Below are 55,370 nucleotides of genomic sequence, written 5' to 3' on the forward strand. Positions count from 1 at the left end.
AGCCTGCCCGAAGGCATGGCCATCTACGGCCTGCAGGCGCTGGGCCTGGACGGCGTGACGCCGCCGCTGGACAGGATCGAGGACATGGCGCGCCGCTACGTCGCCGAGGTCCGCAAGGTGCAGCCGTCGGGCCCGTATTACCTGGCCGGTGGTTCGATGGGCGGGATGATCGCCTACGAGATGGCGCAGCAGCTCACCGCCGCGGGCGAGGAGGTCGCGCTGCTCGGGCTGATCGACACGTCCTCGCACTACGGCAAGCGCCTGCGCGAGCAGGCCGCGCATCCGCCATCGGCATGGAGCCGGCTGCGCGCGCGGCTGCGCGGGCTGTCGCCGGGCAAGGCCCTGGCGGCACTGGCGCGGATGCCGGGCAACCGCATCGCCGCCGTGCGCGGCCGGCGCCTGGTCGCGCAGCTGCGCGAGCGCGGCGAGCCGCTGCCGCACGAGCTGCGCTACGCGCACGTCGAGGCCACGCACCTGCGCGCCTACCGCGACTACGTGGTGCAGCCCTGGGCCGGGCGGCTGACCCTGTTCCGCGCCGCGCAGCAGGATCCGTCGCTCGGCGACGATCCCTGCCTGGGCTGGAGCGCCCTTGCCGGCGAGGTCGAGGTGCTCGATGTGCCCGGCACCCACCGCGGCATCGTCGAGAAACCGGAACTGCCGCCGAAGCTGGCCGAGGCCATCGATGTTGCGCGCCGGCGCGCGGCGCGCCCGCGCGGCACCCCCGGCGCGGAGGCCGGCGCCCGGCTGGCCGCGCAGGACGCATGAGCGGGGGCAGGCCGGGTTTCACCACGCACCTGCTGCGCTATTCCACCAGCAACCTGATGGTGATCGCAGCGGGCCTGGTCTCGTTCCCGATCCTGACCCGGCTGCTCGACAACACCCAGTACGGCATCCTCAACTACTACGACTCGTGGGTGCTGATGGGCGTGGCCATCGGCAAGCTCGGCGCGCAGCACGCGATCATGCGTTTCTACCCGCACGGCGGCGACGCCGGGCAGTTGCGCGCGTTCTCCACCAACCTGTTCTTCCTGCCGCTGGGGATCTCGCTGCTGCTGTGGGTGCTGGTGGTAGCCGGGCTGGTGTCGTTCGACCTGTTCGGCGGTGCGCGGCAGTCGCCGGTGTTCTGGATGGCGCTGGCCTCGGCGCCGCTGCTGGTGTTCGCCAGCCTGGTCGAGACGGTGCTGCGCATCAGCGAGAAATCGCACCTGGTGATGGTCTCGCGCATCGGCTGGCGCTGGGGCGAGGTGGCGACGATGGTCGGCGCGGTGCTGCTGCTGCAGCACTCGGCGGTGGCCGCCTACGGCGGCAAGCTGGCCGCGGCCGGGCTGATGGTGTTCTTCTACCTGTGGTGGATGCGCGGCAACCTGGGCTTCTCGCGCGCGCACGTGGACCGCGGCACGCTGCGCAAGGGGCTGGTCTACGGCTTCCCGCTGGTGGCCAACGAGATCGTCGCGGTCGCCTTCATCCTGCTCGACCGGGTGATGATCAAGGGCATCATCGGCAACTTCGAGGCGGTGGGCATCTACAGCATCGGCGCGGCGCTGGCGATGCAGGTCAACATGTTCACCAACATCACCGTGTTCGAGGCGTTCACGCCGATGGCCAACCGCCTGTTCACCACCGACGGCCCGGCGGCGGTGCGCGCGCTCAAGCAGCGCGTCCTGCCGCCACTGACCTACGCGCTGGTCGGCATCGCCGCGCTGCTGTGGTGCTTCGGCGCGGATGCGGTGATCGCGCTGAGCGGGCATTCCAAGTCCGCCTCCGGGCCGGTGTTCGCGATGGTGGGCGCGGTGTATGCGCTGATGCCGGTGCTGCTGGTGTCCGGCTACGGCCTGCTGCTGGAGAAGCGCACGCTCAAGGTGCTGGCGCTCACGTCGGGCAGCCTGGTGGTCAACACCGCGCTGAACCTGTGGCTGATCCCCACGCACGGCGTGATGGGTGCGGTCTACGCGACCGCGGCCAGCTCCGCCGCCTATGCGGTCGCGACGTGTGCGTGGGTGCCGCGCGACCTGCTGCAGCTGCCGCAGCCGCGGGTCCTGGCCACGGCACTGGTGGTGGCGCTGGCGTGCATCGCGCTGGTGTCGTGGAGCGGGGCGTTCGGGCTGGCGTCCGGCTGGCCACGGCTGGTCCTGGGCGGCGGCGCGACGGGCATGGCCTACGTCGTCGCGGTGCTGGCGCTCGACGCGCGCCTGCGGACGATGTTGCTGTCGTGGCGCGGCTTGCGCATGCCGTTCCAGGCGCGCGGCGCGGGTTGAGCGGGATGCCGGGCGCGGCAACGCTGGACGACGGCCGCGCGGATGCCGGTGCGCCGCCGGCGGCGCACGGGAGTCGTCGCAATGCCTGATGCCGTGTTCTCGCCGGTCGCCTGGTGCCTGCTGCTGGCGCTGGTGCTGTTCGTGCTGCGGCACAGGCTCGGGCGCGGCTGGCGCCGGGTCGGCATCGTCGCCTGCGGACTGCTCGTGCTGGGCTGCATGCCGCTGGGCGCGAATCTGCTCGAACGTGTGCTCGAGGGCGCAGTGCCCGCGCGCGCCTACTGCGACCCCGGCGACCGCGGACCGATCGTGCTGCTCTCGGGTGGCGTCAACCATCCGCCGGCCGGCAGCGCCGACTATCGGGCGCTGACCTCGGAAAGCTGGACCCGCGCGCGCGCGGCGACGGAACTGTGGCTCGCCGGGCGCAGCGGCACGCTGTGGATCGCCGGTGGCGGGCCATATCCGGTGCGGGAAAGCACGGTGCTCGCGAGCCTCGCCGGGGAGTGGGGCGTGCCATCGTCGGCGTTGCGCGTGGAAGCGCACTCCACCACGACACGCGAAAGCGCGCGTGCGCTGGCCGGCGCGCTGGCGGGCCGGCGCGCGCGCGTGGTCACGTCGCCGCCGCACCGCGCGCGTGCGCTGCAGGCATTCGAAGCCGCCGGCATCGAGACCTGCGTGCAGGACACGGGCACGGACGTGGTGCCGCCCGGCGGCCCCGGCGACCTGCTGCCGCAGGCGTCGGCGATCGGCAAGACCGAGGATGCACTGCACGAGCTGGTCGGGATCGCCTGGTACCGCGTGCTCGACTGGCGACACACCACGCGCCGGCATCCGCGCCAGGCAGGCGGCGGCGCGCAACGCGGCGATTGAGCGGCTTTCCTAGCCGGGATCGATCGAATGCGCCGCCTGCCTGCGCCGCGCCCGCGACTTCCTGCGCGCCAGCCGCGCCGGCTTCGGGGTTGCTGCAGCGGGGGTGGGCGGGGCGGGGGCGGGGAGCAGGGGTTCGTAGAAGGCGAGCAGGTCGCTGCCGATCGACTGCCAGCCGTAGTGCCGCTCCGCGCAGCTGCGCGCGGCCCCGGCCAGCCGTTCGCGCAGGGCGGGCGATTCGAGCAGCGACACCACCGCATCGGCGAACCCGGCCGCGTCGTCAGCGTACAGCGCGCTCTGGCCGTGGCGCAGGACGATGCCTTCGCTGCCGATCGTCGTGGTCACGATCGCCTTGCCCAGCGCCATCGCCTCCAGCACCTTCAGCCGCGTGCCGCTGCCGGCGCGCAGGGGCACCACGTAGACCGACGCCGAGTGCACGGCCGGCCGCAGGTCGGGGACGAAGCCGGCGAGGGTGACGTGGGAGGCCACGTCCGCCGGGATCGGCAGCCCGTCATGCTTGCCGACAAGCATGAACTCGGCATCCGGGCGCATGATCAGGATCCGCGGGAACACCTCGCGCAGGAACCATTCCACGCCGTCGCGGTTCGGGAACCAGCCCATCTGGCCCACGAACACCAGGCGCGCCCGGCTGCCCGGCGCGCGCGCGGGGACGTTGGCCTCCAGGTCGACGCCGTTGGGCACGATGGCCACGCGCACGCCGGGTGCGAGTGGCCGCAGCAGCTGTGCGTCGGTGCCCGAGCACGCCAGCACCAGCCGCGCGCGGCGGCAGGCATCGCGTTCGAAGGCGCGCAGCAGCGGCAGCTGCCGGCGCAGGAACAGGCGCGCCAGCCGGTTGGGGTGGATCCGCATGCGCGTGTCGAGCAGCTGGTGTTCGACGTTGTGCGCGTTGTAGACCACCGGGACCGACGCCGGCACCGCGTCGGCGTAGCGCATCAGCGGCAGCATGTCGAAGTGCACCGCGTCCACCGTGCCGGCCAGCGCCGCGATCCTCGCGCGCATCGCCTGCGAGGCGTATTTCGCCGCGACGAAGGGTTCGGCGCCGAAGCTGCCGCGCAGCAGTGCCATGAGCAGCGCCAGCCGCGACTGTTCGCTTTCGATGGGGAAGGTCTCCACGCCGGCCAGCCGCACGGGCATCGACGCGATGGCGGACGCATCGTCATCGCGTCGGAGGAAGCTCAGCAGGATGACCTCGTGCTGCGACGCCAGCGCGCGGAGCAGGTGCCAGGAGCGCAGCTGGTGGCCTTCCTTCGGCGGAAACGGCAGGCGGCTGGTGACGAAGAGGATGCGCGCCATCAGTGCTTCCTCCACAGCCGCGATGCATCCGGCGCCAGCGAGGCGGGGAGCGACAGCAGCGCCGCGAGGTTGAGCAGCACGAACGCACCCGCGGCGGGCAGTAGCGGCATCCGCGCCGCGAACCGCGGCATCGCCACGCCCAGCGCCGCGCAGGCGTAGCCAAGCACCTGCAGCACGAACAGGACCCGGAACACCGGCCCCGGCGCCACGGCCGATGCCGCCAGGGCCAGCAGCAGTGCCCAGGGCGCGAGCAGGCGCAGGAACTTGTGCGAAAACCAGGCGAAAAACAGCGGGTTGCGGCGCGGGTGCAGCAGCGTGGGCATGCGTGCGATCAGCTGCCAGTTGCCGGCCAGCGTGCGCAGCTTGCGCGCAAATTCCTCGCCTGGAGTGGCGCTGGCGCGGTCGATGGCGATCGCGTCGCGTGCCATCCACACCCGATGGCCGGCGAAGGCGACCTGCAGCGGGATCCACATGTCGTCGAGGATGGTGCCCGGCGGCAGCGGCCGGAAGCAGTCGCGACGCACGGCGTGGATCGCGCCGGACACGCCGTGCAGCCATTCCAGGCGCGACTCGTCCGCGCGCAGGCGCCTTTCCATCCGCCAGTACAGGCCGACGGCGCGCGTGGGCGTGCCGACGGCGGCGACGTCCTCGATCACCAGCTCGCCGCTGACCGAACCGATGCCCGGGTCTGCGAACGGTGCCGCCAGCCTGCGCAGGGCGTGCGGCGCGTAGCGCTGGCGCGCGTCGGCGAAGACGACGACCGGCGTGTGCACGCGCTCCATCGCCATGTTCAGTGCGGTGGCCTTGCCGCGGTTGCACGGCAGCTCGAGCACCTCGACGCGCGGATCGCCATCCGCCGCATCGCGCGCCGCCTGCGCCGTGCGGTCGCTGCTGCCGTCGCTGACGACCAGCACGCGCAGCAGGTCGGACGGATAGTCCTGGGCCAGGATGTCGCGGATCCGCGCGCCGATGCGCGCCTGCTCGTCGTAGGCGGCCACGACGACCGTAATGGGGGGCGTGAAGTCCTCGCGGCCGGGATCGGGTTCTTCGAGGGCGTCGCCGAAGCGGTCGGCGAGCAGCGCCACCAGCAGCGGGTAGCCGGCATACACCCAGGCCACGACGCCCGCGCAGGCCCAGAACGCCAGGATGGCGAGGACGCTCATGGCGCGGCCTTCAGCAGCCGGGCGCGCAGGCGTTCGTAGCCGGCGTTGCCCAGCACGCGCTTGGGCCAGGACAGCGCCTCGAAGCGCATGCGCGACAGGCGGGGGCGCGGGCCGCGCCAGGCCACGAGCGACGCGAATTCCTCCAGCGCCATGCCGCGGGTGACGGCGATGCGCTGCAGCCAGCGGTCGCGGTCGGGGTTGCGGTTGGGGCCGGGCACCGAGCCGAACAGGTGCGTGTAGCCCAGTGCCCGCGCGGCACGGCGCTCGCGTTCGCTGCCGCGCCCGCCGGGGAGCGCCATCGATTCGACGGCCCGCCCGGTGAGCGCGGACAGCCGCGTACGGCTGTCGCGCAGCTCCGCGGCCAGCGCGGCGTCGTCCAGGTCCTCCAGGAACGCGTGGCTGCGCCCGTGTGCGCCGATTTCCATGCCGGCATCGGCCAGCAGCGCGACCTGCGCCGACGACAGCATGCCCGGCTGGTCGACGAAGCCCGAGGTGATGAAGAACGTCGCCACCATGCCGCGCTCGCGCAGCAATGGCAGCGCGACCTCGAGGTTCGACACGTCGCCGTCGTCGAAGGTGATGGCGACCCGGCGTCCATCCGCGGTCGCCGTGCGCGCGCTGGCGCCGATGCTGCGGTAACCGTTGCGCAGCAGCCAGTCCAGCTGCGCGGTGAACGCATCCGGATGCACGCTGTACACCGGATCGAAGCGCCCGCGACTGTCCGGACCGGCGTGCAGGCCGTGGTACATCAGCACCGGCAGGGCCGTGCTCATGCCGCCGCCCTGCGCGCCTGCAGCCAGCCGAGCAGGCCGCTGGTTTCGCTGAAGAACAGCGCCTTCGACAGCCGCCCGGACGGTGCGCGGTAGCGCTCCTCGAACACGTTGTGCCGCCGGATCCGGTAGGGATCGACGTCGCGCCGGTTGATGCCCTCGATCGAGGTGACCGCGGTTGCATAGCCGGCCTCGCGGACCATGCGCACGTCGCGTTCGCCGAAATCGCCGGCGCCGCCGTTGGGGTAGGCGAAGTGCGCCGGAGCGATGCCGGTGGCGCGATCGATGTCGCTGCGGGAACCCGCGATCTCGTCGCGCGCGGCCAGGGCGTCGACGCGGCTGAGCAGCACGTGGTGGCGGGTGTGGGCACCGATCCGGATGCCGCCGGCATCGAGCGTGCGGATGTCCGGCCAGTCGAGCATGTCGCCCTGCGTGGACGCCGGGTCCGGCCGCAGCTGCGCGGCGATCTCGTCGACGCGGGCTTCCAGCTGCTTCGGCGGAAACTGCTTGAGCCGCGGCGGCAGCTGTTGGTACAGGCGGTCGCGCTCGATCGGCTGCGACAGGTCGAAGCAGCCAAGGCCCAGCGACGACAGGTCCAGCCGATCCTGGCGGCGGGCGGCCACCGCGTGCTGCAGGCGGTAGGCCCAGATGGTCTCGCCGCCGACGTGGCCGGTGGCGACATAGACCACGGCCGGCACCGATGCGTGGATGCCGCCCATGTCGTCGGCCTCCAGCAGGCCGAGGTTGTCGCGGTAGCCGTCGTCGAAGGTGATCGCGTAGTGGACGCGGGTGTCGCGTACGTCGGACAGCGCGCGCAGGCCGGCTTCCAGGTCCACCAGCGCGTGGCGCTCGCCCAGCCAGCCCGCCAGCTGGCGGAAGCTGGCGCGCGAGAGGCTGAGCGGGTAGGGGTCGTGCGCATCGCGCAACCGGTGCAGCATCAGCACCACCAGCCCGGCACCGGTGACCTTCCGGTAGATGAAATCGAGGCCGCCGTGGTGGGCGGCCACGGCGATCGCGTAGCGCAGCCAGCGACGCAGCCCGGTGATCATGGCCGCCCTCCCGCGCGCGCGCCGGTATCGTCGGGCGGCAGGTGGCGCGCCTTCACCACCAGCGCCACGTAGGTCCAGAAGTAGGCGATGACCGGGTAATAGGTGAAGCGGTCGCCGAAGATGTTGCCGCAGACCAGCCCCATCCAGGCCCCGACCAGCCCGAGCGCCAGCGCATAGCGCCAGGTGCCGGACACGGATGCGGCAAGCTCGCGGCGCGCGGCGCGCAGGATCGACAGCAGCAGGCCGAGCAGGATCACCGCGCCGACCAGGCCGCCTTCGCTCAGCGTGCGCAGGTACACATTGTGCGTGTCCATCCGGTACGGGTTGATTTCCGGATGGCGGAACGACTGGAACCCGGTCCCGACCACCGGGTGGGCGATGAAGTTGTCCCAGGCGATCTGCCAGAAGTCGAAGCGCAACTCGGTGCTTTCGTCGCGGTGGCCTTCCTCGACGGTGGTGCTGTCGAAACGCTGCACGACCGAAGGCGGCAGCAGCGGCGGGACGATCGCCGCGGCGAGCATCAGCGGCAGCACCAGCTTCCAGCGCCCGCGCCAGGCCACCACGATCACCAGCAGCGCCAGGATCAGCGCCACATAGGCGGTGCGCGAATACGCGTACAGCACGCCGAACACCGCGCAGGCGATACCGCCGAGGAACATCAGCTTCCAGAAGCGGCTGGCGCGGGTCGCGAGCAGCAGCGCGAACAGCACCGCCGAGACGGTGACGCAGAAGGCCGCGAACTCGTTGGCGCCCAGCAGCGCGAACGTGCCCTTGATGCGCAGGTCGTCGGAATAGTTCCAGCTGGCGACGCTGGCATGTTCCACCCAGGTCACCTTGGCGATGTAGGGCAGCGGCAGGATCGTCGCCAGCACGATCCTGCGCACGCCCGCCCAGCTGGTGGCGCTCATCTGCACCAGAAACAGCAGCGAGACACCGGTCAGGTGGTCCTTGAGGATGTTCATGTGCGACTCGGTATTGCTGACGTAGTGGTAGCTCACGAACACCGAGACCACCGAGTACGCGGCGTAGACCAGCACCCAGCGGTTGACCGGCTCGGAGGGCGCGAGCCTGCCGTGCATCCACAGCGCGCCGAGCAGCGACAGGCCGAAGCCGAGATTGAGGAAATTGAGTCCGCCGCCGAGGTTGGGCAGGTAGCCGGTGTGGATGTTCTGCAGCGGCAGCAGGAACAGGAATGCATACAGCGCCCAGTTGTTGGGCGTGCGGGCTCCCGCCTTGGCCTTCGCCGCGCCGCGGGTGCCTGCGCTGCCGTGCGGCGTTTCCGGAATGGCCGCAGCCGGCAGGCGCGCGGCCGGCACGTGCAGCGCCCGCGCCGCCAGCGGGAAGCGCTCGGCGCCCGGCGACGCCGGGTGCGGCCTGTCAGGCGGACCGGCGGTCATGGTCCTGTTCCCGGAGCGAGTGGTAGAGGTCGAGGTAGCGCGCTGCCATCGCGGCGGTCGAGTAGTGGGTACGCACGGTCTCGACGGCACGTGCATCGTGGCCGGGTGGCCGGGCGATCGCCAGCCGCAGCGCGGCCTGCAGCTGCGCGCCGTCGCCCGGAGGCAGCAGGACGCCGTGTTCCGTGCCAGCCAGCAGGCGCGGCACCTCGCCGACGGCGCTGGCGATCACCGGCACGCCGTGCGACATCGCCTCCAGGACCACCAGCGGCATGCCTTCGCTCAGCGAAGGCAGCACGAGAGCGTCGACGATCCGGTAGATGTCGTCCATGTCGTCGCGGCGGCCGGCGAAGACGATCCGGTGGGCCGCGCCCGACGCGCCGGCAAGCGCCTGCAGCGCCTCGCGGTCGGGGCCGTCGCCGACCACCAGCAGGCAGGCGCCGGGACTCGCCGCGGAGGCGGCCGCGAACGCGGATACCAGTTGGGCGAGGTTCTTCTCCGGCGACAGGCGCGCGACCGCGGCAAGCACGGGGCCGGGGCCCGCCAGGCCCAGCGCGCGCCGCAGCCCGGGGCGTTCCGGCGCCGGCGCGGGCATCGCGATGCCGTTGTCGACCTGGTGGATGCGGTCCCGTGGAACGCCCGCGCGCAGCAGGCGTTCGACCTGCGGCCGGGAGACCACGGCCAGCGCGTCGAACCGGCGCAGCAACGCGAGTTCCAGCGTGGTGTACAGGCGCAGCGCACGCGAGGATTCCACCCAGCCATGGAGGGTGGCGACCAGCTTCACGCCAGGCCGCCGCCGCGCCGCCAGCCAGGCGTAGAAGGCGCTCTTGTAGTCGTGCACGTGCAGCATGTCGGCGCCGCGTGCATCGACCAGCGCGACCAGCGCGTCGACCGTGCGCATGTCGATGCGGCCGCGGCAGGGCAGCAGCATCGCGTCGCTGCCGGCGGCAACCGCCGCCTGGTGCAGCGGCTGCGCGTCGAGCAGGTAGTTGCGGATGCACAGCAGGGCGCTGCGTGCACCCTCGTTTCGCAGCGCGCCGTCCAGCGCCAGCACCACGCGGTCGGCGCCGTACATGCCGGCGCTGGAGCGCAGCTGCAGGACGGTCGCTGGCGTGCCGGTCGCCATCTCAGGCCACGTCCGCCAGCCGCCGGTAGGCCTGGTCGAAGGCACGCACCATCGCCGCGAGGGAGAACTCGCGCTCCACCCGCTGGCGCGCCGCCTCGCCCATGCGGTGCCGCAGCGCCGGATCGGCGGCCAGGGCCAGCATCGCCTCGGCGAGCCGGCCGGGCGCACGCGCCGGGACCAGCAGGCCGGTCGCGCCGGACGCGACGAGCGATCGATTGCCGCCGACGTCGGTGGCGATCATCGGCAGGCCGCTGGCCATCATTTCGAGGATGGCGTTCGACATGCCTTCGGTGGACGACACCAGCATGCCCACGTCGAGCGCCGGCAGGATCGCCTCGACGTCCGGACGCATGCCGGTCATCCGCACCGCGCCGGCCACGCCGAGGCTGACCACCCGCGCCTCGATTTCCCCCTGCAGCGGACCGTCGCCCAGCAGCACCAGCCGGGCCTGCGGGAAGGTCGCGTGCATCCGGGCGAACGCATCGACCAGGTCGACGTGCCGTTTTTCCGGCGTCAGGCGCGCCACGCAGCCGAATACCAGCGCATCGGCTTGCAGCGACAGTGATTGCCGGATCGCTGCCCGGGCGGGCGGCGGGCGGGGGTGGAAGCGCTGCGTGTCCACCCCGTTGGGGATCCACAGCATCCGCCCCGCTTCGAGCGCCTCGCTCCGGGCCAGTTCGCCGAGGATCTGCTGCGACGGCGCCACCACGCAGTCGAAGCGCGGATTCAGGTGGCGGAACAGCCACTTGAGCTTCGCGCTCTTCTTGTAGCCCATGTCGCGACGATTGGAGATGTGCACGCAGCCCGGCCTGCGCGGCAGCAGCGCGTTGATCAGGTCGGACTTCTCGTGGTGCGACTGGACGATGTCGAACCCGCCGCCAGCGACCATCGATCGCAGCGTCCGCAGCGCGCGCAGGCCGCCGCGTCCATAGATCGCCTCGACCGGCAGGTGGACGATCCGCGCCGCGTCGCCGTCGGCCAGATGGTGCTTCTCCGATTCCGGAAAGCCGCCGGCGTCGAGCTGCACGACCGTGATGTCGTAACGGTCGCGCGGCAGCAGGGTGACGAGGTTGCGCAGGAAGCGCTCGCTGCCGCCGGAGAACGCGATCGAGGTGTCGGTGAGCAGGAGCAGCCGGATCCGCGCGGGAGCCGGCGTCTGCAACTCGCATGCGGGCTCGGCTGCGGGCTCGGCCTCAACGGCGATAGGCAAAGCTGACAATGGCGACATTTTCCTGGTAATCCTGGCCGGGTTCGCTGCTGTCGCGTTCGCGGCGTTGCAGGTCGATCCGTGCGCTCCAGTTGCGGGTGAACTGGTTCTCGAGGGAAACGCCGACGGACGAATCACGGTCCCGGCGCGAGAGCTGGTCGAAGCTGCGGTCAAGCGTTGCCGCCGATGCGGCCAGCGTGAGCCGCGGCCGCAGTTTCCAGGACACCGAGGCGTAGCCGCCCCAGCTTTCCTCGTCCCGGGCGAGCGAGTCGACATAGCTCACGCGCTGGTAGAACGGCCGCACCTGCAGGCCAAGGCGTTCGCCCGCGTACTCGTATCCGGCCTCCAGCCGGCGCTGCTTGAACACCTCCGGCGTTATCGGGACGAGCGGGCTTCCCGGTGTGTCGATCACTACCTGTCCGCCGCCGATCACGCTGGTGACCATGTCTTCGGCCGCATCCGAGAATTCGTAGCCGGCCGCAACGTCCAGCGTGCTGCGCGCCGTTGGCCGCCAGGCCAGGGTGCCACGCACGAGCGGCAGCCACTCGTCGCCCGCGCGGTGCTCGAACTCGAGCCGCGAGTAGCCCAGGTCGATGCTGAAATCGACCGTGCGCAGTCGGCTCGAATAGGTGGCGTAGCCGTCGTAGCGGGTGTAGTCGACGTCGATCGGGGCGTCGTCGTACTTGACCCGGGTCGCCTCGATGTTCGCGCTCAGGGTGCGGTTGGTCGCCAGGTCGCGGACCAGCCGCGCGGCGGCGTTGTAGCGGTCGCTGTCGAACGCATCGGTCTCTTCGGCGTAGCTGTTGCTGTAGCGCAGGTCGAACTGCGCGCGCGTCCCGCTGCCGAGCCTCAGGTACAGGGTGGGACCGGTGACGAACAGGTTGGTCTGCTGCTGGTTGTCCGGGCTGAAGACCGCCAGGTTGTCCACCGGCTGGCGGCTGAGGTAGTCCTCGAATGTCCATTCCAGCCGTTCCGGCAGCAGCGTCCACAGCGCCTGGCCGGAGAACGCGCCGCGGAAGTCGTCGTCGAACGTGTCGTCGCGGTAGTCCAGGTACTGCAACTGGCCGCTGCCGTTGAGCGACAGGCGCGAGCCTGTCTGCAGGAGGTCGAAGCGCAACTGCGGCATCACGACCGTCTCGTCCTGGCCGTTGCCGGACGCCAGGCCGATGTTGTCGCTCTGCAGGACCCCCACGCCCACTTCGTAGTTGATCTGCGCCGCGCCGGCCGCCGTGGGCAACAGTGCGAGCACGGCCGCGGCGAGCGCGGAGCGCACAGGGATACCGGGAGCTTTGGCCATGGGAAGTGTCCCCTAGACGCCTTCGTTGAACAGCACTCCCGCGAACTTCGCGGGATCGAAGTTGCCGGCTGCCTGCGCGATCGTCGCCGGCGTGTCGCGGCCGTAGCCGGCGACCAGGACCACGACGTCGGCGAGGTCGGCAAGGATGCGCGCGTCCGGCGAGCCGATCACCGGCGGGCCGTCGATCACCAGGTAGCGGTCCGGGTAGCGGCTGCGCAGCGAATCGACCAGCAGCCGCATGCGGAAGGTGGAGAAGTATTCGGCGCCGGTCTCGCGCGGCCGGCCGGCCGGCAGCAGCCGCAGGCGCGGCACGCCGGTGTCGTACAGGACGGTGGACAGGTCGGCTTCCGGGTCTTCCAGGTAGTCGGTCAGGCCGCCGGTCGGGATTTCGATGCGCATCGTCGCGTCCTGCGACGGCTGGCGCAGGTCGCAGTCCATCAGCAGCGCGCTCTTGGTCTCGTCGAAGGCCATCGCCGCGGCGAGGTTGCGCGCCACGAAGCTGCCGCCGCAGCCGCGGCTGACCGGGACTACCAGGGTCACGAAGTTGCCGTCGACCATCGCCAGCAGTTTGGTGCGCAGGTCGCGGAAGGCGTCGACCTCCGGGCGTGCGACGTCGGTGCGGTAGATGACCGTGCGGTCGCGCAGTTGCGATGGCGTCAGCGCCTGTCCGCAGGAGATGCGGGCGATCGAGCGGTGCGACGCCTTGCGCGCGTCGTCGTCCTCGCGGTCGTCCGGCAGGGCCTCGTTCGCGATCGGGTTGTTCATAGGACGTGCACCAGTTTGAGGCCGAGGACGAGGCCGTACGCGGCCACCGCGATCAGGAGCAGGCCGATGGCCATGGCGAAGCGGCGCAGCATCATCCGGCGCTTGCGCGGGGTGACGTACATCGGCATCGTGCCGAGCACCGGCAGCGCGGCCTCGCGTTCGATCTGCAGCGGCGAGCGCACGCGCGGATCGAGCTTGACCGCGCCCAGCAGCAGCACCAGCGGGGCGAAGAAGGCGGCGCCCAGGCCGGCGCCGGCCACGTGCATCAGGCGCAGCCCGACCGGACGCAGCGGCATCGTCGCCGGTTCCTGGATGCGGAAGCTCAGGCCGCGCTGCTCGGCGTCGAGGTTCATCGACACGCGCGCGTTCTCGCGGCGCTTGAGCAGGTCCTGGTAGAGGTCGCGGTTGACCTCGTAGTCGCGGGTCAGTTCGGCGAGCGTGCTTTCGGACGCGGCGATGCGGCGGTTGCGCTCCATCTCCTGCTGCAGCAGGCCCTCGGCGGTCGAGATCCGCGACGCGACCGCCGCGCTGCGGCTGCGGGCCTCGGACAGCTTGCTGCGCAGCTCGGTGTACAGCGGGTTGATCGTCACCGAGCCGTCCATCGATGCCGGCTGGCCCGTGCCCGATGCGACCGGACGGGATTCCTCGTGCTTGAGCTCTTCCTGCAGGTCGTTCATCTGGTGCTGCACGCGGACCACGTCCGGGTGCTGCTCGGTGTAGGTCAGCAGCAGCTGCTGGCGCTGGGTCTGCAGGTCCGCCAGGCGTGCGCGGATCTGGCCGGCGCGGGTCTGCATCACGCTGACCTCGCTTTCGCCGGTGAGCTGGCGGTTGATCGCGCCCTCCGCCGAGTGCAGGTCGATCAGTTCCAGCTTGGACATCTCGACCTGCCGGCGCAGTTCGCTGATGCGCGCGTTGACGTCCGCGCCCACGCCGGGGCGGGCGTCGGGGTTGGAGTTGCGGTAGTTCTCCAGGTTGGCCTCGGCGTCGGTGAGCTTCTTGTGGTAGTCGGCGACCTGGCTGTTGATGAAGCCGTACGCCTGGCGGCTCTCGCGCTCCTTGGTGGCCAGGCTTTCGCTGATGATCATGTCGGCGAAACGCTCGGTGACGCGGTAGGCGCGCTCCGGGTCGGAGTCGACGTAGCGGATCTGGATCAGGTTCTCGCGCGGATTGCCCATCACCGTGCGCGACTTGATGTCCTCCATCAGCCGGTCCTGCTGGATCGGCGAGGGATGGCTGTCCATCCAGCCGCCGGCCTTGAGGATTTCGTTCATCACCTTGCGGCTGAAGGCGACCTCGCGCGCGATGCTGGCGCGGTTGACCACGCTGGTCGGGACCGCGCGGCCTTCCATCAGCGGGGCGATGATGTTGCTTTCCTCGACCAGGATCGTGGTCGTGGATGCGTATTTCTTCGGCAGCAGCATGCCGATCGCGAGCGCGAGCAGCGCCAGCGCCGTGAAGATGCCGGCATACAGCACGATGTGCCGCTTCAGTTCATGGCGTACCACCGGCACCAGTGCCAATGCGGTGGCCGTCGGATGGGCCTCGGTGGGCGACCATTCCAACGCGGGGTTGCTCATAGCGTGCGCTCCGGGACGGTGATGACGTCACCCGGCGCGACCTTGTAGTTGGTCGCAAGGTCGCCCTTGTTGAGGATGCGGTCGAGGCGCACCGCGTAGGACTTGGTGGCGCCGTTGTCCGACTTGCGGTACAGGTCCGAGCGGTCGGGCGCGGCGAACTCGGTGACGCCGCCGGCGGCCAGGACCGCATCGAGCACGGTCATGCCCTGGCGGTACGGGATGGATACCGGCGTGCGCACCGCGCCGGTCACGCGTACGCGCGACAGGTATTCGTGGCTGCGCAGGTCGGTGAGGATCACGGCGACCTGCGGGTCGCGGACGTAGGAGGCCAGCTTCTCCTGGATATCGGCGGCCACCTGCGCCGGCGTGTGGCCGCCGGCCGCGACGTCGCCGACCAGCGGCACGGAAATCTTGCCGTCCGGCCGCACGGGCACGGTGATGCCCAGTTCCGGGTTGCGCCAGACGGTCACCTGCACGATGTCGTCGACGCCGATCAGGTAGTCGTCGACGGCCGCGCCGGTCTGGGCGGGCGGTGCGGTGGGGGATTCCCCTACGGTCGCGCAGGCGGCGAGCGCGAGGAACAGGAAGATGGTCGTCAGCCGCTTGAGAATTTCCATGCGTCGTCACCTCTGGTTGCTAGGTGTTCCAACGCAAATACGGCCGCGACCGGGACACGCGGCGGCGAGTGGCGATCATGCGGCTACCGGACGGGTGCCGGCGGCGTGGTCGACCTGGCCCGGCGCCGCGAACCGGGCGTCGGTTCTCCGGGAGGCGATCGCCGGCCCTGCCGGCGCAGGTGAACGGGCGTTACGCCCGGTAGAACTCCCGGTACCACGCCACGAACCGCGCCACGCCGGTCTCGATCGGCGTCGACGGCGAGTAGCCGGTGTCGCGCTGCAGGGCGACGACATCGGCGTAGGTGTCGGGCACGTCGCCGGGCTGCAGCGGGAGCAGGTTCTTTTCGGCCTTGCGGCCCAGGCAGTCCTCGAGCACCTCGATGTAGCGCAGCAGCTCCACCGGGCGGTTGTTGCCGATGTTGTAGACGCGGTACGGCGCGCTGGACGTGGCCGGGGAGGGCGCGAGCGGGTCGTAGTCCGGGTCGGGCCCGGGCACGCGGTCGAGGGTGCGGATCACGCCTTCGACGATGTCGTCGATGTAGGTGAAATCGCGGGTGTGGTGGCCGTGGTTGAACACGTCGATCGGCTCGCCGGCGAGGATCCTGCGCGTGAACAGGAACAGCGCCATGTCCGGCCGGCCCCATGGCCCGTAGACGGTGAAGAAGCGCAGGCCGGTCGTCGGCAGGCCGAACAGGTGGCTGTAGGTGTGCGCCATCAGTTCGTTGGCCTTCTTGGTGGCCGCGTACATGCTTACCGGATGGTCGACGCTGTCCTCGACCGCGAACGGCAGCTTGCGGTTGTTGCCGTAGACCGAGCTGGACGAGGCGTAGACCAGGTGCCCGACGCCGTTGTGGCGGCAGGCCTCGAGGATGTTCATGAAGCCGACGATGTTGCTGTCGACGTAGGCGTGCGGGTTTTCCAGCGAATAGCGCACGCCGGCCTGCGCGGCCAGGTTGACCACGCGCTCGGGCTTGAAGTCGGAGAACGCCGCGTCCATCGCCGCGCGGTCCTCCAGCGATGCGCGCACGAACGAGAACCCGTCCAGCGGGTTCAGCCGCGCCAGCCTGGCGTCCTTCAGCCGCGGGTCGTAGTAGTCGTTGAGGTTGTCGTAGCCCAGCACCTGGTCGCCGCGCGCCAGCAGGCGCTCGCTGAGTTTCGAGCCGATGAAGCCGGCGGCGCCGGTGACGAGGATGCGCATGGTCGTGTTTTCGAGTGCGTGGAGGGAGGGGCAAAGATTAACGGGTCACGCGCGGCTGACACGGGACATGCCTTGCAGGAGCGGCTTCAGCCGCGCGCTTCTGCAGGTGGCTGCAGCGATTGCCGGGCTTCAAGCTCGCGGCCGAAGCCGCTCCTGCAGTGGCTCACAGGCAGCCGTCGACGCTCTCCCGCGGCAGCGCGCGCTTGACGTCGAACAGCACCGCGCCGGGTTTGGCGAATGCGCGCACGCCGTCGGCGCCGAGGGCGACGAAGCGTTCGTGCGCAACGGCAAGGATCACGGCGTCGTAGCCGCCCGGTCCAGGACTGTCGACCAGCGACAGGCCGTACTCGGCTTCGGCGTGTGCGGGCGCGACCCAGGGGTCGTGCACGTCGACGTCGACGTTGTAGCTCTTGAGCTCGCGGATGATGTCCACCACGCGGGTGTTGCGCAGGTCCGGGCAGTTCTCCTTGAACGCCAGTCCCAGCACCAGCACCTTCGCGCCCGAGGTCCGGAAGCCGCGCTGCTGCATCAGCTTCACCACGCGCTCGGCGACGTGGCCGCCCATGGCGTCGTTGATCCGGCGCCCGGCCAGGATCACGTCGGGGTGGTAGCCGATCTGCTGCGCCTTGTGGGTCAGGTAGTAGGGATCCACGCCGATGCAGTGGCCGCCGACCAGGCCCGGGCGGAACGGCAGGAAGTTCCACTTCGTGCCCGCCGCTTCCAGCACCTCGTGGGTGTCGATCCCGAGGCGGTGGAAGATTAGCGACAGTTCGTTGACCAGCGCGATGTTGACGTCGCGCTGGGTGTTTTCGATGACCTTGGCGGCCTCGGCGACGCGGATGCTGGAGGCCTTGTGGGTGCCGGCGGAGATGATGCTGGCGTAGAGCGCGTCGACGAAGCCGGCCGCCTCCGGCGTCGAGCCCGAGGTGACCTTGAGGATGGTTTCCAGCCGGTGTTCGCGGTCGCCCGGGTTGATCCGCTCGGGGCTGTAGCCGGCATGGAAGTCCTCGTTGAACTTCAACCCGGACTCGGCCTCGACGATCGGCACGCAGACTTCCTCGGTGGCACCCGGGTAGACGGTCGACTCGTACACGACCACGCCGCCGCGGCCGATCGCGCGACCGACGGTACGGCTGGCCGATTCCAGCGGGCGCAGGTCGGGGCGCTTGTAGTCGTCGATCGGCGTGGGCACGGTGACGATGAAGACGTTGCAGCCGGCCAGCGCGGCCGGGTCACTGGCGAACGCCAGTTTGTCCGCCGCCTCCAGTTCATCGGCCGACAGTTCCAGCGTGTGGTCGCGGTGCTCGCGAAGCTCGGCGATGCGGCCGGCGTCGATATCGAAGCCAAGCGTCGGGTAGCGGCGTCCGAAGGCGGCCGCCAGCGGCAGCCCCACGTAACCCAGGCCGATCACGGCAATGCGGATGTCGTCTTGTGCAGGCAGCGCCGCGGTCATGTCGTCGCAGTCATCGTGAAGCCCGGGCAGGGCGGCGCGGAACAGTCTATCGGACCGGCTCCGCCGCCGCGGTGGCGAGATGGGGTGTGGCCATGCCAACGCATTCGGCGGGGCGGCCAGGCCAGCGGCGGCCGGTCTGACCGCGGCGTTGCCGGAATCGGGCGCTTGCCGCGTTGGCAATGGGCAGCGTATCCCGACGGAGCAAACCAAGATGCGGGTCCTGGTGTGTGGAGGCGCCGGCTATATCGGCAGCCACGCCTGCACGGTGCTGGCCAGCCGCGGGCATGACCTGCTGGTGGCCGACAGCTTCGTCAACAGCTCGCCCTGCGTGTTCGACCGGCTGCAACGGATCATCGGGCGCCCGGTGCCGTTCCGACGCGCGGACCTGCGCGTGCGCGCGCAGGTCGAGGCGCTGTTCGACGGCCCGCGCTTCGACGCGGTCGTGCACTTCGCGGCGCTCAAGGCCGTGGGCGAATCCTGCGAGCGGCCGCTGGACTACTTCGACAACAACATCGCCGGCACCATCCACCTGCTGCAGGCGATGCAGGACGCGGGCGTGAAGCGGCTGGTGTTCAGCTCCTCGGCGACGGTCTACGGCGACCCCGCATGCGTGCCCGTCCGCGAGGACGCCGCGTTGTGCAGCACCAATCCCTACGGCCGCACGAAGCTGGTGATGGAGCAGCTGATCGGTGACCTGTGCGAAGCCGATCCGGCGTTCCGCGCCGCCAACCTGCGCTACTTCAACCCGGTTGGCGCCCATCCGTCCGGCCTGATCGGCGAAGATCCCGGCGGCGTGCCGAACAACCTGATGCCCTACATCAGCCAGGTCGCGGTCGGCCGGCGCGACAGGCTGCAAGTGTTCGGCGGCGACTGGCCCACCGCGGACGGCACCGGCGTGCGCGACTACCTGCACGTGATGGACCTCGCGCGCGCGCACGCGGACGCGATCGACTACCTGCTGCGCGAAGACCGCAGCCTGACCGTGAACCTGGGCACCGGCCGTGGCGTCAGCGTGCTGGAACTGGTGCACGCATTCGCGAAGGCGTCCGGACGGGAAGTCCCCTGCGAGATCGTCGCGCGCCGCCCCGGCGACGTGGCTGAGGTCTATGCGGACCCCTCGCTCGCGCAGCGGCTGCTGGGCTGGCGGGCGGAGCTTGGCATCGAGGCGATGTGCCGCGATGCGTGGCGGTGGCAGTCGATGAATCCGGAGGGATATGGCGGTTCAGAGCGCCTGGAAGACGCCTCACGCACCTCGGACGAACTCGCGCTCGCAAGCGCGTAGGCAGGGAAGGCAAGACAAAAGTGACCCGCGCTTCAGCGCGGGAACTGCTGCTTTTGCACTTTCTCTTTTCTTGCTCGCGCTGCTGCGACGCAAGATCGAGAGCGTTTCGCGCGCTGAGCGCGCGAGCCACCTTTCTTTGCTTGTGCAAAGAAACCTGGCGCAAAGAAACACACCCCGCCTGCGCGCCCGCTCCGCCGCTTCGGAGGGGCCCCGGAGATCAAGAGCAACGTCAGCGGCAAGACAACAGCAACAGCAGCAGCAGCCTCAGCCGCCGTTGGCGATCGCTACAGCGTTTGATCAGGGAGCGAGGAAGCGCGCTATCGCACTTGGCTCGCGCATCCACGCGAAGTGGTCGGGCTTCGTCCCCAGCGCCGCGGCATCGAACGTGGCGACGTCCAGCGGCGAGCGCGGGAGTTTCGAGAGCAGGAAGCGCAGCGAGGATTCGGGGGCCAGCCAGTCGCTGCGCATGACGGCGGCGCGGGCCGGGACTTCGACCGTTGCCATCGCGGCATCCAGGTCGAGGTCGATGCCGGCCGCGGCGTAGCGGCCGGCCAGGGCGGTGCGCGACCAGTCGCGGATCAGGCCGCGGGCTTCGTTGCCGCCGAATCCGATGCGGCGGCCGGGCAGGGCGCCGCGGGCGTCCGCCAGCCAGGGCAGGAAGCGGTAGGCCAGCGGCAGCCACCAGCGCGTCGGCGGGGGAAATGCACGCCAGTACGGCGCACCGCTGGCCACCAGCCACAGCGCGCCTGCCGCGGCAGGATCGAGCGCAAGCCGGCAACAGGCCAGCTGCCCGCCGAGGCTGTGGCCGCCGATCACGCGCATCGCGCCGGGCAGCAGCGCATCGATCGCGCGTTCGCTTTCCGGCAGGTCCACGGCGAGCAGCTCGCGGTAGCCCCAGTCGTGGTCGCGGTCCGGGCGCAGCGAACTGGAGCCGTTGCCGCGCCATTCGTGCAGGAACACCGCCACCCCGCGCGCGGCCAGCGCCTGCGCGAACGGCACGTAGTGCTTCGCGGCCACGCCCAGCGCGGGCAGCCAGAGCAGGCTGCGTTCGGCCTGTTCGGGCAGGTGGGCGAGCAGCGCGTAGCGGTGGCCGTCGGGCGTTGCGAGCGGGATCTCGCGCGTTGCGACCGCGGCGGCTGGTACTGGTGTCACGGGCGTCGCGCGCCGAAGTGGTCGAGCACGCGCACCGCGCCGCGGCCGGGCGCGTAGCCGCGCAGCAGCGCGTCGTGAACGTAGGCGATCGCAGCGGCACACGCATCGACGGGCGAATGGCCGAGGCAGAGGTTGGCGGCGATCGCGGAGGCCAGGGTGCAGCCAGTGCCGTGGCCGTCGACATCCATGCGCGGCTGTTGCCAGCGTGTGCTGGTCGTGGCGTCGGCGTAGCGGTCGACGACCCTGTCACCTTCGTCGAGATGGCCGCCCTTGAGCAGCACGGAGCCGGCGCCCAGCGCGCGCAGGGCCTGCGCGGCTTCGTCAGCGGCCGCGCCATCGGTGATCTTCCGGCCCAGCAGCAGCTCGGCTTCGGGCGTGTTGGGCGTCAGCACCGTGGCCATCGGCAGCAGTCGCGTGCGCAGGGCGTCGAGGGCATCGGCTTCCAGCAGCCGCGCACCGGAGGTGGCGACCATGACCGGGTCGAGCACGACGTGCGGCGGCCGGTGCGCCTGCAGGGCGTCGGCGACCGCGTGGATCACCTCGGCCGAAGCCAGCATCCCCAGCTTCACCGCGCCGATGTCGAAGTCCTCGAAGCAGGCATCGACCTGGGCGCGCAGGAAGGCCACCGGCGGCACGTGCACCGCGGTCACGCCGCGGGTGTGCTGCGCGGTCAGCGCGGCGATCGCCGACAGGCCGTGCACGCCGTGCGCGGCGAAGGTTTTCAGGTCGGCCTGGATGCCGGCGCCGCCGCCGGAATCGGAGCCGGCGATGGTCAGGGCGCTGATGGGTCGGGACATGGACTGGACTCGTGCGTTGCGCGCGCGATTGCGCTGGCCTGTGTGTCGGCAGACTTTACAGGGAAGGGTGCGACTGCAGTATCATGTCCTTATAGTGATGTTCAGTACATCATTCTGGAAGTTTCCGACGGGTATGACGCGATGATGACGGCGGCACAGATGCGCGCGGCGCGCGCCCTGATCGGGATCGACCAGCGCACGCTGGCGCGCCTGTCGGGCGTGTCGCTGCCGACGATCCAGCGGATGGAAGCCAGCGCAGGCAACGTGCGCGGGATTGTCGATTCGCTGACCAAGGTCGTCGCCGCGCTGGACGCGGCGGGCGTGGAGCTGATCGGCGAGAACGCGGCCAGCGCCGCCGGCGGCCGCGGCGTGCGGCTCAAGTCTGGAGGCGGCGCGTGATCGCCGCGCTCGAAGCCGCGCGCGCCGGGTTGTTCCGGCGCGAACACTGGATGCCCAACATCATTGCCGGCGTGATCGTCGGCGTGGTCGCACTGCCGCTGGCGATGGCGTTCGCGATCGCCTCCGGGGTCAAGCCGGAGCAGGGGCTGTACACGGCGATCATCGCCGGCATCGCGGTGTCGCTGTTCGGCGGTTCGCGGATCCAGATCGCCGGGCCGACCGGCGCCTTCATCGTGATCCTGGCCGGCGTGGTGGCGCAGTTCGGCGTCAGCGGCCTGCTGCTGGCCACGCTGATGGCCGGCGTGATGCTGGTGGTGATGGGGCTGGCACGGCTGGGCGCGGTGATCCGCTTCATTCCCGATCCGGTGATCGTCGGTTTCACCGCCGGCATCGCGGTGATCATCTGGGTCGGGCAGTGGCAGTACTTCTTCGGCCTGCCGGCGCCGGGCGAGGGTCCGTTCTACCTCAAGACCTGGCACCTGCTGCAGTCGTTCGGGCAGTTGCACCCGGCCACGTCGCTGCTGGCGCTGGGCAGCCTGGCGCTGGCGGTGCTGGGGCCGCGCATCCCGGGCCTGTCGCGGGTGCCGGGGCCGCTGCTGGCGATGGTGGTGGCGACGGCGGTGGTGACCGTGTTCAAGCTGCCCGGCGTGGCCACGATCGAGTCGACGTTCGGCGAGATCCCGCGCGCGCTGCCAACGCTGCAGATGCCGGACATGACCTTCGACCGGATCCTGCTGCTGCTACCGTCGGCGTTCACCATCGCCATGCTCGGCGCGATCGAGTCGCTGCTTTCGGCGGTGGTGGCCGACGGCATGGCCGGGACCAGGCACGATTCCAACCAGGAACTGGTCGGACAGGGCGTGGCCAACATCCTCTCCCCGCTGTTCGGAGGCATCGCCGCGACCGGCGCGATCGCGCGCACCGCCACCAACATCCGCAACGGCGGCACCATGCCGCTCGCGGGCATCGTGCACGCGCTCACCCTGCTGCTGATCCTGCTGATCCTCGCGCCCTACGCGGGCAAGGTGCCGCTGTGCGCACTGGCGGCGATCCTGTTCGTCGTGGCCTGGAACATGAGCGAGGCGCGACGCTTCCTGCGCCTGGTGCGCAAGGCGCCGCGCGCGGACGTGGTCATCCTGCTGATCACCTTCGCCCTGACCATCCTCACCGACCTGGTGGTGGCGGTGAACATCGGCGTGATCCTGGCGATGTTCCAGTTCATGCGCCGGATGAGCGCGTCGGTGGAAGTGGTCGAGCACGGCCAGGCGAGCCTGCGCCAGGAACTGGCCGAAGCCGGCCTCGACGCGCTGCCGCGTGACGTGGTGGTGTACGCGATCGAAGGACCGTTCTTCTTCGGCTCGGTCGACTCGCTGGAGCGCGCGCTGTCGTGGACCCGGGAGCCGCCGAAACACGTTGTGCTGCGGCTGGAGCACGTGCCGTTCATGGATGCGACCGGCCTGAAGCGGCTGGAGTCGACCATCGGCAACCTGCGCACGCGCGGCATCGAAGTGCTGCCCACCGGCGCCAACATGCGCGTGCTGCGCAAGCTGGCGCGCGCCGAGATCGTGCGGCGCGAGGAGCCAGGCAGCTACTTCAAGGACCTGTCGTCGGCGCTGCAGTACGTGGAGTCGGCGCGCGGTAATACGGGGAATGTTGCGGCTGCCTGATCGCAGGCTTGCCGGGCAAGCAATCGCCGCTCTTTTTGCCTTTGGAATCGCCGCGAGGTCGGAACGCGGGAGCGGAGGCGCCTGGGTGCGAAATAAAGGAGGAGGCCTCGGAACGAGGCCGGGGGACATTCGCAACCAGGCGCCTCCGCTCCCGCGCCCGGGACATCCAGGGAGCAACGCTTTTCCCAGATTGGGACGAGGACCCGGCTACAGCACCTCGGACGCGTAATCCGCCAGCCGCGAACGCTCGCCGCGGCGCAGGGTGATGTGCGCGCTGTGGGCCCAGTTCTTGAATCGGTCCACGGCGTAAGTCAGGCCCGAGGTGGTTTCGGTGAGGTAGGGCGTGTCGATCTGCTCGACGTTGCCCAGGCACACGATCTTGGTGCCCGGGCCGGCGCGGGTGACCAGCGTCTTCATCTGCTTGGGCGTGAGGTTCTGCGCCTCGTCCAGGATCAGCCAGCGGCTCAGGAACGTGCGCCCGCGCATGAAGTTGAGCGAACGGATCTTGATCCGCGACGCCAGCAGGTCGTTCGTCGCCGCGCGGCCCCAGCTGCCGCCTTCCTGGTTGTGGGTCAGCACTTCCAGGTTGTCGGTCAGCGCGCCCATCCACGGCGTCATCTTTTCTTCCTCCGTGCCGGGCAGGAAGCCGATGTCGTCGCCGACGCTGACGGTCGCGCGGGTCATGATGATCTCGCGGTAGCGCTGCGCGTCCATCGTCTGCGCCAGGCCCGCGGCCAGCGCCAGCAGGGTCTTGCCGGTGCCGGCGGTGCCCAGCAGGGTGACGAAATCGACCTCCGGGTCCATCAGCGCGTTGAGCGCGAAGTTCTGCTCGCGATTGCGCGCGTTGATGCCCCACACCGAGTGCGAACTGCTGCGGTAGTCGTCGACCACCTGCAGGGTCGCGCGGCCTTCCTCGACCTTGGTCACGCGCAACTCGGTCTGTTCGTCGCCGGGCAGGTACAGGAACTGGTTCGGATACCAGTCCTCGTCCTCGCCCAGCGCCATTTCGTAGAACGTGCGGCCCTTGTCGGTCCAGGACTTGAGGTCCTTGCCATGGCGCTGCCAGAAGTCCTCGGACAGCGGGTTGGCGCCCGTGTACAGCAGGCTGAAATCGTCGAGTGCGCGGTCGTTCTCGTAATCCTCGCTGGCGATGCCGGCGATCGCGGCCTTGATCCGCAGGTTGATGTCCTTGGAGACGAACACCACCGGCGTATCCGGTTCCGCCTTCTGCAGCGCGAGGATCGAATCGATGATGTCGTTGTCGGCCTTGTCGCCGCCGCGCTTGCGCGCTTCCAGCGCGCCAAGCTGGAAACGCAGCCGGCCGATGCTGTCCGCACCGCGCAGCTGCAGCCCGTTGGGGCGCCTGAGCGCCAGGCCGGAGGCGATCTTGTCGGCGCCCTCGGCCTCGATCAGCTCGTTGATGAAACGGCTGACCTGGCGCGCGTTGCGGCTGGCTTCGGACGTGCCCTTCTTGCCGTTGTCGAGCTCCTCGATCACCTGCATCGGCAGGAATACGTCGTGCTCCTCGAACTTGAACAGCGCGGTCGGGTCGTGCATCAGCACGTTGGTGTCGAGCACGTAGATGCGCTTGCCTTTGGTCATCGGGGGCTTCCGTCGCTGGAGTGGTTGTCGTGCGGGCAGGGGCGGACCACCGCGTCCCGCGGAGCGGGGCAGTGGAGGCGTGCGGAAACGGGGGGCATCACGTCGGTCGTGCCGCCTTCAGTGCGTCGAACACGGCCTGCGCGTGGCCTGGCACCCTGACCTTGCGCCAGGCTTCCGCGATCCGGCCCTCCGGGTCGACCAGGAACGTACTGCGCTCGATGCCCATGACCTTGCGGCCGTACATGTTCTTCTCGTGGATCACGTCGAAGGCACGGCACAGCGTTTCGTCGGCATCGCTGACCAGGTCGAACCTGAAGCCCTGCTTCGCGCAGAAGTTCTGGTGGCTTTTCAGCGAGTCGCGCGAGACGCCCAGCACGGTCGCGCCGAGCTTGCGGAACTTCGGCAGCAGCGCATTGAAGTCGATGCCTTCGGTGGTGCAGCCCGGCGTCGAATCCTTGGGGTAGAAGTACAGCACCAGCCACTGGCCGGCATAGTCGCCGAGCTTCGTGGTTTCGCCGCTCGACAGCGCCAGCGGCAGCTTCGCCGGCACCTTGTCGCCGGGATTGATCGCGTAGGTGTCGGGCATCAGAACTTCATCGGGTCCATGATGGCGTCGAGGTTCAGGTGGTCGCAGAACTCGAGGAAATCGTCGCGCAGCGCGGCGATGTGCATGTCCGCCGGCACGCCGATCGTGACCTGTGCCGAGAACATGTCCGCGCCGGTCTGCATCGCGCGGTAGCGCGAGCAGTGCAGGCTTTCGATCGTGATGCCCTGGCGGTCGAAGAAGTCGGCCAGCTGGAACAGGATGCCCGGCTTGTCCGAGGCGACCACCTCGACGATGTACGGTAGCAGGTTGGATTGCACGGGCTTGGGGCCGGTGCGGTACCAGATCAGCTTCAGGCCTTCCTCGCGCTCCAGCCGCGTGAGCATGGCCTCGAGCTTGGCGACCGAGTCCCAGGAGCCGGTTGCCAGCGCGGTGACGGAGACGTCGCGGCCGACCGTGGACAGGCGGGTGTCGACCAGGTTGCAGCCGCTGTCGGAAATGCGCCGCGTCACCGGCAGCAGGGGGGACTGCGGATGCGTCGTGTAGGCGTTGATCAGCAGGTGGTTCTCGTTCGGCGCGGGGCGTGCAGCAGTGTCGGGGTCGGTCAAGGCGGCGTCCGGTGCGAGAAGGTCTTCAGCATACGGCCCGGCGTGGCCGGGAGGCTTCCGCCAGCATACTTGCCCGTGCTTTCACGCCGCAAGTAAGATCGGTCGCGATCGGACTCCCGGCCCGGGAGTCCCGTTCGAGCGCCCGCGCCCACGCGCGGCCCCCTGAATTCAAGCCCGGCGGACCCCCAGCTTGCGACTTTCCGGAAGCATCACCGCGCTGGCGACGCCGTTCACGGCCGCCGGCGAACTCGATCTCGACGCCTGGCGCCGCCTGCTGCAGGCGCAGCGCGAAGGCGGCACCCATGCCGTGGTCGTCGCCGGGTCCACCGGCGAGGCCGCGGCGCTGTTCGAAGCCGAATACGACACGCTGCTGCGCGCGGCGGTGGAGGAACTCGGCGGGCAGCTGCCGGTGGTCGCCGGGACCGGGCTGTCGAACACCGCCAGGACGATCGAACAGACCCGCCGCGCCGCCGCGCTGGGCGCCGACGCCGCGCTGGTGGTCACGCCGCCCTACGTCCGCCCCACGCAGGCCGGGCTGGCCGCGCATTTCCGCGCGGTGGCCGACGACGGCGCGTTGCCGGTGGTGCTCTACAACGTGCCCGGGCGCACCGGCTGCGACCTGCTGCCGGACACCGTGGCCGGACTGGCCGGGCACGCGCGCATCGCCGGCATCAAGGAGGCGCGCAACGAACCCGAACGCATGCAGGCGCTGCTGCCGCTGCGCGACGACGGCTTCTGCGTGCTCAGCGGCGACGACCCGACCGCGGTGCGCGCGATGCTGGCCGGCGCGGACGGCGTGGTGTCGGTGGCCTCCAACGTGGTGCCGGCGAGTTTCCGCCGGCTCTGCGACCTGGCGCGCGGCGGCGAGGAGGCCGCGGCGGAGGCGCTGGATGCGCAGCTGCGGGCTCTCTACGAGTTCCTTGGCCTCGAATCCAATCCGATCCCGCTCAAGGCGCTGCTGGCGCGGCGCGGCTTCGGCCACGGCCTGCGCCTGCCGTTGACGACGCTCTCGCCCGAACACGCCGCCCTGGCCGGACAGATCGCCGAAGCGGTCGACCGGCTCGAGGCCGCTGCCGCGAATGACAACGCCAGCTGACGCGACGGCCGCGGCCGGCCGGCGCGGCCGGCCAAGCAGTGAACACCCCTTTCCGGCCGCGATACACTCGCGGCCTGACCTGCAGGAGATCCAGATGCGCCTTCCCCTTTCCCCGATCCGCTTCCTCGCCGTGGCAGTGCTGGCCGTCGCCGTGCTCGGCGCTTCCGGCTGCAGCTGGTTCCGCAAGGGCAGCGATCTCTACGCCCAGAGCCCGGAGAACCGTCCGCTGGAAGTGCCGCCGGACCTGAACCTGCCCGACACCTCCGGCGCGATGAAGCTCCCCGGCGATTCGCCGGAATCGGTGACGCGCTCGTCGATGGCCCCGCGCCCGGCAGCGGCGCAGGATGCGGGCTTCACCGTGCAGGGCGACCGCGACGAGGTGTTCAACCGGATCGGCGAGATACTGGCCGCGACCGACGGCGTGACCATCGCCAGCAAGGCGCAGATCCTGGGCACCTACGACCTGGACTACCAGGGCAGCAAGTTCCTGCTGCGGGTGAGCAAGACCGGCGAAGGCGCCTATGTCTCGGCCGTCGACCCGCGCGGCATGCCGGCCTCCGGTGAGGCGCCGGCCAAGCTGGTGTCGGACCTGAAGGCCGCGCTCGGCGGCAATTGATCGCCGCTTCCGCTTTCACATGACAGGCAGCCGCCGGTGGTGCGGCGGCGCCTGGGCCGTCGTGCCGGCGCTCGCCTTCGCGCTCGCGCTGGCGGGTTGCCACCGTGCGCCCAGGCCGACGCCGCCTCCGCCGATCCCGGACGATGGCGGTGCGTTCACCGTCGCCGAAAGCATGCTCGACACCTGGAACACCATCGGCCAGGTCCTGGTCCGGCTGGATGGCGTCGAGTACCTGGGGCGCGCGCAGATGCTGGGCCTGTACGACGTGAACTACCGCGGCGAGCACTTCCTCGTCCGTGCCCGCGCGCTGCCGCTCGAAACGGCCGGGCAGGGCCTGCGCACCCACGTCGACGCACTGGCGCGGCAGGGCGGGGCGTATCGCAGCGAGGCGTCGTTCGACCTGCTGCAACAACTGGCGCAAACGGTGCCGGTGGAGGTCGCGCGCTACCGGCAGCCGGTCAGGCTGCCCGGGGAAGACAAGCGCTGAGGACCAGGCTCAGCGCTCCAGCAGCGGCAGCTTGTCGGGTTTGCCTTCCCATTCCTTGGCGTCGGGCGGGGCATCCTTGCGGGCGTTGATGACCGGCCAGTCCTTCGACAGCTCGGCGTTGATCGCCACGAACTGTTCCTGCCCGGCGGGGACGTCGTCCTCCGGGTAGATCGCGCTGATCGGGCATTCGGGCTCGCACAGGGTGCAATCGATGCACTCGTCCGGGTCGATCACGAGGAAGTTCGGCCCTTCGTGGAAGCAGTCGACCGGGCAGACCTCGACGCAGTCTGTGTACTTGCACTTGATGCAGTTCTCGGTGACGACGAAGGGCATGGACGGGACTCTGGTTCGATGGCGCGGCCATTTTAACGGCTTGGGGGTGGGGCTGCCGTTGCTTCCCGTGGGAGCGGCTTCGGCCCCGAGCTTTTCTACCGTCGCCGGTCGCCATTCAGAGCGCGCGGCTGAAGTCGCTCCTGCAAAGGCGGGCGGTGCTGGCCGGGAATGGCGGAGCTTGAAGCGCGAAGCCCGCGCAGTGCGCGGGCTCCCCCAACCCGTTCCCTGTCCGGCCCGGCGCAGCGCGCCGGTCGTTCGGGCGGTTGCACGACAGTGCCGTGCAAGCAAACCGCCCTCACCCCCCGCAGGCGGGGGAAGGGCGATCGTGTCGGGCTGGAGCCGGTTCCGGTGGCATTGCCGCGCGTTGCGCGCGTAGCACTGGAAACGACGTTTTTTTGGCGCTCCCTACGGGATTCGAACCCGTGTTTTAGCCTTGAGAGGGCCACGTCCTAGGCCTCTAGACGAAGGGAGCAGGGTGTCGCCTGGGCGACGCCGGTTGGACGACCGGCCCACTCGGCGCCTGTCCGGGCCGCGCGGCTTGCTAGTATAGCAGTGATATGGGTGCCGCCAAGCGGTTGCCCCACCCGAATTCCACCTGGCTGCCCGATGCCGACCCAGTCCCAACCTGCTTCCGTGACCCTGCGGGTCGTCCCCCGTGACCAGCACCCGATCTCGCGCAAGGACATCAGTCCCAACGCGCTGCGCGTGCTGTACCGCCTGCGCGACGGCGGCCACCAGGCGTTCCTGGTCGGCGGCGCCGTGCGCGACCTGATGGTCGGCGGCCATCCCAAGGATTTCGACATCGCCACCAGCGCCACGCCGGAGGAGGTCAAGCACCTGTTCCGCAACTGCCGCCTGATCGGCCGGCGCTTCCGCCTGGCGCACGTGGTGTTCGGGCGCGAGATCATCGAGGTCGCCACCTTCCGCGCCAACGTCGACGACGGCAGCGGCGACCGCCAGGTCCACGACGACGGCCGCCTGCTGCGCGACAACGTCTACGGCACGATCGAGGACGACGCGGTGCGGCGCGACTTCACCGCCAACGCGCTGTACTACACGATCGAGGACTTCTCGATCCACGACTACGTCGGCGGCTTCGAGGACGTCCGCAACCGCGTGCTCAAGCTGATCGGCGACCCGGAAACGCGCTACCACGAAGACCCGGTGCGAATGCTGCGCGTGGTGCGCTTCGCGGCCAAGCTCGGCTTCGACATCGACGATGCCACTGCCGCGCCGGTGCCCGCGCTGGCGCCGCTGCTGGCCGAGGCCGCGCCGGCGCGGCTGTTCGAGGAATGCCTGAAGATGTTCCTGTCCGGCTACGGGGAAGCGTGCTTCCTGGGGCTGGAGCGCTTCGGGTTGTATGCGGTGCTGTTCCCGGAATCGGCGGCCGCGCTCAAGGCCAACCGCAGCGGCGCGCTGCGGCGGGTGGTACTCGAGGGCCTGCGCGGGACCGATGCGCGGGTGCATGCCGACGAACCGGTCTCGCCCGCGTTCCTGTTCGCGCTGCTGCTGTGGCCGGCCTATTGCCGCGCGCTGATCGAGCTGCAGGGGCAGGGCGTGCATGCCATCGAGGCGCAGCGACGCGCGGCCGACCGGGTGACGGTGCATGAGCTGTCCACCATCGCGCTGCCGCGCCGCTTCTCGCTGCCGATGCAGGAGATCTGGCTGCTGCAGTCTCGGCTGACGTCGGCCCAGTCCGGCGCGCGGCCGCGCAAGCGGGTGATGCGCACGCTGGCGCACCCGCGCTTCCGCGCCGCGTTCGATTTCCTGGTGCTGCGCCAGGTGGCCTCGGACGGGCATGCAGACGACGTCGCGTTCTGGCGCGAAGCGCAGGCCGATCCCGACAACGCGATCGCCCTGCAGCCGCCGCCGGGCGATGAAGAAGGCGAGGGCGAAGGCGGGGACGGCGAACGTTCCGCGCCGCGTCGCCGCCGTCGCCGCCGCAGGTCCGCCGCGCCCACCGGATGAACCCGCCCGTGATCGCCTTCGTCGGCCTCGGCGGCAACGTCGGCGATGCCGCCGCGACCCTGCGCGAGGCGTTCACCGCGCTCGACGGCCTGCCCGACACGCGCCTGCTGCGCGCCTCGCCGCTCTACTGCACGCCGGCCTGGGGACGCGTGGACCAGCCCGACTTCATCAACGCCGCGGCGAAGCTCGAAACGCGCCTGGAAGCACGCGCGCTGCTGGGTGCGCTGCTGGACGTGGAGCGCCGGTTCGGCCGCGACCGCCACGACGACGACGCGCGCTGGGGCCCGCGCACGCTCGACCTCGACCTGCTGCTGTTCGGCGATGCGTCCATCGACGCGCCGGGCCTGCGCGTTCCGCACCCGTACCTGCATGAGCGTGCGTTCGTGCTGGTGCCGCTGGCGGCGATCGCGCCGGAGACGGTGATCCCCGGCCATGGAACGGTGCGTTCGGCGCTTGCCGGCTTGGCCGCGGACGGGATCGAAGCGCTACCCTGACGGCCCGCCATCGCGGCGCGCCAGCCTTTCCGGAACCCCGCATGTATACCCCCGACGACCGCAAGCCCCTCACCGTCCCGGCGCTGGCCGAAGCCAAGCGCGGCGGCCACAAACTGGCGATGCTCACCGCCTACGACGCCGGCTTCGCGCGGGCGTTCGACGACAGCGGCGTCGACCTGCTGCTGGTCGGCGACTCGCTGGGCATGGTGGTGCAGGGGCACGATTCGACCCTGCCGGTGACGGTCGACGACATCGCCTACCACACGGCCTGCGTCGCACGCGGCGTGTCGCGCGCGCTGCTGGTGGCGGACCTGCCGTTCCAGGCCGACGCGACGCCGGAACGCGCGCTCGATGCGTCCACACGCCTGCTGCAGGCCGGCGCGCGGATGGTCAAGCTCGAAGGCGCCGGCCACAAGCTCGAGGTCATCCGCTTCCTGGTCGAGCGCGAGATCCCGGTCTGCGCCCACCTCGGCCTGACCCCGCAGTCGGTGCTTCGCCTGGGCGGCTACAAGGTGCAGGGACGCGAGGACGAAGCTGCCCGCAAGCTGCGCGCCGATGCCAGCGCGGTCGCCGATGCGGGCGCCGCGCTGCTGGTGCTCGAATGCGTGCCCTCGCCGTTGGCGCAGGCGATCACCACGGATGTCGCGATTCCGACCATCGGCATCGGCGCCGGCCCGCACTGCGACGGCCAGGTGCTGGTGCTGCACGACATCCTCGGCCTGCAGGGCGGGCACCGGCCGAAGTTCGTCAAGGATTTCCTCGCCGAAGGCGGCTCGGTCGCCGGCGCCGTGCAGGCCTACGTCGCGGCGGTACGCGACGGCAGCTTCCCGGATGCGGCGCATTCGTACGCTTGACGCCATGATCGAAACCGTCACCGGACTCGCCGACCTGCGCAAGCGGGTGTCGCAGTGGAAGCGCGAGGGCCTGCGTGTCGGCTTCGTGCCGACGATGGGCAACCTGCACGCCGGGCACTTCTCGCTGGTGGCGCTTGCGCGCCGGCACGCCGACCGCGTGGTCGCCAGTGTGTTCGTCAATCCCACCCAGTTCGGGCCGGACGAGGATTTCGCGCGCTATCCACGCACGCCGGAAGACGACGCCGCCGGACTCGAAGCCGCCGGCTGCGACCTGATGTGGATGCCGTCGGTGGACACGATGTACCCCTTCGGCGCCGACAACGCGGTGCGCATGCGCGTGCCGGGGATCACCGACGTGCTCGAAGGCGCGCACCGGCCCGGGCACTTCGACGGCGTGGTCACGGTGGTGTCGCGGCTGTTCAACCAGGTGCAGCCGGACGCGGCTGCGTTCGGGCGCAAGGACTACCAGCAGCTGGCGGTGATCCGGTATTTCGTCCGCGACCTGGCGTTCCCGGTCGAACTGCTGCCGGCCGACATCGTGCGCGAGTCCGACGGCCTGGCGATGAGTTCGCGCAACCAGTACCTCGCCCCGGACGAGCGCGCCGCGGCGCCGACGATCCACCGCACCCTGCTGGCGATGCGCGAGGCGGTGCAGGCAGGCACGTCCTGCGCGGAAGTCGAGGCGCAGGCGGTGGCGATGCTGGAGGCCGCCGGATTCGCGGTCGACTACGCCGCGGTGCGCGACCGCCAGCTGGCCACACCTGCTGGCGACACCGGCGAGCTGGTCGCCCTCGTCGCCGCGCGGCTGGGGCGCACGCGGCTGATCGACAACCTCGAGTTCATCCGCTAGCCGGGCACGGCGCGGTGTCCGGGGCGGCTACGCCCCGCGCTTCCAGCGCACGCCCTGCGGCGTGTCCTCGAGCAGGATGCCTTCGGCCGCGAGCTGGTCGCGGATCGCGTCGGCGCGGGCGAAGTCGCGCGCCTTCTTCGCCGCCGCGCGTTCGTCGACCAGCGCCTGGATGCGGGCGTCGTCGCCGCTGCCGGCGCCGCGGGCGAACCAGTCGGCCGGCACCTGCTGCAGCAGGCCCAACGCCAGCCCGGCGCCGAGCAGCCGGGACTTCAGCCGCACGCGTTCGTCGTGGTCGCCGGCCTTGCGTGCGGCGGAGGCGATCGCGGCCAGTTCGGCCAGCGCCTGCGGGGTGTTGAGGTCGTCGTCGAGCGCGGCCTCGACCGCGGCCGGGATTTCGGGCGTTGCAGCGATGTCGCCGAGATCTCGCAGGGTGCCGTACAGCCGGTCCAGCGTGCGCAGGGACTGTTCGACCAGCGCCGGCGACCAGTCCAGCGGCTGCCGGTAGTGCGCCGACAGCAGCGCGTACCGCAGCGCCTCGGGCGGGTGCGCGCGCACCAGGTCGTGGACCTTTTCGATGTTGCCCAGCGACTTGCTCATCTTGGCGCCACCGAAGTTGAGCATGCCGTTGTGCAGCCAGAAGCGCGCGAACGTGGCGCCGCCGTGCGCGCACTCGCTCTGCGCGATCTCGTTTTCGTGGTGCGGGAACTGCAGGTCGACACCGCCGGCGTGGATGTCGATGGTGTCGCCCAGGTGCGCGGCGGCCATCGCCGAGCATTCGATGTGCCAGCCCGGGCGACCGCGGCCCCACGGCGAATCCCAGCCGGGCAGCTCCGGGGTGGAGGGCTTCCACAGCACGAAGTCGCCGGGGTCACGCTTGTACGGTGCGACCTCGACCCGTGCCCCGGCCAGCATCTCGTCGGGGTCGCGGCGCGAGAGCTTGCCGTAGCCGGCGAAGCTGGCCACCGAAAACAGTACGTGGCCTTCGGCGGCGTAGGCGTGGCCGGAGGCGACCAGCCCCTCGATCATCCCCACGATCTGCGCGATGTGCGCCGTGGCCTCGGGTTCGATGTCCGGCGGCGCCACGCCCAGCGCGGCCATGTCCTCGCGGTAGGCGGCGGCGAAACGGTCGGTGATGGTGGAGATCGGTACGCCCTGTTCGATCGCCGCGGCGTTGATCTTGTCGTCCACGTCGGTGATGTTGCGGGCGTACTTCAGCGCCCCGTACCGGCGCCGGAGCAGGTCGGCCAGGACGCCGAACACCACCGGCCCGCGCGCGTTGCCGATGTGCACGTAGTTGTAGACCGTCGGCCCGCAGACATACATCGTGGGGCAGGCGGGGTCGAGCGGGGAGAAATCCTCGACCCGCCGGGTCAGGTTGTTGTGCAGGCGCAGGGTCATCGCGGTCGGTCGCGGGAATGGCCAGCGATTCTACCGGCCGCGCCGGGGCCGGGCCACGACAGCCGGGATTCAGCCCCTTTCGGCGGGGTGCCTCTACACTGCATGCCGTCCCGGTAGGTGTCCCGTCCAGAGATGCTTCGAATCCGCACGCTGTCCCCGCTGCTGCAGGTGGCGCTCCTGCTGGTCGCCTCCGTGATCGGGCCGGCGCGTGCGCAGCAGTCGCCGCAGCAGACGGTGATCCAGGTCGAGAACGTGCGCACCGAATACGCCCGCGTGCTGCGCGCGCAGCCGGTCTACCAGACCCTGCGCGCCACGGCGATGGTGGAGGTGTGCGAGGACGGCGTACCGGCCGCGGATGGCGAGGAGAAAAGCCGGCTGGCGCGGGTGGTGGGGGCGGTGAAGGACGCGCTGACCCCGGGCAAGGACGCGGAAGAAGACGCGACAACCGTCCAGCCCCGCGAAGGCTGTCAGCTGGTGCCGACCGAACGCGAGTTCCAGCGGCCGATCGCCTACGACGTCGACTACGTCCACCACGGCGTGAAGTACCGATCGCGCATGCCCTACGACCCGGGCGACCGGCTGCGGGTGCGGGTGTCGATCACGCCGATCGTGTCGGGCGGCCCCTGAGACGCTTGCGGGCCGCACGGCGGCGTGCGACGATGCCGCCGCAATGCAGCAGCCCCGCGCCAACGCCGACATCCTGACCTCCGCCCGCATGGCAGCGGGCATGACCTCGCGCGCGCGCCGACCGGACACCCGAACCGCCGGGTAGCCGGAGCCTGCCGTCACTGGAGTTCCTGCACGAAACCCGGCCCTGTGCCGGGTTTTTTCGTTTCCGGCGCGGGAGCCGCCCACCAGGCCACACGCGCCGAAAGCGAGACCGACAATGAAGCACTTCCTCAACACCCAGGACTGGAGCCGCGCCGAACTCGACGCCGTGCTGACGCAGGCTGCGCGCTTCAAGCGCAGCCCGGCCGGCGACGCGCTCCGCGGCAAGTCGATTGCGCTGGTGTTCTTCAATCCTTCCCTGCGCACACGCACCAGTTTCGAGCTGGGCGCCTTCCAGCTCGGCGGCCATGCGGTGGTGCTGCAGCCGGGCAAGGATGCCTGGCCGATCGAGTTCGACCTGGGCACGGTGATGGACGGCGAGGCCGAGGAGCACATCGCCGAGGTCGCCCGGGTGCTGGGGCGCTACGCGGACATGATCGGCGTGCGCGCGTTCCCGAAGTTCGTCGACTGGTCGCTGGACCGGCAGGACCGGGTGCTGCAGGGCTTCGCGAAACATTCGCCGGTGCCGGTGATCAACATGGAGACGATTACCCACCCCTGCCAGGAGCTTGCGCATGCGATGGCCCTGCAGGAACGCTTCGGCACCACCGATCTTCGCGGCAGGAAGTACGTCCTCACCTGGACCTACCATCCCAAGGCGCTCAACACCGCGGTCGCCAATTCCGCGCTGACCATCGCCACCCGCATGGGCATGGACGTCACCCTGCTGTGCCCCACGCCCGAATACGTGCTCGACGAGCGCTACATGGGCTGGGCCGCGCAGAACGTGGCCGAAAGCGGCGGTTCGCTGCAGGTCAGCCACGACATCGACAGCGCCTACGCCGGCGCCGACGTCGTCTACGCCAAGAGCTGGGGCGCGCTGCCGTACTTCGGCAACTGGGAAGCCGAGAAGCCGATCCGCGACCAGTACCGGCACTTCATCGTCGACGAGGCCAAGATGGCGCTGACCAACGACGGCGTGTTCTCCCACTGCCTGCCGCTGCGCCGCAACGTCAAGGCGACCGACGCGGTGATGGATTCGCCGGCCTGCATTGCCATCGACGAGGCGGAGAACCGGCTGCATGTGCAGAAGGCGGTGATGGCGGCTTTGGCGGGACGCGGGACCCGGGACGCGGGACCCGAATAGAGCAACGCACTCATCCCTTCTTGTCCGTATCGAATCTGGAGCTCCCCATGCCAATCCCAGTCGCCCCCTCCGGTCCCGGGTCCCGGGTCCCGAGTCCCGGCAACAACGACATCGTCCTCGCCTTCTCCGGCGGCCTCGACACCAGCTTCTGCGTGCCGTGGCTGCAGGAGCGCGGCTGGGCGGTGCACACGGTGTTCGCCGACACCGGCGGCGTCGATGCCGAAGAGCGCGCGACCATCGAGGCGCGTGCCGCCGAGCTGGGCGTTGCGAGCCACGTCACCCTCGATGGCGGGCCTGCGATCTGGGACGGCTTCGTCAAGCCGTTCGTGTGGGCGGGCGAGGGCTACCAGGGCCAGTACCCACTGCTGGTGTCCGACCGCTATCTGATCGTCGACGCCGCGCTGGCGCGCGCGCACGACCTGGGCACGAACGCGATCGCCCACGGCTGCACCGGCATGGGCAACGACCAGGTGCGCTTCGACCTGGCGGTGAAGGCCTCTGGCGACTACCGCATCGTGGCGCCGATCCGCGAGATCCAGAAGGAGCACACCCAGACCCGCGCCTACGAGCAGGCCTACCTGGAGGAACGCGGCTTCGGCGTGCGCGCCAAGCAGAAGGCCTACACGATCAACGAAAACCTGCTCGGCCTGACCATGTCGGGCGGCGAAATCGACCGCTGGGAGGCGCCGGGCGAGGGCGCGCGCGGCTGGTGCGCCCCGCGCAACGAATGGCCCGCGGAGCCGCTGCGCGCGACGCTGCGCTTCGTCCGCGGCGAGGCGGTGGCGCTGGACGGCGAGGAAATGCCGGGCCACGAACTGCTGGCGAAACTCAACGCGCTGTTCGCGCGCTACGGCGTCGGCCGCGGCCTGTACACCGGCGACACCACGATCGGCCTGAAGGGGCGGATCGTGTACGAGGCCCCCGGCCTCACCGCATTGCTGGCCGCGCACCGCGCGCTGGAGGAGGCGGTGCTGAGCAAGCAGCAGAACCGCTTCAAGCCGGACGTGGCACGCAAGTGGGTGGAGCTGGTGTACGAGGGCTTCTTCCACGATCCGCTGAAGACCGACCTGGAGGCCTTCCTCGCCTCGTCGCAGGCGATGGTCAACGGCGAGGTCGTACTGGAAACCGGTGGCGGGCGCGTCGATGCGGTTGCCGTGTCTTCGCCGCACATCCTCAACGCCAGCGGCGCGACCTACGCGCAGTCCGCGGACTGGGGCGTGGAGGAGGCGGAAGGCTTCATCAAGCTGTTCGGGATGAGCAGCACGCTGTGGGCCGAGGTCAACCGCAAATAGGTTTGCTCCCTCCCCTGCGAAGAGCAGGGGGTGAGGAGGTGCGTTTGCGAGCCATTGGCTCGCGCGCCGACGAACGTCCTGCCTTCGCGGGGGAGAGCAAGTGCAAGTCGCGGCTTCCGCCGCTCCTACGGATACTTGAACACCAAGACAAACGACATGCTTGAACAGGTCCTCCAACACCTCGCCGCGCTGGTGTCCTTCGACACCCGCAACCCGCCGCGCCGGATCGGCGTGGGCGGCATCTTCGACTACCTGCGCGCACAGCTGCCGGATTTCCGGGTCGAGGTCACCGACCACGGCGACGGCGCGGTGTCGCTGTTCGCCGTGCGCGGCACGCCGCAGGTGCTGTTCAACGTGCACCTGGACACGGTGCCGTCGTCGCCGGCCTGGACCGCCGACCCGTTCACGCTGCGGGTGACCCGCAGCCGCGCGATCGGCCTGGGCGCCTGTGACATCAAGGGCGCGGCGGCCTGCCTGGTGGCGGCCGCGCAGGCCGCGCGCGGCGACGCCGCGTTCCTGTTCGGCAGCGACGAGGAAGCCAACGACGCGCGCTGCATCGACGCCTTCCTCAAGCGCCCGCACGGGTTTTCGAGCGTGGTCGTCGCCGAACCCACCAATGGCGAGGCGGTGCTCGCGCATCGCGGGATCAGCTCAGTGCTGCTGCGTTTCAAGGGCCAGGCCGGGCATGCCTCAGGCGCGGAGGCGATGGACGCCAGTGCGTTGCACCAGGCCATGCGCTGGGGGACGCGCGCGCTGGATTTCGTCGACGCCGAATCGCACCGCCGCTTCGGCGGGCTGACCGGCCTGCGCTTCAACATCGGCCGCGTCGAGGGCGGGATCAAGGCCAACGTGATCGCGCCGGAGGCCGAGGTGCGTTTTGGGTTCCGGCCGCTGCCCTCGCACGACATCGACGAGCTGCACGCACGCTTCGGCAGCCTGGCCGGGACCGGCGCGCTGGAGCGCTACGAGGAAACCTTCCGTGGCCCGCCGCTGCCTGCCGGCGAGGTGGCCGAGGCCGAAGAGCGCCGGCTGGCCGCGCGCGACCTTGCCGACGCGCTGGGCCTGCCGATCGGCAACGCCGTCGATTTCTGGACCGAGGCCTCGCTGTTCTCGGCCGCCGGCCTCGACGCACTGGTCTGCGGCCCGGGCGATATCGCCCAGGCGCACACCGCCGACGAATGGGTGTCGCTGTCGCAGCTGCAGGACTACGCCGAAGCCGTGCGACGCATCATCGCCAACGACAGTAGAGCCACGTAGGAGCGGCGGAAGCCGCGACCTGCCCGATACCAAGCGCGATCGCGGCTCCCGCCGCTCCTACCTCCACCGCGGTTCGAATCCGAAAACACCGGAACCCACATGCAACCCCACCGCCAGACCCGCCAGACCATCGTCCGCCTGCTTTCGGGCATGGGCAGCGCCAAGGAAATCGACCAGTACCTCAAGCGCTTTTCGCAGCTCGACGCGGCGCGCTTTGCCGTGGTCAAGGTCGGCGGCGCGGTGCTGCGCGACGAGCCCGACGCGCTGGTGTCATCGCTGGCCTTCCTGCAGCAGGTTGGGTTGACGCCGATCGTGGTCCACGGCGCCGGGCCGCAGCTGGACGAGGCGATGCAGGCGGCGGGGATCGAGAAGAAGGTCGTCGACAACCTGCGCCATACCGATGCGGCCGTGCTCGCCGTGGTGCGTCGCGTGCTGCGCCGGGAAAACCTGCGCCTGGTCGAAGCACTGCAGGCCGAGGGTGTGCGTGCGACGTCGATCCAGTCCGGCGTGTTCGAAGCCAAATTCCTCGATCGCGACCGCTACGGCCTGGTCGGGCGCGTGGCCGGCGTCGACACCGACGGCATCCTCGCCGCGATCAAGGTCGGCTCGATCCCGGTGATCGCCTCGCTGGGAGAAACGGACGGGGGCCAGATCGTCAACGTCAACGCCGACTGGGCCGCCAACGAGCTGATCAAGGTCCTGCAGCCGTACAAGATCGTATTCCTCACCGGCACCGGCGGGCTGCTCGACGGCGAAGGCCGGGTGATCGACTCGATCAACCTGAGCACCGAGTACGACGAGCTGCTGGCGCAGCCCTGGCTGCACTCGGGCATGCGGGTGAAGATCGAGCAGATCCACGACCTGCTGATGGCGCTGCCGCCGTCGTCGTCGGTGTCGATCACGCGGCCGGCGGAGCTCGCCAGGGAGCTGTTCACCCACAAGGGCTCGGGCACGCTGGTGCGGCGCGGCGAGCGCGTGCTGCGCGCGACGCGCTGGGACGAGCTGGACCTGCCGCGCCTGCGCGGGCTGGTCGAGTCCGCGTTCGGCCGCCACCTGGTCGACGACTATTTCGAGCGCACGCCGTTGCTGCGCGCCTACGTCAGCGAGCACTACCGCACCGCGGTGATCCTCGTCGAAGTCGACGGCGTGCCGTACCTGGACAAGTTCGCCGTACTCGACGACGCGCAGGGCGAGGGCCTCGGTCGCGCGGTATGGAACGTGATGCGCGAGGAAACGCCGCGCCTGTTCTGGCGTTCACGACACCACAACGCGGTCAACATCTTCTACTACGCCGAGGCCGACGGCTGCTTGCGGCAGGAGAGGTGGAAGACGTTCTGGTACGGGCTCGACGGCTTCGACCGGATCGAACGGGCGGTTGCGCACTGCGCCGTGCGCGAACCCACCCTGAGGGATTGAACGATGGCCGCAAGCGAACAGGTCTGGAAGACGCCGCCGCCGCGGCTGGCCGGCCGGCACGTGGCGCTCGAACCGCTGTCGCCCGCGCATGCCGACGGCTTGCGTACGGCACTTGGCGACGGCGAGCTGTCGCGCTGCTGGTACACCAGCGTGCCGGCGCCCGAAGACGCCGCTGCGTACATCGGCGCGGCGCTGGAGAAGCAGGCGCGCGGCGGTTCGTGGGCGTTCGCGGTGCTGGATGCCGCGGGCGCGGTGGTCGGCAGCACCCGTTATTACGGCATGGAGCCGGACATCCCGCGCCTGCAGATCGGCTACACCTTCTACGCGCCGCGCGTGCAGCGCACCGGGGTCAACACCGAAGCCAAGCTGCTGCTGCTCGGGCACGCCTTCGAGGCGATGGGCTGCATCTGCGTGGGCTTCGAGACCAGCACGCACAACGCGCGCTCGCGCGCCGCCATCCTGCGGCTGGGCGCGAAGCAGGATGGCGTGTTGCGCAGCCACCGCCGCCACGCCGACGGCAGCGTCCGCGACACGGTGGCATTCTCGATCATCGAATCCGAGTGGCCGGTGGTGAAGCGCAACCTGCAGGATCGGCTCGAACAGGGAGACCGCGGCCATGACTGAAAAGAAAACCGTCGGCATCGTCGGCGCGCGCGGACACACCGGCGCGGAGCTGATCCGGCTGGTCGCCGGGCACCCGCGGTTCGAACTGGCGTTCGTGTCCTCGCGCGAACTCGACGGCCAGCCGGTGTCCGCGCACGTGCCCGAGTACACGGGCGGGCTGCGCTACGCGAACATTCCCGCGCCGGAGCTGGCCTCGCATGCGGCCGACGCCTGCATCCTCGCGCTGCCCAACGGCCATGCCGCCGCCTGCGTGGACAGCCTGGTTGCCGCGGGCGCGGACCCGGTGATCGTTGACCTGTCCGCCGACCACCGCTTCGACGACGACTGGTACTACGGCCTGCCGGAACTCACCCGCAACCGCTACGCCGGGCAGAAGCACATCGCCAACCCGGGCTGCTACGCCAGCGCCATGCAATTCGCGATCGCGCCGGTGCGCGACCTGGTCGACGGGCCGGTGCAGTGCTTCGGCGTCTCCGGCTACTCCGGCGCCGGCACCACGCCCTCGGACCGCAACGACGTCGACAAGCTGCGCGGCAACCTGATGCCGTACGCGCTGGTCGACCACCTGCACGAGCGCGAGGTCAGCCGGCAGTCCGGACTGGCGATCGAGTTCATGCCCCACGTGGCGCCGCATTTCCGCGGCCTCACGGTCACCGCCAACGTGCACCTGCGCGAGCCGGCGACGCTTGAAGCCGTGCGCGCGCGCTATGCCGGACGCTACGGGGACGAGCCGCTGCTGCGCATCGGCGACGATGCACCGTGGGTCAGCCGCATCGCCGGTCGCCACGGTGCCGAGGTCGGCGGTTTCACGCTGTCGGAGGATGGACGCCGGCTGGTCGTCGTCGCGACCCTGGACAACCTGCTCAAGGGCGCGGCAACGCAGGCGATGCAGAATCTCAATCTTGCTTTCGGGTTTCCGGAAACCGAGGGCATTCCGGTGGAGTCTTGAAGGGTAGTCGGTGATTGGTGATTGGCGATTCGCAAAAGCGTGAACCGTTTCCTCCTGTCATCCCTCGCTGCGCTCGGGATGACAGCAGGAGGCAAGCGACCCTGCAGCCTCTCACCACTCGCCTCATGCCTCATTCGCCACCCGTCATCCGTCACCTACCAACCAACCAACGAGGCCGACCATGTCCGACCTGCTCTGGCAAAAACCCGGCGTCGCCGTCGACGCGCAGATCCAGGCGTTCCTTGCCGGTGACGACGTGGTCCTGGACCGCGAGTTTTTCCTGCACGACATCGCCGCCAGCCGCGCACACGCCGAAGGGCTGCAGCGTATCGGCATCCTGTCGGCGGACGAGCTGGCGGGCATCGCGCGCGAACTCGACGCCCTCGCCGAGGATTTCAGCGGCGGCGCATTCGTCCTCGACGAGCGCTTCGAGGATGGGCACTCGGCGATCGAAGCGCGCCTGGTCGAACGCCTGGGCGACACCGGCCGCCGCATCCACACCGGCCGCAGCCGCAACGACCAGGTGCTGGTCGCCACGCGCCTGTGGCTGAAGGAAAAGCTGGCGCGCACGCAGGCGCTGTGCGTCGAAACCGCGGGCATCGCCCTGCAGCGCGCCCGCGCCGAGGCCGATGTGCCGCTGCCGGGCTATACCCACCTGCAGCGCGCGGTGGTGTCGTCGCTGGGCATGTGGTGGGGGACGTGGGCGGAAGCCTTCATCGACAACGCCGCGCGCGCGCGCGACACGCATGCGTGGGTCGACGCCAACCCGCTCGGCAGCGCCGCCGGCTACGGGGTCAACCTCGCGCTCGACCGCGACCACGGTACGGGAGCACTCGGCTTCGCGCGGATGCAGCTTTCGCCACCGTACGCACAGCTTTCGCGCGGCAAGTTCGAGCTGGCGGCGATCGAAGCGCTGGGCAGCGCGATGCTGGACCTGCGCCGCGTGGCCTGGGACCTGAGCCTGTTCACCAGCGCCGAGTTCGGCTTCGTCGCACTGCCGGCGCAATACACCACCGGCAGCTCGATCATGCCCAACAAGCGCAACCCGGACGTGATCGAGCTGATGCGCGCCACCTATGCCAGCGTGGCCGCGGCGCGCAGCGAGATCGAGCAGCTGCTGTCGCTGCCGTCCGGCTACCACCGCGACCTGCAGCTGTCCAAGGGCGCGCTGTTCCACGGCTTCGGCAAGGGCCTGCAGGCGCTGGCGTTGCTGCCGGACCTGCTGCGCAACCTGGAATGGAAGCCGGAGCGCATGCGCGCGGCGTTGGAGCCGTCGATGTATGCCACCGACCTGGCCGTGGACATGGCGAAGCAGGGCGTGCCGTTCCGCGATGCCTACCGGCAGGCCGCGGACCCGGCGCGCTGGGCCGGGGGCGATCCCGCGGCCAGCCTGGCGGCCCGGACGTCGCCGGGCGCGGCGGGCGACCTGCGGCTGGATGCATTGCAGGCGAGGTTGGCGGCGTTGCGCTGATCCGCGTTAAAGTCGGCCCCTTCGCCGCCTGGGAGCCGACATGCGCATTGCGAACTTCCGCCTGTCCTTCTGCGTGCTGCCGGCTCTGCTGTTCGCGGCGCCTGCGGTGGCGCAGACCGCTCCGGATACGCCGGACATCCCGCCGGAATTTGTCGCGCCGACCGGCAGTTACGACTACGAGCGGCGCGAAGTGATGATCCCGATGCGCGACGGGGTCGGGCTGCACACGGTGATCATCGTGCCCAAGGGCGCGAAGAACGCGCCGATCCTGCTCACCCGCACGCCGTACGACGCCGACGGGCGCACCAGCCGCATGGCCTCGCCGCGGATGCTCGACGTCCTGCCGGAAGGCGACGAAGTGTTCGTGCGCGGCGGCTATATCCGCGTCGTCCAGGACATCCGTGGCAAGCACCGCTCCGAAGGCGACTACGTCACTGCCAGGCCGCTGCGGGGGCCGCTCAACCACGGCGACACCGACCATGCCACCGACGCCTGGGACACCATCGACTGGCTGGTGAAGCACGTCCCCGAGTCCAACGGCCGGGTCGGCATGATCGGCTCGTCCTACGACGGCTTCACCGCGGCGATGGCGCTGTTCGACCCGCACCCTGCGCTGAAGGTCGTTGCGCCGTACAGCCCGATGGTGGACGGCTGGATCGGCGACGACTGGTTCAGCTACGGCGCGTTCCGCCAGGTCATGTTCTCGTACTTCATCGGCCAGATGACCGCGCGCGGGCGCGGCGCGGCCGTCGCCAGCACCGGTTACGACGACTACACGACGCTGCTGCGCGCCGGCTCGGCGTCGGCGTATGCGAAGTCGATCGGCCTGGACCAGGTGCCGTTCTGGCGCAAGCTCACCGAGCATCCCGCCTACGACGCCTTCTGGCGTGAGCAGGCTGTGGACAAGCTGCTGGCGAAGGTGCCGCTCAAGGTGCCGACCATGTGGCTGCAGGGCCTGTGGGACCAGGAGGACATGTACGGCGCCAACCACGCTTACGCGGCGATGGAAGGCAAGGACCGCGACAACGACCGCAACTATCTGGTGATGGGGCCGTGGCGCCACAGCCAGGTCAAGGGCGACGGGCGCTCGCTGGGCGCGCTGCAGTGGAACGGCGACACCGCGCTGCAGTTCCGCCGCGACGTGCTCAAGCCGTTCTTCGACCAGTACCTGGTGCCGGGGGCACCGAAGGCGGATACGCCGCCGGTCCTCGTTTACGACACCGGCGCCGATCGCTGGGATCGTTTGCAGGCATGGCCACGCAGTTGCGCAGAGGGGTGTGTGGCAAGGTCGAAGCCGCTGTACCTGCGCGCCGACGGCGCGCTCTCGTTCGAGGCGCCGGCGGCGGGGCAGGCCGAGTACGACGAATACGTCTCCGATCCGGCCAAGCCGGTGCCGTATCTGCCGCGCCCGGTGAGCTTCGGCGACCGCGAGGGCTGGACGACCTGGCTGGTGCACGACCAGCGCTTCGTCGACGGCCGCCCGGACGTGCTGACCTGGGTGAGCGAGCCGCTGGCCGAACCGCTGCGCATCGCCGGCGAGCCGAAGGTCCACCTGCAGGCCTCCACCACGGGCAGCGACAGCGACTGGGTGGTCAAGCTGATCGATGTCTATCCCGAGACCATGGCCTCGCGGCCGGAAATGGGCGGATACCAGTTGCCGGTCGCGCTGACCATGTTCCGCGGCCGCTACCGCGAGAGCCTCGAAACGGCCACGCCGATCGAGCCGGGCAAGGTGCTCGAATACGCATTCCCGCTTCCCAATGCCAACCACACCTTCCAACCGGGGCACCGGGTGATGGTGCAGGTGCAGTCGAGCCTGTTCCCGCTCTACGACCGCAACCCGCAGACCTTCGTGCCGAACATCTTCTTCGCCGGGCCCGGGGATTACCACAAGGCGACCCAGCGGATCTGGCATGCGCCGGAGGCGGCCAGCTATATCGAGCTGCCGGTACGCTGATCCAACGCTACCAGACGTCCTCCAGCACCCGTGGCTTGCACGCCTGCCAGCCGCCAACCGCCATCACCACCACGCTCGCGCAGAGCATCGCGAACGGCCACGCCCATCCGTGCGTGGCCTCATGCAGCACACCGAACAGCAGCGGTCCCAGGCAGGCAATCGCGTAGCCCACGCCCTGCATGAAGCCCGACAGCGAGGCCGAGCCGGCCGGCGTGCGCGTGCGCAGGTTGATCAGGGTCAGGCCGAGCGGGAAGGTGCTGGGACCCAGGCCGACCAGCGGCACCCACAGCAGCGGCGCGACCATCGGCGCCCACAGCAGGCCGGCGAATCCGGCAAAGTGGCAGGCCGCGCAGGCCAGCACCAGCGGGAAGGGATTGCGCACCCGCACCGCCAGCGCGGGGATCGTCAGCGCGCCCGCCAGTCCCAGCGCCGAGTACAGCGCCAGCATCGTGCCGCCGAAGGCGGGCGTGGCGCCGGCCTCGGTGAGGATCTTCGGCAGCCAGGTGAACATCGAATAGGTTGCCAGCGAGGTCATGCCGAACATCAGCGCCATGCCCCAGCCCAGCGACGTGCGCCAGGCGCGGCCGCGCGGTGCGGGCGCGGCCAGCTCCGGCGCCGCGTCGCCGGCGGCGACGGCGGCGTCGTGGCAGCGGGCCAGGTCGGATTCCCGGCGCCGCTCAATCCACAGCACGCCGATCCACGGCAGCGCGGCGGCCACGGCCACAAGCGCCCAGGCGCCCATGGAGATGCGCCAGCCCACGGCCTCGGCCACCGGCACCGCCACCAGCGCCGGCAGGATCGTGCCCAGCTGCAGCACGGTGATGTACAGCGTGCTGAGCACGCCCACGCGGTCGGCGAAGTAGCGCTTGACCAGCGGTGGCAGCACCACGTTGCCCATGCCCATGCCGGCCAGCGCGACGATCGAGCCGCACAGCAGCCCGCCGGTGCCGCCGGCCAGCGAGCGCAACACCAAGCCCAGTGCGGCCAGCAGCATCGACGCCAGCGCGGCGCGTTCGAGCCCGATGCGGTGGGCGATGGCCGGCGTGGCGACGCCGAATATCGCGAACGCCGCGCTCGGCAGCATCCCCAGCACGCCGGCCATGGTGGCGCCGAAGTCGAATACGCGGCCCAGCTCGTCGAGCAGCGGCGTGATCGAGGTCACCGCGGTGCGCAGGTTGAGCGCAGACAGCACGATGCCGGCCAGTACCAGCGCGCGGCCTTCCGCCAGGCCGGACCGGGCGGGGGAGGGCGATGTTGCCTGCGTGCGCATGCGGCGGGAATCCAGGAACGGCGCGGGGGAGCCGGGAACGACCTTCGGAATGGCCGGAAACGAAAAAACCGGCGCGGGCCGGTTTTGTCTAAATCATTGATTCAATTGGTCGGGGAGACAGGATTTGAACCTGCGACTTCTACGTCCCGAACGTAGCGCTCTACCAGGCTGAGCTACACCCCGACTGGGTGAGCCGCGCATTGTAAAGAGGTCGACGGGGTCGCGGCAATAGCGGGACCGCCACGAATCCGTCGCCGGGCGGCCCGGCGGCTGCCTGCGGCTAAACTGTGGGGCTGTCGCGTTCGCCCGGAGTTTCGCCTTGATCAAGCCCCGCACCCCGCCCGGGGTCATGGAGCTGCTGCCCCGTGACCAGATCGCCTTCCAGCGCATGCTGGACACGATCCGCCTGACCTTCGAACGCTTCGGCTTCCTGCCGGTGGAGACGCCGGTGTTCGAACTGTCGGACGTGCTGCTGACCAAGTCCGGCGGCGAGACCGAGCGGCAGGTGTACTTCGTGCAGTCGACCGGGGCGCTGAACAAGTCGGTGGAAAGCGGGGGCGGCGACGGCCTGCCGGAACTGGCGCTGCGCTTCGACCTGACCGTGCCGCTGGCGCGCTACGTGGCCGAGCACGAGCGCGACCTGGCGTTCCCGTTCCGCCGCTACCAGATGCAGCGCGTGTACCGCGGCGAGCGCGCCCAGCGCGGTCGCTTCCGTGAGTTCTACCAGTGCGACATCGACGTGATCGGCAAGGACGCGCTGTCGCCGCGCCACGACGCCGAGATCCCGGCGGTGATCGCGGCGGTGTTCGATGCGCTGGACATCGGCGAGTTCACCATCTGGCTCAACCACCGCAAGTTGCTGCGCGGTTTCTTCGAGGGGCAGGGCATCGACGGCGACCGGCAGCTGGCGGTGCTGCGCGAGCTGGACAAGCTCGACAAGCGCGGCGAGGACGCGGTGCGCGCGACCTTGGTGGGCGAGGGTTTCGGCCTGGCCGCGGACGTCGCCGACCGGCTGCTGGCGTTCTCGCGCGTGCGCTCGACTGGCCACGACGACGCACTGGCGAAGCTCGATGCGCTCGGTGCCGGCACGCCGCTGTTCGAGGAGGGGCGCGAGGAGTTGCGCGCGCTGCTCGGCCGGCTGAAGGCGATGGGCGTGCCGGCGTCGCGCTACGCGATCAACCTCTCGATCGCGCGCGGCCTGGACTACTACACCGGCATGGTCTACGAGACCACGCTGGACGCGTACCCGCAGATCGGCTCGATCTGCTCGGGCGGGCGCTACGACAACCTCGCCAGCCACTACACCAGGTCGAAGCTGCCGGGCGTGGGTATTTCCATCGGCCTGACGCGGCTGTTCTTCCAGCTGCGCGATGCCGGGCTGGTGGCCGGCGCGGACAGTTCGGTCGACGCACTGGTGACCCTGCTCGACGACGCTGGCCTGGACCGTGCGCTGGCGCTCTCGCAGCAGTTGCGCGCGGCCGGGCTCAACGTGGAAACGCAGCTCGAACCGCGCAAGCTGGCCAAGCAGCTGCAGTACGCCGATCGCGCCGGCATCCGCTTCGTGGTGATCCGGGGCGAAGACGAGGCCGCGCGCGGCGCGGTGGCGGTCAAGGATTTGCGGCGTGGCGAGCAGTTCGAGGTTGCCGAAGCCGAGCTCGCGCAGCGGCTGCTGGACGAGCGGAAGTCGTGATCGCGCGGGCCGTTCCGGTTGCCGGCTTTGGCCCCCTCCCCTGCGAAGGCAGGGGAGGGCTGGGGAGGGGTGTCTTTCGGATCAGCCCGAACCGTGGCGGCCCCCTCCCAGCCTCTCCCTGCCGTCGCATGGGGAAGGGCCAGGGCAAGCGCTCGCGGCTGAAGCCGCTCCTACAGGAATCCGGGGCTGCACGGGCCCGGACGGATGCAAACCACAGGATCTTCGCTGCATGAAACCCATCCTCCTCGACGGCAAGTCCTTCACCCAGCGCCAGCTCGCCGAGATCGCGTACGGCGCGCCGGTGGAGTTGTCCGGCGCCGCGCTGCGCGACGTTGCCCGCGCCGCCGACTTCCTCGCCGAACAGGTCCGCCGCGAGGAGCCGATCTACGGCGTGTCTACCGGCTTCGGCAGCAACGCCGACAAGCTGCTCGGCGCGCATCCGCTGCGCGACGAACTGCCCGGCGCCGCGCCCAGTGGCCGTTCGCTGCACGAGGAACTGCAGACCAACCTGATCGTCACCCACGCGGTGTGCGTGGGCGAGCCGTTCGCACCGGAAGTGGTGCGCGCGATGCTCGGCATCCGCATCAACACCCTGCTCAAGGGCCACTCCGGCATCCGCGTGCAGACCCTGCAGGCGCTGGCGGCGATGCTCAATGCCGGCGTGGTGCCGGTGGTGCCGCAGCTGGGCTCGGTGGGCGCGTCCGGCGACCTCGCGCCGCTGTCGCACCTGGCCATCGTGCTGCTCGGCGGCGGCGAGGCCTTTTACGAAGGCGAACGCATGCCGGGTGCGCAGGCGCTCAAGCGCGCCGGCCTGCAGCCGGTGTCGCTGTCGTACAAGGAAGGCCTGGCGCTGAACAACGGCACCGCGCAGATGCTGGCCACCGGCGTGCTGGCGCTGTCGAAGCTGGAAGACCTGCTCGATACCGCCGACCTCGCCGCGGCGATGACCATCGACGCCTTCGCCGGCCGCATGGGCGCCTTCGCCGAACAGGTGCACGCGCTGCGCCCGCATCCGGGGCAGGTGGAAGTGGCCGCGCACCTGCGGGAGCTGCTCGCCGGCTCCACGCTTGCCGACATTCCGTACCACCTGGTGCCGAAGTTCCGCTCGTGGCAGCCATCGAGCTGGGCCGGCGACGACGCGCAGGCGCTGAACTTCGATATCGGCTGGGAGTGGGTGCCGTTCTCGCAGCGCCACGGCCGCGAGAAGTTCTACCAGCGCTTCAAGCCGTTCCGCGGCGGCAAGAAGCACCAGCCGCAGGACAGCTACTCGCTGCGCTGCATCCCGCAGGTGCACGGCGCGGTGCGCGACGCGGTGGCGCAGGCGCGGCGGGTGCTCGATATCGAACTCAACGCGGTCACCGACAACCCGCTGGTGTTCCCCGACGCGAAGGCCGAGCACGTCGAGCAGCAGGTGATTTCCGCCGGCCATTTCCACGGCATGCCGCTGGCGCTGGCGATGAGCTACGTCAAGGCCGCGATCCCGGTGCTGGCGTCGATCTCCGAGCGCCGCCTCAACAAACTGGTCGACCCGGCCACCAACGACGGCCTGCCCGCGTTCCTGATCGGCAACGAGGACGGCACCGAGTCGGGCTTCATGATCGTGCAATACACGGCGGCGGCGATCGTCAACGACCTCACCAGTCGCGCGATGCCGGCCTCGGTGTATTCGATCCCCACCAGCGCGAATGCCGAAGACCACGTTTCCATGGGCGCCAACGAGGCGCGTCACGTGCTGGCCATGGTCGACGACCTGGGCAAGGTACTGGCGCTGGAGCTGTATACCGCCGCGCAGGCACTGGACCTGCGCCGCCGGATGATCGGCGCAGCCCGCGACACCGCCCGGCGCGCCGACGCCGCGACGCTGGCGGCGAAGGTGCAGGGCGCACCGGCGGCTGACGCCGAAGCGCATGCCGGGTTCCTCGGCGAGGTCGAGGCGCTGCGCGCGGAACTGGCCTCGGGCGACGACTACCATCCCGGTGCCGCGGTCGCCGCCGCGCACGCCGCGCTGCGCGAAGCGATCCCGTTCCTCGACCGCGACCGCGCGCTCGACGGCGAAGTCGCCGCGGCGGTGCGCCTGGTCGCCGACGGTGCGCTTCTGGCCGCCGCGCGCGGCGTCGTGTCCGGATGAACCTCGCGCTGCACACCGGCTGGCTGGGCGCGCTGGAAGCCGGCGCGATCGCCTTCCTCGTCGGCCTGCTGGCCTATCTGGCCAGCCACGTCCTCGCCCGCGCCCTGCGCTGGCCGGAAGGCCACGCCATCGGCTGGGCCGCATTCGCCGCGGTTGCGATCGGCGCCGGTACCGATCTGTGGCACCTGTTCCGCCTGTTCTTCGTCAACCCCGGCTCGCCGGCGCGTGCGCAGATCGCGCTGGCCGGCATCCACGACCCCGACGGCCTGGGCACGCGCGCCGTCATGGAAATCATCGCAGCCCTGGGCGGCGTGTTGCTGGCCTGGATCTGGTTCGAATCGCGTCGCGCGGACAATAACCCGCCCCGCGTGTAGGAGCGGCTTCAGCCGCGAGCTTTTCCCCGCGCCGCCAAACCAGAGACGCTGGGTCCCGCCTGCGCGGGCACGACGACAAAAGCCAAAAGCTCGCGGCTGAAGCCGCTCCTACAAGGGCGTCGGCTCCGCGGATGGCTGGTCCAGCAGACCGGCGCGGTGCAGTGCATCGATCAGGGGTCGCCGGTTGGAGGCCGGAGAACGCGGCCAGCCCTTCACTGTTTCGATGACCTTGCCACCGCGCACGACGTGGAACTCCGGCATCGACCAGGTCGGCAGGACCGACCATTCACCGCGGTCGTGGATCATCTCTGCCGGGGCCTCGGGAAAGCGCCGGTTCCAGTCGCGCACGGCGTCGATGGATTCGACGCCCGGCGTGCTGACCAGCCAATGTGCGTGGCGGGCAAAAACAGGCCCCAGTACGGGGTCCGCGGTAATGTCCTCCGCGGCGTCAGCCGAGAAATGGCAGCCGGCCGTGACCAGGACCTGGGCCGGTTCCAGGTCGATGGCGGTGCGCGTCAGGCGGCTGCCATCGGCGTTCATGCGCCAAACGGTCGCGGCCGGTGCTTTGTTCGTCAGCGGATCATCGAAGGCGGGCAGTGTGGTAAGGCCCGCTTCCGGATGTGCAGCGGTGAAACGGCGAGCTTGTTCAAAACGCCTTCCCGCCAGGAGGATTCCACGCAGCTTGAGCACGTCCTGTCGGTCGATGATGCCGCGGCGTTCGGTGACTTCGAAGACCGACAGGGCGGTTTCGGCAAGGTCCGGGCGCGGCGCGCTGCCAGCTGCCTGCGACGCTGCACGCCACAGCAGCCGGAGATCGTGATCGGCCAGTGCGTGCAGCGTGGCCGGTTGGCGTGCTTCGGGGAACAGCGCGTCGAAGCGGGCGGCGACGGTGTCGTTCCGTGCTGCATCGTTGCCGTGGGCGGAGGCCCTGTTGGCATCAAGGTAGAAGCGGGTGTATCGGCGCTCTAGATCGCTGATACCCGTCAGCCCGGTGCGGTTGATGCCGATCACGGCGGCCCGGCTGCGTGGCGCGTAGGCAGCTACGTCGCTGCCGAACAGGCCGAGGACGGCGTGGATCTGGTCATCGTCGAGCTCTTCGGCAAGATCGCCCTGGTTGAAACCGCCAAGGCCTTTGCTGCCCCACACAAGGTCGGAAAGGAACCGCTCGCGGGCACCGGCGGAAAATGCATCCAGTGGCGTTGGTTCACCAGTCGCCGCGTGCCGGCGCAGGTACTCGTCGAGCTGCGTTTGGCTGCGGATCGTGGCATCCGCCTGCACCGGCTGCTGCTGCCCTTCCGCAGCGCCTGCGCTTGCGGGCCACGCAGTTGCGGCCAACAGGAGTGCCATGAGTGCATTGCGGCCGTGTGATGTCATCGGGGGGCCTCCGGGGACATGACGGTGGGCAGGGTAACAGCCGGAAGCAGAGCGCCCCGCGTGTAGGAGCGGCTTCAGCCGCGGGCTCCTGGTTCTTGTCGTCATCCCCGCGCAGGCGGGTATCCAGTGGCTCTGGTTCGGGGCATTGGAAAAAGCTCGCGGCTGAAGCCGCTCCTGCAAAAGATTGTTCGCTGCAGCACCGGCTCACGCCGCCGTAATCGATGTTTTCACGCAATCGCGTCCGTTGGCCTTGGCGGCGTACAGGGCGCGGTCGGCGATCTCGAGTGCGGCGTCGATGTCGTCGACGGCGCCCGGGGCGACGGTGTGTACGCCGACGCTGGCGGAGATGCGGATGCCGTGGCCCTGGGTGCTGCAGGGGCTTTCGACCAGGGCGCGGCGCAGGCTTTCGGCGACTTCCACCGCGTCGTGCAGGTCGTGGTTGGACAGGCCGACGACGAACTCCTCGCCTCCGAAGCGCGCCAGCAGGGCATCGTGCGCACGCAGGACCTTGCCGATGCGCTGCGCGGCGAAGCGCAGGCAGTCGTCGCCGATGAGGTGGCCGTAGCGGTCGTTGATGCCCTTGAAGTGGTCCAGGTCGATCATCAGCAGCGACACGGGCTGGCGCGCCTGCTGTCCTTCGACCAGCATCTTCTCGAAGGCGTCGTGGAAGTAGGTGCGGTTGTACAGGCCGGTCAGGCCGTCGCGGCGGCTGGAATCACGCAGCCGGCTGTGCGCCTCCTCCAGCTGGACCAGCGCGGCGCGGACTTCCTGCGTGCGCTGGGCGACCTTGCGTTCGAGCTTCTGGTTGGCTTCGCCGACGATGCGCTCGTTTTCCTTGCGCAGCGAGGCGTAGCGGTTGCCCAGCGCGACCGACAGCAGCAGCATCTCCAGCGCCGAGCCGATCTGCACGCCGTACTCGGTGTAGAAGGTCTTGGGCAGCACGCCGAAGGCGATCAGGGTGAACATCGTGGTGCCGAGCAGGAACATCGACCACGCCAGCATGAACAGCCGTGCGGGCACGTAGCCGCGCCTGACCACGACGATGCCGGCGACGGCGATCCACAGCACGCCCACCAGCACCGCGCGCGCGGCGATCGGCGTGGAGGTATGGTAGGGCAGCCACAGCGAGGCAACCCCGAGCAGCAGGAAGAAGCCGATCAGGCCGAGGCTGACGAGGTTGCCGCGCGGGAAGCGCGTCTTCAGCTCCAGGAACGTGCGTGCGAACTGCTGCATGCCGATCAGCGCCAGGCAGATCGACAGCGGCACCGACTTGTCCGCCAGCCATGGGGAGTTTGGCCACAGGTATTCGAAGCCCAGGCCGTTGAGCGTGAACAGCACCATGCCGAAGGCGCTGAGGTGGAACAGGTACCAGAAGTAGCTGGAGTCGCGCAGCATCAGCCACAGCACGAGGTTGTAGAAGAACAGCGCCAGCAGGATGCCGTAATAGATGCCGATGGCGAACTGCGCGTCGCGCGCCAGTTCGGCGAACGCGGTCTGCGTCATCAGCGCCAGCGGCACCTGCATCGAGCTTTCGCTCTCCACGCGCACCAGCAGGTCGACCGGCTGCCCTGGCGGCAGGTCGAACAGGAAGTTGGGATGGCGGTCGCGGATGCTGCGTTCGCTGAAGGGGCGGTGGTCGCCGCTGGCCATGTGCAGCACGCGGCCGTCGGGGTAGCGGGCATAGAGATCGATGTAATCGCTCAGCGAGTACTGCTGCACCAGGATCCAGCGGCTGTCGATGTCGTGGCGGTTGACCACGCGGGCGTGGAACCAGAACGCGCCGGGGCGGAAGCCGAATTCGGACTGGCCGCCGGGCAGGGGCGCGAACTCGCCGGCCTGCACGCGCCGGAACGCGTCGGCGTCGTCGTCCACGGCGCCGGCGTCGTGGCGCCAGGTGAGGTAGGGCGAGAGCTGGATGTCATCGTGGCCGGGCACGAGTTCGATCGCGGGCGGCAGCGCGGACTGCGCGGCGCAGGGCAGGGCCACGACGAGTGCCAGCCCCAGCGCGGCCAGCCACGCGAGCATCCTTTCGATACGCATTCCCATCCCCGGAATGTCCCCCCGTCCCGTCCAGCGGGTATCGGCGGCATTCTACGGCAGCCGCACGGGACCGGGGCGGCGGGCCGGCGCGGGCATAATGAATGCGGATCCGATGATGGAGAGTGCGATGCGCCGCATCGTTGCGGGAATGCTCTGGCTGGCCTGTGGCTGCGCGCTGGCGCAGGCCCCGGGCGGAGTGGTGTTCGAGGATGGCAACGGCAACGGCCTGCGCGACGATGGCGAGGCGGGAATCGCCGGGGTCGCCGTGTCCAATGGCCGCGACGTGGTCCGCACCGATGCCGGGGGCCGCTACGTGCTGCCGATGGCGCCGGGGCAGACGATCTTCGTGGTCAAGCCGGCCGGCTGGCGGGCGCCGGCGGGTGCCGACGGACTGCCGGCGTTCTGGCGGCAGCAGCCGCTCGCGCAAGCGTCCGGGCTGCGATACGGCGGCATTCCGGCAGGCGAGCTGCAGCCGCAGGTCGACTTCGCCCTGCAGAAGGCGGACGCCGCGGACACGGACCTGGACGTGCTGGTGTTCGCCGACCCGCAGCCGAAGTCGCGCACCGACATCGGCTACTACCGGCGCGACATCGTCGAGCCGCTGGTCGGCCACGTGCGCGCCGCGCTCGGCCTGAGCCTGGGCGACATCGTCGACGACGACCTGTCGCTGTACCCGGAGGTCAACGCGGTGACCACGTCGCTGCGGGTGCCGTGGCTGCACGTGGCCGGCAACCACGACCAGGACACCGATGCGCGGGACGACGCCGATGCGCTGCAGACCTACCGCCGCAACTTCGGCCCCGACACCTTCGCCTGGGAGGAAGCGCGGGCGACGTTCGTGATGCTCGACGACGTGATCCACCGGCCCGGGCAGAAGCCGGCCTACATCGGCGGCTTCCGCGACGACCAGTTCGCCTTCCTCGAGGCCTGGCTGCCGTCGGTGCCGAAGGACCGGTTGCTGGTGGTCGGCATGCACATGCCGCTGTTCGAGCAGGGTGGCCGCGACACCTTCCGCGACGTGGACCGCGAGCGCCTGTTCGGGCTGTTGCGCGAATTCCCGCACGTGCTGGTACTCAGCGCCCACAACCACACCCAGCAGCACTGGTTCCACGACGCGTCGACCGGCTGGCACGGCGCCGAACCGCTGCACGAGTACAACGTCGGCGCGAACTGCGGTGCATTCTGGTCCGGAGTGAAGGACGACGCGGGCATCCCCGATTCGACCATGGCCGACGGCACGCCCAACGGATACGCGACGCTGCAGGTGCGCGCCGGCGGCGGCTATGCGCTGGCCTGGCATCCGGCGCGGCTGCGCGACGGCGATCTGGCGTTCACCGGTGCGATGGCACTGCACGCGCCGAAGGTGCTGCGCGCGGGTGCGTACCCGGCATGGGCGGTGTATGCGAATGTCTTCATG

General features: G+C 70.1%; 49 protein-coding genes and 2 tRNA genes (2 of these 51 cut by a window edge). 26 read left to right on the forward strand and 25 right to left on the reverse strand.

Annotated features, from left to right (window positions below):
• The 3 genes from ABD679_RS08210 to ABD679_RS08220 form a co-directional block, all read left to right on the forward strand.
• Positions 1-765, forward strand: partial view of an amino acid adenylation domain-containing protein gene (locus ABD679_RS08210; protein ID WP_344759462.1) — the final stretch only. The gene continues 5,040 nt to the left of window position 1, outside the view; the window shows 765 of its 5,805 coding nt (coding positions 5,041-5,805); the start codon falls outside the window, past its left edge; its stop codon occupies positions 763-765.
• Positions 762-2,255: a lipopolysaccharide biosynthesis protein gene (locus ABD679_RS08215; RefSeq protein WP_344759463.1), complete on the forward strand. Its 1,494-nt coding sequence runs from the start codon at positions 762-764 to the stop codon at positions 2,253-2,255. The genes ABD679_RS08210 and ABD679_RS08215 overlap by 4 nt, the downstream gene beginning before the upstream one ends.
• An 81-nt stretch (positions 2,256-2,336) precedes the next feature.
• Positions 2,337-3,122, forward strand: a complete 786-nt coding sequence (locus tag ABD679_RS08220; protein WP_344759464.1) for a YdcF family protein — start codon at positions 2,337-2,339, stop codon at positions 3,120-3,122.
• 9 nt (positions 3,123-3,131) lie between these two features.
• On the opposite strand, the gene ABD679_RS08225 is transcribed toward ABD679_RS08220, so the two are convergent.
• The 13 genes from ABD679_RS08225 to ABD679_RS08285 all read right to left on the reverse strand — a co-directional run bounded on the left by ABD679_RS08225 (position 3,132) and on the right by ABD679_RS08285 (position 18,049).
• Positions 3,132-4,433 carry a glycosyltransferase family 4 protein gene (locus ABD679_RS08225; protein ID WP_344759465.1) on the reverse strand — a complete coding sequence of 434 codons (1,302 nt, stop codon included), beginning with the start codon at positions 4,431-4,433 and terminating at the stop codon, positions 3,132-3,134.
• On the reverse strand, positions 4,433-5,596 hold the full coding sequence (locus tag ABD679_RS08230) for a glycosyltransferase family 2 protein (RefSeq protein ID WP_344759466.1): 1,164 nt from the start codon (positions 5,594-5,596) through the stop codon (positions 4,433-4,435). The genes ABD679_RS08225 and ABD679_RS08230 overlap by 1 nt, the downstream gene beginning before the upstream one ends.
• Entirely contained in the window at positions 5,593-6,369 is a 777-nt protein-coding gene (locus tag ABD679_RS08235; RefSeq protein ID WP_344759467.1) for a polysaccharide deacetylase family protein, read from the reverse strand. Before ABD679_RS08235 ends, ABD679_RS08230 begins: the two co-directional genes overlap by 4 nt.
• Positions 6,366-7,415 (reverse strand): polysaccharide deacetylase family protein, encoded by a 1,050-nt coding sequence (locus ABD679_RS08240; RefSeq protein WP_344759468.1) that lies wholly within the window; start codon positions 7,413-7,415, stop codon positions 6,366-6,368. Before ABD679_RS08240 ends, ABD679_RS08235 begins: the two co-directional genes overlap by 4 nt.
• Positions 7,412-8,812, reverse strand: a complete 1,401-nt coding sequence (locus ABD679_RS08245; RefSeq protein WP_344759469.1) for an O-antigen ligase family protein — start codon at positions 8,810-8,812, stop codon at positions 7,412-7,414. Before ABD679_RS08245 ends, ABD679_RS08240 begins: the two co-directional genes overlap by 4 nt.
• On the reverse strand, positions 8,793-9,935 hold the full coding sequence (locus tag ABD679_RS08250; protein ID WP_344759470.1) for a glycosyltransferase family 4 protein: 1,143 nt from the start codon (positions 9,933-9,935) through the stop codon (positions 8,793-8,795). Before ABD679_RS08250 ends, ABD679_RS08245 begins: the two co-directional genes overlap by 20 nt.
• A 1-nt stretch (position 9,936) precedes the next feature.
• Complete coding sequence (locus tag ABD679_RS08255; RefSeq protein WP_344759471.1) at positions 9,937-11,097, reverse strand: glycosyltransferase; 1,161 nt, start codon at positions 11,095-11,097, stop codon at positions 9,937-9,939.
• A 31-nt stretch (positions 11,098-11,128) separates the two neighbouring features.
• Complete coding sequence (locus tag ABD679_RS08260) at positions 11,129-12,439, reverse strand: outer membrane beta-barrel protein (RefSeq protein WP_344759472.1); 1,311 nt, start codon at positions 12,437-12,439, stop codon at positions 11,129-11,131.
• 12 nt (positions 12,440-12,451) lie between these two features.
• A complete protein-coding gene (locus ABD679_RS08265; protein WP_344759473.1) occupies positions 12,452-13,204 on the reverse strand; it encodes a P-loop NTPase family protein in 753 nt (250 codons plus the stop codon).
• Complete coding sequence (locus ABD679_RS08270; protein ID WP_344759474.1) at positions 13,201-14,781, reverse strand: XrtA system polysaccharide chain length determinant; 1,581 nt, start codon at positions 14,779-14,781, stop codon at positions 13,201-13,203. The genes ABD679_RS08265 and ABD679_RS08270 overlap by 4 nt, the downstream gene beginning before the upstream one ends.
• Positions 14,778-15,398, reverse strand: a complete 621-nt coding sequence (locus ABD679_RS08275) for an XrtA/PEP-CTERM system exopolysaccharide export protein (RefSeq protein WP_344759475.1) — start codon at positions 15,396-15,398, stop codon at positions 14,778-14,780. Before ABD679_RS08275 ends, ABD679_RS08270 begins: the two co-directional genes overlap by 4 nt.
• Positions 15,399-15,588: 190 nt before the next feature.
• Positions 15,589-16,596: an NAD-dependent epimerase gene (locus tag ABD679_RS08280; RefSeq protein WP_344759476.1), complete on the reverse strand. Its 1,008-nt coding sequence runs from the start codon at positions 16,594-16,596 to the stop codon at positions 15,589-15,591.
• Positions 16,597-16,759: 163 nt separating this feature from the next.
• On the reverse strand, positions 16,760-18,049 hold the full coding sequence (locus ABD679_RS08285; RefSeq protein ID WP_344759477.1) for a nucleotide sugar dehydrogenase: 1,290 nt from the start codon (positions 18,047-18,049) through the stop codon (positions 16,760-16,762).
• Positions 18,050-18,260: 211 nt separating this feature from the next.
• Between ABD679_RS08285 and galE the strand changes: the two genes are divergently transcribed.
• Positions 18,261-19,331 (forward strand): UDP-glucose 4-epimerase GalE, encoded by a 1,071-nt coding sequence (gene galE, locus ABD679_RS08290; protein WP_344759478.1) that lies wholly within the window; start codon positions 18,261-18,263, stop codon positions 19,329-19,331.
• Positions 19,332-19,628: 297 nt separating this feature from the next.
• Here the strand turns inward: galE and ABD679_RS08295 are convergent, their stop codons facing one another.
• Both ABD679_RS08295 and thiD read right to left on the reverse strand, forming a co-directional pair.
• Positions 19,629-20,483: an alpha/beta hydrolase family protein gene (locus tag ABD679_RS08295; RefSeq protein ID WP_344759479.1), complete on the reverse strand. Its 855-nt coding sequence runs from the start codon at positions 20,481-20,483 to the stop codon at positions 19,629-19,631.
• Complete coding sequence (gene thiD / locus ABD679_RS08300; protein WP_344759480.1) at positions 20,480-21,280, reverse strand: bifunctional hydroxymethylpyrimidine kinase/phosphomethylpyrimidine kinase; 801 nt, start codon at positions 21,278-21,280, stop codon at positions 20,480-20,482. Before thiD ends, ABD679_RS08295 begins: the two co-directional genes overlap by 4 nt.
• Positions 21,281-21,424: 144 nt before the next feature.
• Between thiD and ABD679_RS08305 the strand changes: the two genes are divergently transcribed.
• Both ABD679_RS08305 and ABD679_RS08310 read left to right on the forward strand, forming a co-directional pair.
• Positions 21,425-21,679 carry a helix-turn-helix domain-containing protein gene (locus tag ABD679_RS08305; RefSeq protein WP_344759481.1) on the forward strand — a complete coding sequence of 85 codons (255 nt, stop codon included), beginning with the start codon at positions 21,425-21,427 and terminating at the stop codon, positions 21,677-21,679.
• The gene (locus ABD679_RS08310) at positions 21,676-23,346 is read left to right on the forward strand and encodes a SulP family inorganic anion transporter (RefSeq protein ID WP_344759482.1); all 1,671 of its coding nucleotides are present in this window, start codon (positions 21,676-21,678) and stop codon (positions 23,344-23,346) included. The genes ABD679_RS08305 and ABD679_RS08310 overlap by 4 nt, the downstream gene beginning before the upstream one ends.
• 207 nt (positions 23,347-23,553) lie before the next feature.
• Here ABD679_RS08310 and ABD679_RS08315 read toward each other — a convergent pair whose 3' ends face one another.
• The 3 genes from ABD679_RS08315 to ABD679_RS08325 form a co-directional block, all read right to left on the reverse strand.
• The gene (locus ABD679_RS08315; protein ID WP_344759483.1) at positions 23,554-24,948 is read right to left on the reverse strand and encodes a PhoH family protein; all 1,395 of its coding nucleotides are present in this window, start codon (positions 24,946-24,948) and stop codon (positions 23,554-23,556) included.
• 97 nt (positions 24,949-25,045) lie between these two features.
• Entirely contained in the window at positions 25,046-25,534 is a 489-nt protein-coding gene (locus ABD679_RS08320) for a peroxiredoxin (RefSeq protein ID WP_344759484.1), read from the reverse strand.
• Positions 25,534-26,100: a glycine cleavage system transcriptional repressor gene (locus ABD679_RS08325; protein ID WP_344759485.1), complete on the reverse strand. Its 567-nt coding sequence runs from the start codon at positions 26,098-26,100 to the stop codon at positions 25,534-25,536. The genes ABD679_RS08320 and ABD679_RS08325 overlap by 1 nt, the downstream gene beginning before the upstream one ends.
• A 190-nt stretch (positions 26,101-26,290) precedes the next feature.
• Here ABD679_RS08325 and dapA point away from each other — a divergent pair, with 190 nt between their 5' ends.
• The 3 genes from dapA (at position 26,291) to ABD679_RS08340 (ending at position 28,299) form a co-directional block, all read left to right on the forward strand.
• Complete coding sequence (gene dapA, locus ABD679_RS08330) at positions 26,291-27,196, forward strand: 4-hydroxy-tetrahydrodipicolinate synthase (protein ID WP_344759486.1); 906 nt, start codon at positions 26,291-26,293, stop codon at positions 27,194-27,196.
• Between the two features lie 94 nt (positions 27,197-27,290).
• Entirely contained in the window at positions 27,291-27,812 is a 522-nt protein-coding gene (locus ABD679_RS08335; RefSeq protein WP_344759487.1) for a hypothetical protein, read from the forward strand.
• Positions 27,813-27,831: 19 nt separating this feature from the next.
• Positions 27,832-28,299, forward strand: coding sequence for a hypothetical protein (locus ABD679_RS08340; protein ID WP_344759488.1), 468 nt, complete (start codon positions 27,832-27,834; stop codon positions 28,297-28,299).
• Positions 28,300-28,308: 9 nt separating this feature from the next.
• Here ABD679_RS08340 and fdxA read toward each other — a convergent pair whose 3' ends face one another.
• The gene (gene fdxA, locus ABD679_RS08345; protein WP_344759489.1) at positions 28,309-28,632 is read right to left on the reverse strand and encodes a ferredoxin FdxA; all 324 of its coding nucleotides are present in this window, start codon (positions 28,630-28,632) and stop codon (positions 28,309-28,311) included.
• Positions 28,633-29,028: 396 nt separating this feature from the next.
• Positions 29,029-29,104 (reverse strand) — tRNA-Glu (locus ABD679_RS08350).
• Between the two features lie 134 nt (positions 29,105-29,238).
• On the opposite strand from ABD679_RS08350, the gene pcnB reads away from it, so the two are divergent.
• The 4 genes from pcnB to panC are packed head-to-tail and all read left to right on the forward strand — an operon-like array spanning position 29,239 to position 32,798.
• The gene (gene pcnB, locus ABD679_RS08355) at positions 29,239-30,600 is read left to right on the forward strand and encodes a polynucleotide adenylyltransferase PcnB (RefSeq protein WP_344759490.1); all 1,362 of its coding nucleotides are present in this window, start codon (positions 29,239-29,241) and stop codon (positions 30,598-30,600) included.
• Positions 30,597-31,094, forward strand: a complete 498-nt coding sequence (gene folK, locus ABD679_RS08360) for a 2-amino-4-hydroxy-6-hydroxymethyldihydropteridine diphosphokinase (protein ID WP_344759491.1) — start codon at positions 30,597-30,599, stop codon at positions 31,092-31,094. Before pcnB ends, folK begins: the two co-directional genes overlap by 4 nt.
• Before the next feature lie 41 nt (positions 31,095-31,135).
• Complete coding sequence (panB, locus tag ABD679_RS08365; protein WP_344759492.1) at positions 31,136-31,948, forward strand: 3-methyl-2-oxobutanoate hydroxymethyltransferase; 813 nt, start codon at positions 31,136-31,138, stop codon at positions 31,946-31,948.
• 4 nt (positions 31,949-31,952) lie between these two features.
• Positions 31,953-32,798: a pantoate--beta-alanine ligase gene (gene panC, locus ABD679_RS08370; protein WP_344759493.1), complete on the forward strand. Its 846-nt coding sequence runs from the start codon at positions 31,953-31,955 to the stop codon at positions 32,796-32,798.
• Positions 32,799-32,825: 27 nt separating this feature from the next.
• Here panC and cysS read toward each other — a convergent pair whose 3' ends face one another.
• Complete coding sequence (gene cysS / locus ABD679_RS08375; protein ID WP_344759494.1) at positions 32,826-34,196, reverse strand: cysteine--tRNA ligase; 1,371 nt, start codon at positions 34,194-34,196, stop codon at positions 32,826-32,828.
• A gap of 132 nt (positions 34,197-34,328) precedes the next feature.
• On the opposite strand from cysS, the gene ABD679_RS08380 reads away from it, so the two are divergent.
• The 9 genes from ABD679_RS08380 to ABD679_RS08420 all read left to right on the forward strand — a co-directional run bounded on the left by ABD679_RS08380 (position 34,329) and on the right by ABD679_RS08420 (position 45,077).
• Entirely contained in the window at positions 34,329-34,823 is a 495-nt protein-coding gene (locus ABD679_RS08380; RefSeq protein WP_344759495.1) for a hypothetical protein, read from the forward strand.
• 259 nt (positions 34,824-35,082) lie between these two features.
• A complete protein-coding gene (locus tag ABD679_RS08385; protein ID WP_344759496.1) occupies positions 35,083-36,111 on the forward strand; it encodes an N-acetylornithine carbamoyltransferase in 1,029 nt (342 codons plus the stop codon).
• 47 nt (positions 36,112-36,158) lie between these two features.
• Positions 36,159-37,403: an argininosuccinate synthase gene (locus ABD679_RS08390; protein ID WP_344759497.1), complete on the forward strand. Its 1,245-nt coding sequence runs from the start codon at positions 36,159-36,161 to the stop codon at positions 37,401-37,403.
• Between the two features lie 156 nt (positions 37,404-37,559).
• On the forward strand, positions 37,560-38,660 hold the full coding sequence (locus tag ABD679_RS08395) for an acetylornithine deacetylase (RefSeq protein ID WP_344759566.1): 1,101 nt from the start codon (positions 37,560-37,562) through the stop codon (positions 38,658-38,660).
• Positions 38,661-38,759: 99 nt separating this feature from the next.
• On the forward strand, positions 38,760-40,076 hold the full coding sequence (locus tag ABD679_RS08400) for an acetylglutamate kinase (protein ID WP_344759498.1): 1,317 nt from the start codon (positions 38,760-38,762) through the stop codon (positions 40,074-40,076).
• Between the two features lie 3 nt (positions 40,077-40,079).
• On the forward strand, positions 40,080-40,700 hold the full coding sequence (locus ABD679_RS08405) for a GNAT family N-acetyltransferase (protein WP_344759499.1): 621 nt from the start codon (positions 40,080-40,082) through the stop codon (positions 40,698-40,700).
• A complete protein-coding gene (argC, locus tag ABD679_RS08410) occupies positions 40,693-41,649 on the forward strand; it encodes an N-acetyl-gamma-glutamyl-phosphate reductase (protein ID WP_344759500.1) in 957 nt (318 codons plus the stop codon). Before ABD679_RS08405 ends, argC begins: the two co-directional genes overlap by 8 nt.
• Positions 41,650-41,830: 181 nt before the next feature.
• Positions 41,831-43,120: an argininosuccinate lyase gene (gene argH, locus ABD679_RS08415; protein ID WP_344759501.1), complete on the forward strand. Its 1,290-nt coding sequence runs from the start codon at positions 41,831-41,833 to the stop codon at positions 43,118-43,120.
• A 40-nt stretch (positions 43,121-43,160) separates the two neighbouring features.
• Positions 43,161-45,077 (forward strand): CocE/NonD family hydrolase, encoded by a 1,917-nt coding sequence (locus ABD679_RS08420; protein ID WP_344759502.1) that lies wholly within the window; start codon positions 43,161-43,163, stop codon positions 45,075-45,077.
• A 7-nt stretch (positions 45,078-45,084) separates the two neighbouring features.
• Here ABD679_RS08420 and ABD679_RS08425 read toward each other — a convergent pair whose 3' ends face one another.
• A complete protein-coding gene (locus ABD679_RS08425; protein ID WP_344759503.1) occupies positions 45,085-46,347 on the reverse strand; it encodes a CynX/NimT family MFS transporter in 1,263 nt (420 codons plus the stop codon).
• 106 nt (positions 46,348-46,453) lie between these two features.
• Positions 46,454-46,530: transfer RNA gene (locus tag ABD679_RS08430), tRNA-Pro, on the reverse strand.
• 136 nt (positions 46,531-46,666) lie between these two features.
• On the opposite strand from ABD679_RS08430, the gene hisS reads away from it, so the two are divergent.
• The 3 genes from hisS (at position 46,667) to ABD679_RS08445 (ending at position 50,539) form a co-directional block, all read left to right on the forward strand.
• Positions 46,667-48,037, forward strand: coding sequence for a histidine--tRNA ligase (gene hisS / locus ABD679_RS08435; protein WP_344759504.1), 1,371 nt, complete (start codon positions 46,667-46,669; stop codon positions 48,035-48,037).
• 229 nt (positions 48,038-48,266) lie between these two features.
• Positions 48,267-50,165, forward strand: a complete 1,899-nt coding sequence (locus tag ABD679_RS08440; protein WP_344759505.1) for an HAL/PAL/TAL family ammonia-lyase — start codon at positions 48,267-48,269, stop codon at positions 50,163-50,165.
• Entirely contained in the window at positions 50,162-50,539 is a 378-nt protein-coding gene (locus ABD679_RS08445) for a hypothetical protein (protein ID WP_344759506.1), read from the forward strand. The genes ABD679_RS08440 and ABD679_RS08445 overlap by 4 nt, the downstream gene beginning before the upstream one ends.
• Positions 50,540-50,647: 108 nt before the next feature.
• Here the strand turns inward: ABD679_RS08445 and ABD679_RS08450 are convergent, their stop codons facing one another.
• Together ABD679_RS08450 and ABD679_RS08455 are read right to left on the reverse strand one after the other, a co-directional pair.
• A complete protein-coding gene (locus tag ABD679_RS08450; RefSeq protein ID WP_344759507.1) occupies positions 50,648-51,886 on the reverse strand; it encodes a hypothetical protein in 1,239 nt (412 codons plus the stop codon).
• A gap of 231 nt (positions 51,887-52,117) precedes the next feature.
• Entirely contained in the window at positions 52,118-53,953 is a 1,836-nt protein-coding gene (locus ABD679_RS08455; protein ID WP_344759508.1) for a sensor domain-containing diguanylate cyclase, read from the reverse strand.
• A gap of 127 nt (positions 53,954-54,080) precedes the next feature.
• On the opposite strand from ABD679_RS08455, the gene ABD679_RS08460 reads away from it, so the two are divergent.
• Positions 54,081-55,370, forward strand: the 5' portion of a protein-coding gene (locus ABD679_RS08460; protein ID WP_425561867.1) for a calcineurin-like phosphoesterase C-terminal domain-containing protein. Its footprint extends 297 nt past the window's final position; only the first 1,290 of its 1,587 coding nucleotides appear in the window; its start codon is at positions 54,081-54,083; its stop codon lies off the right edge, out of view.

The sequence above is a fragment of the Luteimonas lutimaris genome (assembly GCF_039537065.1).
GTDB classification, from domain to species: domain Bacteria; phylum Pseudomonadota; class Gammaproteobacteria; order Xanthomonadales; family Xanthomonadaceae; genus Luteimonas; species Luteimonas lutimaris.

What these genes read in the sequence shown, in the direction of transcription:
- ABD679_RS08215 (WP_344759463.1), top strand. Translation starts at nt 762, where the DNA reads ATGAGCGGGGGCAGGCCGGGTTTCACCACGCACCTGCTGCGCTATTCC.
- ABD679_RS08220 (WP_344759464.1), top strand. Translation starts at nt 2,337, where the DNA reads ATGCCTGATGCCGTGTTCTCGCCGGTCGCCTGGTGCCTGCTGCTGGCG.
- ABD679_RS08225 (WP_344759465.1), bottom strand. Translation starts at nt 4,433, where the DNA reads ATGGCGCGCATCCTCTTCGTCACCAGCCGCCTGCCGTTTCCGCCGAAG.
- ABD679_RS08230 (WP_344759466.1), bottom strand. Translation starts at nt 5,596, where the DNA reads ATGAGCGTCCTCGCCATCCTGGCGTTCTGGGCCTGCGCGGGCGTCGTG.
- ABD679_RS08235 (WP_344759467.1), bottom strand. Translation starts at nt 6,369, where the DNA reads ATGAGCACGGCCCTGCCGGTGCTGATGTACCACGGCCTGCACGCCGGT.
- ABD679_RS08240 (WP_344759468.1), bottom strand. Translation starts at nt 7,415, where the DNA reads ATGATCACCGGGCTGCGTCGCTGGCTGCGCTACGCGATCGCCGTGGCC.
- ABD679_RS08245 (WP_344759469.1), bottom strand. Translation starts at nt 8,812, where the DNA reads ATGACCGCCGGTCCGCCTGACAGGCCGCACCCGGCGTCGCCGGGCGCC.
- ABD679_RS08250 (WP_344759470.1), bottom strand. Translation starts at nt 9,935, where the DNA reads ATGGCGACCGGCACGCCAGCGACCGTCCTGCAGCTGCGCTCCAGCGCC.
- ABD679_RS08260 (WP_344759472.1), bottom strand. Translation starts at nt 12,439, where the DNA reads ATGGCCAAAGCTCCCGGTATCCCTGTGCGCTCCGCGCTCGCCGCGGCC.
- ABD679_RS08265 (WP_344759473.1), bottom strand. Translation starts at nt 13,204, where the DNA reads ATGAACAACCCGATCGCGAACGAGGCCCTGCCGGACGACCGCGAGGAC.
- ABD679_RS08270 (WP_344759474.1), bottom strand. Translation starts at nt 14,781, where the DNA reads ATGAGCAACCCCGCGTTGGAATGGTCGCCCACCGAGGCCCATCCGACG.
- ABD679_RS08275 (WP_344759475.1), bottom strand. Translation starts at nt 15,398, where the DNA reads ATGGAAATTCTCAAGCGGCTGACGACCATCTTCCTGTTCCTCGCGCTC.
- ABD679_RS08280 (WP_344759476.1), bottom strand. Translation starts at nt 16,596, where the DNA reads ATGCGCATCCTCGTCACCGGCGCCGCCGGCTTCATCGGCTCGAAACTC.
- ABD679_RS08285 (WP_344759477.1), bottom strand. Translation starts at nt 18,049, where the DNA reads ATGACCGCGGCGCTGCCTGCACAAGACGACATCCGCATTGCCGTGATC.
- galE (WP_344759478.1), top strand. Translation starts at nt 18,261, where the DNA reads ATGCGGGTCCTGGTGTGTGGAGGCGCCGGCTATATCGGCAGCCACGCC.
- thiD (WP_344759480.1), bottom strand. Translation starts at nt 21,280, where the DNA reads ATGTCCCGACCCATCAGCGCCCTGACCATCGCCGGCTCCGATTCCGGC.
- ABD679_RS08305 (WP_344759481.1), top strand. Translation starts at nt 21,425, where the DNA reads ATGACGGCGGCACAGATGCGCGCGGCGCGCGCCCTGATCGGGATCGAC.
- ABD679_RS08315 (WP_344759483.1), bottom strand. Translation starts at nt 24,948, where the DNA reads ATGACCAAAGGCAAGCGCATCTACGTGCTCGACACCAACGTGCTGATG.
- ABD679_RS08320 (WP_344759484.1), bottom strand. Translation starts at nt 25,534, where the DNA reads ATGCCCGACACCTACGCGATCAATCCCGGCGACAAGGTGCCGGCGAAG.
- ABD679_RS08335 (WP_344759487.1), top strand. Translation starts at nt 27,291, where the DNA reads ATGCGCCTTCCCCTTTCCCCGATCCGCTTCCTCGCCGTGGCAGTGCTG.
- ABD679_RS08340 (WP_344759488.1), top strand. Translation starts at nt 27,832, where the DNA reads ATGACAGGCAGCCGCCGGTGGTGCGGCGGCGCCTGGGCCGTCGTGCCG.
- fdxA (WP_344759489.1), bottom strand. Translation starts at nt 28,632, where the DNA reads ATGCCCTTCGTCGTCACCGAGAACTGCATCAAGTGCAAGTACACAGAC.
- pcnB (WP_344759490.1), top strand. Translation starts at nt 29,239, where the DNA reads ATGCCGACCCAGTCCCAACCTGCTTCCGTGACCCTGCGGGTCGTCCCC.
- folK (WP_344759491.1), top strand. Translation starts at nt 30,597, where the DNA reads ATGAACCCGCCCGTGATCGCCTTCGTCGGCCTCGGCGGCAACGTCGGC.
- panB (WP_344759492.1), top strand. Translation starts at nt 31,136, where the DNA reads ATGTATACCCCCGACGACCGCAAGCCCCTCACCGTCCCGGCGCTGGCC.
- panC (WP_344759493.1), top strand. Translation starts at nt 31,953, where the DNA reads ATGATCGAAACCGTCACCGGACTCGCCGACCTGCGCAAGCGGGTGTCG.
- cysS (WP_344759494.1), bottom strand. Translation starts at nt 34,196, where the DNA reads ATGACCCTGCGCCTGCACAACAACCTGACCCGGCGGGTCGAGGATTTC.
- ABD679_RS08380 (WP_344759495.1), top strand. Translation starts at nt 34,329, where the DNA reads ATGCTTCGAATCCGCACGCTGTCCCCGCTGCTGCAGGTGGCGCTCCTG.
- ABD679_RS08385 (WP_344759496.1), top strand. Translation starts at nt 35,083, where the DNA reads ATGAAGCACTTCCTCAACACCCAGGACTGGAGCCGCGCCGAACTCGAC.
- ABD679_RS08390 (WP_344759497.1), top strand. Translation starts at nt 36,159, where the DNA reads ATGCCAATCCCAGTCGCCCCCTCCGGTCCCGGGTCCCGGGTCCCGAGT.
- ABD679_RS08395 (WP_344759566.1), top strand. Translation starts at nt 37,560, where the DNA reads ATGCTTGAACAGGTCCTCCAACACCTCGCCGCGCTGGTGTCCTTCGAC.
- ABD679_RS08400 (WP_344759498.1), top strand. Translation starts at nt 38,760, where the DNA reads ATGCAACCCCACCGCCAGACCCGCCAGACCATCGTCCGCCTGCTTTCG.
- ABD679_RS08405 (WP_344759499.1), top strand. Translation starts at nt 40,080, where the DNA reads ATGGCCGCAAGCGAACAGGTCTGGAAGACGCCGCCGCCGCGGCTGGCC.
- argC (WP_344759500.1), top strand. Translation starts at nt 40,693, where the DNA reads ATGACTGAAAAGAAAACCGTCGGCATCGTCGGCGCGCGCGGACACACC.
- argH (WP_344759501.1), top strand. Translation starts at nt 41,831, where the DNA reads ATGTCCGACCTGCTCTGGCAAAAACCCGGCGTCGCCGTCGACGCGCAG.
- ABD679_RS08420 (WP_344759502.1), top strand. Translation starts at nt 43,161, where the DNA reads ATGCGCATTGCGAACTTCCGCCTGTCCTTCTGCGTGCTGCCGGCTCTG.
- ABD679_RS08425 (WP_344759503.1), bottom strand. Translation starts at nt 46,347, where the DNA reads ATGCGCACGCAGGCAACATCGCCCTCCCCCGCCCGGTCCGGCCTGGCG.
- ABD679_RS08440 (WP_344759505.1), top strand. Translation starts at nt 48,267, where the DNA reads ATGAAACCCATCCTCCTCGACGGCAAGTCCTTCACCCAGCGCCAGCTC.
- ABD679_RS08445 (WP_344759506.1), top strand. Translation starts at nt 50,162, where the DNA reads ATGAACCTCGCGCTGCACACCGGCTGGCTGGGCGCGCTGGAAGCCGGC.
- ABD679_RS08450 (WP_344759507.1), bottom strand. Translation starts at nt 51,886, where the DNA reads ATGGCACTCCTGTTGGCCGCAACTGCGTGGCCCGCAAGCGCAGGCGCT.
- ABD679_RS08455 (WP_344759508.1), bottom strand. Translation starts at nt 53,953, where the DNA reads ATGCGTATCGAAAGGATGCTCGCGTGGCTGGCCGCGCTGGGGCTGGCA.